Raw genomic sequence first — 56,786 nt, forward strand, 5'->3', positions numbered from 1 at the left:
CACCTTGCACAACGGACGGACGAGAAATCCTTATCGGAGGGTTGCTGCATCATTGCGGGGCCGCGCTGGAAATTCTATTCGACTAAATACATAGCCAAATTTGCCGTTGTTCTTACCCCCGCTTGCATTTTACCGAAAAAAGAGTATAAGCCGCGCTTCATCCGGGTTTGGCCGGGGGCTGAACGGAAGGGCGTTTGCCAGGATATCTTAAAGATCATCCGACTTCCCGTGTTCCCACTCCCGTAAGATTTCTCGTTGCCTTTCCGGGTTTACGAGGAGGCTTTGCGCCGAACCCGTGTTGTCAACCGAAGGAAAGGCTTTTCCATGCCTCTTTATGAGCACATCTTCCTGGCCCGCCAGGACGTTTCGGCCCAGCAGGTCGAAGCTCTCGTCGAACAGTACAAGGGCCTGATCGAAGGCGCTGGCGGCACTGTCGGCAAGGTGGAAAACTGGGGTCTGCGCACCCTGGCATACCGCATCAAGAAAAACCGTAAGGCTCACTACACTCTGATGAACCTGACCGCACCGCATGCCGCGGTTGCCGAGATGGAACGCCAGATGGGCCTCAACGAAGACGTTCTGCGTTTCATGACCTTTAAGGTCGATGAGCTGGACGAAGAGCCGTCTGCAATGATGCAGAAGCGCGACCGTGACGACCGTGGTGGTCGTGGTGGCCGTTTCGGCGACCGCGGTGGTGACCGTGGCGGCCGTGGTGGCGATCGTGGTGACCGCGGCGGCGACCGTGCACCGCGCAAGGCTGAAGGGGAGTAAGATATAATGGTTGATATTTCACAGACCCCAAGCCGCCGTCCGTTCTTCCGCCGCCGGAAAACCTGCCCGTTCTCCGGTGCTAACGCTCCGAAGATCGACTACAAGGACATCCGTCTGCTGCAGCGCTACATCTCTGAGCGCGGCAAGATCGTTCCGAGCCGCATCACCGCGGTGTCCGCGAAAAAGCAGCGTGAACTGGCCCGTGCGATCAAGCGCGCCCGCCTGCTCGGCCTGCTGCCGTTCGTGATCAGCTAAGCACCTCTTCCTATGGGAGATGCCCATCTGCCGGGTCCGCCCGGCAGACCCGTATTGGGACCGCGGGCAAACGGTCTCTAACCGCCACTAATAAAGCTGGCGGGACAGTAGGAGAAAATCCATGCAAATTATTCTTCTTGAGCGTATCGCCAAGCTCGGCCAGATGGGCGACACCGTAAAGGTGCGCGACGGCTACGCACGTAACTTCCTTCTGCCGCAAGGCAAGGCGCTGCGCGCCAACAAGGCGAACCTGGAGCGTTTCGAAAACGAACGCGCCCAACTGGAAGCCCGTAACCTTGAGCGCAAGAACGAAGCTGAAGCTGTTGCGTCCAAGCTCGACGGCGAAGCGCTGGTCATGATCCGCTCGGCTGGTGAAACCGGCCAGCTCTACGGTTCAGTGTCCACCCGCGACATCGCTGAAGGCCTGACTGCTGCTGGCTTCACCGTTGCCCGTTCTCAGGTTGAGCTGCGCAGCCCGATCAAGACGATCGGCCTGCACTCTGTTCTGATCCAGCTGCACCCGGAAGTCGAAGTTGGCATCTCTGTCAACGTCGCACGTTCCGAAGACGAAGCAGCCCGCCAGGCAGCTGGTGAAGATCTGACTGCACCGGAACAGGACGTCTTCGAATTTGAAGAAGACGACGAAGAAGAAGGTGACAGCGAAGAAGCAGAAGCAACCGAAGAAGCGGTTGCTGAAGACGAAGTCTAATCGGCTCTGCACGCTTCAAAAACGCAATTTGAAAACGGCGCTCAAACGGGCGCCGTTTTTTTTATTAGCCGGCTTGTATTTTTTATCAATCCGGCAAAGCAAGCTTCAACTGCCAGGTTCACAACCCATCACAAGGCATTGATAGCATTTGCACTTTGTTAACTTTTTGCGCCATTTTCTAAAAATTATGTTTAATATCAATAACTAACAGACAAGTCGTTGAGTCTTCTATGACCTTCAGAGTCAAGCGGCTTTTGGAATTTTCCCCGCTGACCTGTGGACGCCAGTGGGAATCGGGGCTGGCCGTTTTTGCTGCTTGAGCCCCCTCGGATCTGCCGCTATTTCCAGTACACCAAGTTGATCGGGGGCGGGTAATGAAGGGCACACTACAGAAGGTCGAGACAGAAGAAGACGTCCAGCGTCTGGCGCCGCATAATGCGGAGGCCGAACGACAGTTGCTGGGTGCGATTCTGGTCAACAACGAGACTTTCTACCGCGTTTCGGATTTTCTCGAGCCACACCATTTTTTCGTGCCCCCGCATCAGGACATCTATGAAAAGATCAGCCATCTGATCCGGGCCGGCAAAACCGCCTCCCCGATCACGCTGAAAACCTTTTATCCCGCAGATGCCAAGATCGCCGATCTTTCGGCGACTCAATTCCTGTTGCGCCTTGCCGGTGATGCCGCCTCCATCATCAACGCCGAAGACTACGGCCGCTCCATCTATGACCTCGCCATCCGCCGGAACCTGATCCGTATCGGCGAAGACATGGTCAACATTGCCTTTGATGCGCCGATTGATGTGCCGCCAGAGCAGCAGATCGACGACGCCGAACGGCGCCTGTTCGAACTGGCCGAGACCGGCCGCAGCGAGGGCGGGTTTGTTTCCTTTGGCGATGCGCTGACAGAAACCATCGAAATGGCGCACGCTGCCTGGAACCGTGAAGGTGCTCTCTCCGGCATTTCAACCGGCTTGCGCGAGTTGGACCGGCTCATGGGCGGCCTGCAGCATTCGGATTTGATCGTGCTGGCAGGACGTCCCGCGATGGGCAAAACCTCGCTTGCCACCAACATCGCCTACAACATCGCGCAAAGTTTTCAGGCCGAAGAGCAGCCGGACGGCTCTATGAAGACCGTCAACGGCGGTGTGGTCGGTTTCTTCTCTCTCGAAATGTCGGCCGAGCAGCTCGCTACCCGTATCATTTCCGAGCAAGCGGAAATCTCATCGTCGAAAATCCGCCGTGGCGACATCTCCGAAGCCGAATTTGAAAAGCTCGCAGCTTGTGCCCAGTCCATGCAAGTGGTGCCGCTGCATGTCGACCAAACCGGTGGTATTTCGATCGCGTCCCTAGTGGCCAAAGCCCGCCGCCTCAAGCGCCAGCGTGGCCTTGATCTTCTTGTGGTGGACTATATCCAGCTCCTCTCCGGTTCTGCCAAGAACCAAGGCAACCGGGTTCAGGAAATCACTGAAATCACCACCGGACTGAAGGCGCTCGCCAAAGAGCTTCACGTTCCGATCATCGCGCTCTCCCAGCTTTCCCGTCAGGTGGAATCGCGCGATGACAAACGGCCAATGATGTCGGATTTGCGTGAATCGGGTTCCATCGAGCAGGACGCCGACGTCATCATGTTTGTGTTCCGTGAAGAGTATTACCTCTCCAAGACCGAGCCGGATGAAGGCTCACCGGAGTATGAGATCTGGCGCGACAACATGGAGCGCCTCAAAGGCAAGGCGGAAGTCATTGTCGCCAAGCAGCGTCACGGTCCGACCGGCACCGCGAACCTGCACTTTGAAGGTCAATACACCCGCTTCTCCGATCTGGCGGAAGAAGATCACATGCCGGAACGCTACGAGTAATCGCGACCGCCTTCGCCTTGTCGCTGCATTATTCGGCTTTAGCAATCAGTCCGCGGCCTTGATCAACCTTTGTTTTTCCAAGGCCTGCCATTGCGCACGCGTAATCCGGAACCCTGGAACATCATTGCAATAGGCCCGGCGCATACCTTCCGGGCGCAATCCACACTTTTGCAGAACCTTTTGGGAAACAAGATTGTCAGAGTGTGTCACGGCGGCGATCTGGCCCAAGCTTGTTTCTTCAAAGCCGAATTTCAGCAACCGGCGGCACGCCTCAGTGGCAATCCCACGGCCCCAGGCTGAGCGCAACAGTATATATCCAACTTCAATTTCAGCGCTCGGATAAGCATCAGCAACAAACTGCGAAGGATCGGCCTCGTACGCCTCAACGGGAAGCGGCAGCAGTATCGCTGTCCCGAGTTTTTCACCGCTGCGCCGGCCTTCGATACACCAGACACCGATCCGCCCGCCTGCGCCCCTTCGAACCGACGTTTCAAGCTTTTCGGAGATAGCTTCTACCGGTACAGGCCCACCAATATACTGCATGACTTGCGGATCGGTCTGCAGTGCCGCCATCAAGCCATGATCCTCTAAAGAAAGTGGCCGCAGCCTCAACCGCTCCGTCTCCAGAACAAGACGGTTTTGTTCCAAGGGATAAACTGATGAAGCGCACATGGCTCACCGTTCTTTCAATGCGGAAAGGTTTGTAATTACTTGAGATTCTATTGGTGTCTAACCAGGGTCACCGCAACACTTATACGATAAAGAGCACTTTCTCTCCCGTCAAACGTTCACTTTCCGTCAAAGAGTATTCTCAATTGGCGTCCAATCTTGGATTTGCGATAACTTGCTCCAGAGCTTTTTGAAAAAGCGATTCTTGAATGGAGCCCTACCGCATCGTGCAAGACACCAGTCCCAATCCTTTTCCAGCGGACCTTTATGGCGGCCGTTTGACCATCGATACGGATGCGATCACCGCGAACTGGTCTTTGCTGAAATCAAAATTGACGGGTGGTGCAGAATGCGCAGCGACCATCAAGGCCAATGCGTATGGCACCGGCCAGACGGAAACGGCATTGCGGCTCTACAAAGAGGGATGCCGGACGTTTTTTGTGGCCGTCCCAACAGAAGCCGTGTCCTTACGCCAAGCACTGCCGAACGCGACGATCTACGCGCTTGATGGCCTGTTTCCCGGCACTGCTGATCTTCTTATCCAGCACAACATCCGTCCGGTTCTAGGCTCATTGGAAGAATTGAAAGAGTGGGCAGCAACCTGCTCCGCGGCCGGTCGAAGTTTTGACGCAGCCGTGCATGTTGATACCGGCATCCACCGGCTTGGGCTTTCAGGGGAAGAATTTTTGTCGGCCCTTGCCGACCCAAACTTGATGGGGGCGTTTCAGCCGAACCTTCTGATGTCGCATCTCGCCTGCGGATCCACCCCAGATCATCCGATGAACCGGACCCAGTTGCAAATCTTCAAGACCCTGACAGATCCCTTCAAAGGTATCCCACGCTCCCTCGCCAACTCCGCCGGTGTTCTGATGGGAGAAGACTACCATTTCGATCTTGTCCGGCCGGGCATATCGCTGTTTGGCGGTCGGGCGTTTGATGACGGCGAAAATCCAATGCGGCCTGTTGCCAAGGTTGAGGTCCGGATCATGATTGTCCGCAACGTCCCCGCAGGCGATACCATCGGCTACAGCGCGGCAGAGACCGCCAAACGGCCCTTGCGCAACGCTGTTGTGGCCGCCGGTTATGCGGACGGACTGCTCCGGCGTGCCGGATCATCCGACGACCGCCCCGGCGGTTTTGCCATGATTGGCGATCATAAGGCGCCTATTTTGGGCCGGATTTCCATGGATATGATCACACTTGATGTTACGGATATTCCCGAACATCTGGTCAAGCGCGGCGCGTTTGTGGAAATGCTGGGGCCAAATGTTGCAGCGGCCGATCTGGCAGCTTATGCGGAGACCATCGACTACGAATATTTGACAAGCCTCGGACGGCGGTTTGAACGCGTCTACGGTCCGCTGGCTTGATAGGAGCTGCCTGAATGGCCCGCCGGTCTACATCCTTTGTCTGCCAGTCCTGTGGCGCCGTGACCGCCAAGTGGGTCGGCCGCTGCGAATCCTGCGGTGAATGGAACACAATCGTCGAAGAACAAACCGGCGGCGGTATTGGTGGCGGCCCCAGCCGGGCCTCCAAGTCCAAGGGCCGTGTGGTTCCGCTTGTCGGCCTCTCCGGCGACACCAAAGAAGCGCCACGCATTCAAACCAATGTGGCCGAACTCGACCGGGTGACTGGCGGCGGGTTTGTTCGTGGCTCTGCCCTGCTGGTCGGCGGAGACCCCGGGATCGGCAAATCGACGCTTTTGATCCAGGCTGCCGCTCAGCTCGCGAGCCTCGGCCACAAGACCGTCTATATCTCCGGCGAGGAAGCCATTGGCCAAGTTCGTCTACGCGCCGAGCGGCTCGGCCTGGCCGACGCCCCGGTCGCCTTGGCTGCCGAAACCAGCGTGGAAGACATTCTAGCCACTCTGGAAGCTGACACGGCTCCGGCTATGCTCATCCTGGATTCGGTGCAGACCCTTTGGACCGATCAGGTGGATTCGCCGCCCGGCACTGTCACCCAGGTACGCGCCTCCGCCCAAGCCATGGTGCGCTACGCCAAGAAAAACGGTACCACATTGGTTCTGGTCGGCCATGTGACAAAGGACGGTCAGATCGCCGGCCCGCGCGTGGTCGAGCACATGGTGGATGCGGTGCTTTATTTCGAAGGCGATGGTGCGCATCAATACCGTATCCTGCGGTCGGTCAAAAACCGTTTTGGCGCGACCGACGAAATCGGTGTCTTTGAGATGACCGGCAAGGGGCTGGTGGAAGTTTCCAACCCCTCGGCACTGTTTCTTGGCGACAGAACCACCTCCGCCCCAGGATCTGCCGTGTTCGCCGGGCTTGAAGGGTCGCGGCCGCTGCTGATTGAAATTCAGGCGCTGGTCGCCCAATCCTCACTCGGCACACCGCGACGCGCGGTCATTGGCTGGGATACCGCACGTCTTTCCATGATCCTTGCTGTGCTGGAAGCGCGCTGCGGAGTGCGCTTTTCTCAGCATGATGTCTATTTGAACGTGGCTGGTGGACTGAAGGTGAATGAACCTGGCGCGGACCTGGCAGTGGCTGCTGCCCTCGTCTCTTCACTCAGCGGGCTTGCCCTTCCGGCCAATTGCGTCTATTTCGGCGAGGTCAGCCTGTCGGGGGCAATCCGGCCCGTGGCACAGGCCCAATCCAGGCTCAAGGAAGCTGAAAAACTCGGCTTCGATCAGGCCTATTGTCCGGAGGGCAACCTCAAGGACGGTGCTGCTTCCGCTTTCAAGGTGGTGGGACTGCCGGAACTTGGGGACTTTATTGCCAAAATGACGGTAGAGGCTGGCGCACAAGGGGCTTCCTGACGCATGATCAGGGTGGTCTGAGACTTTAATTTTGCGCCTTGGAGCGCCAGATAGAGGATTTTTCAGAAACATGCCGATTACGCTGCTGGACGGACTGCTTCTGGTCATCATGCTCATCTCGGCGGTTCTGGCGATGATCCGCGGCTTTGTCCGTGAAGTTCTGTCGATTGTCTCCTGGGTCGCTGCCGCCATTGCTGCCTTTTTGCTCTATGAGCGCGTGCTGCCCTACGCCAAACAATATATTGCGCAAGACTTGGTCGCGATGGGCGCTTCAGCTGCCGCGGTCTTCTTGGTGACCCTGATCGTCGTCAGCTACATCACCATGCGCATTTCCGACTTCATCCTCGACAGCCGCATTGGCGCGCTCGACCGCACCCTCGGATTTGTCTTTGGCGCCGTGCGCGGCCTGCTTCTGGTCGTCGTGGCGATGATGTTCTTCAACTGGTTCGTTCAGCCGGAACAACAGCCGGGCTGGGTCCAGAATGCTAAATCCCTACCGATCCTGTTATCAGTCGGTGAACGGCTTGTCGCTATCTTGCCGGAAGACCCTGAAAAAGCGATTCTGGACAAGATCCGGGAAAATGAGCTAACAGGCAGCCAACGCTCAAGCGTTCCGGCTGAGGAGCCGGCTTACAGCGACTCTGAACGCCAGGGCCTGGAGCAGCTGACATCGGACAGCAACTGACGCCGCATGGCGGCGCCTGAACAGATTACTTAGAAATCCGGACCGGCCCCTTGACCGGCCAGAATGAAGGAGAGGTCGCCATGACTGGCGCAACCGATTTCCACGAGCCGTTCGACATCCATGATGATACCTTGCGTGAAGAATGCGGGGTTTTCGGCATTCTCGGCCATGAGGACGCCAGCGCGCTGACAGCGCTCGGCCTGCACGCGCTGCAGCACCGCGGCCAGGAAGCTGCAGGGATCGTTACCTTCGACAATGATCAATTCCGGGCTGAGCGCCATCTCGGCCTCGTCGGTGATCACTTCTCTGATGCCGACACCATCGGCCGCCTCACCGGCCGCGCGGCCATTGGTCATGTGCGCTACTCCACCACCGGCGAAACCATCCTGCGCAACGTGCAGCCGTTGTTCGCTGAGCTGGAAGGCGGCGGCATCGCCATCTGCCACAACGGCAACTTCACCAACGCACTCACCCTGCGCCAGCAACTGATCCGCGATGGCGCAATCTGTCAATCCACCTCAGATTCAGAAGTCGTTCTCCAGCTGGTCGCCCGGTCCCGCGAACAGAAGATCGTCGATCGTTTCGTCGAAGCCATCACCCAGATGGAGGGCGCTTACGCACTGGTGGCGTTGACGTCAAAGAAACTCATCGGTGCCCGCGACCCGCTCGGGATCCGGCCTTTGGTTCTTGGCGACCTCAACGGCGCGCCAATCCTTGCCTCGGAAACCTGCGCGCTTGATATCATTGGCGCAAAGTTCATCCGTGAAGTGGAAAACGGCGAAGTCATTGTCTGCACGTCTACCGGCATTGAGTCCTTTTTCCCTTTCGGCAAGCGCCCTGCCCGTCCCGACATCTTCGAATACGTCTATTTCTCGCGTCCTGACTCCATCGTCGGCGGACGCAGTGTTTATGATGTGCGCCGGGACATGGGCCGGGAACTTGCCCGTGAATCCCATGTGGAAGCTGATGTGATTGTTCCGGTGCCGGACAGCGGCGTTCCGGCGGCGATCGGCTATAGCCAGGAAAGCGGCGTTCCGTTTGAACTCGGCATTATACGAAATCACTATGTTGGCCGCACCTTCATCGAACCGACCCAGCAGATCCGTGCACTTGGCGTGAAAATGAAACACTCCGCCAATCGCTCGCAAATCGAAGGCAAGCGCGTCGTGCTTGTCGACGACAGTTTGGTGCGCGGCACGACATCGGTGAAGATCGTGCAAATGATCCGGGATGCCGGTGCCAAGGAAGTCCATTTCCGCCTTGCCAGCCCGCCGATCAAACATTCTGACTACTACGGCATCGACACACCGGTCCGGGAGAAGCTGCTGGCTGCAAAGTACGGGCTTGAAGAGATGTGCAACTACATCGGAGCCGACAGTCTTGCGTTCCTCTCGGTTGACGGGATTTACCGTGCGGCCGGCTATGAGGGCCGTGACAACGACAATCCGCAGTTTACCGACCATTGTTTTACCGGCGACTATCCAACGCCGCTGACAGACCTCTCTGAAGATCAAGATTTTGTCAGTGCACCGCGCCTGGTCGAAGTCGGCTAAGGACATTTTGAGACTCTAATGACTAAAGATTTTGAAGGCCGTGTTGCGCTTGTTACAGGCGCCTCCCGCGGTATTGGCTATCAGCTGGCCAAACAACTCGCAGCCCGCGGCGCCCATGTGATTGCGATTGCCCGCACGGTGGGCGGTTTGGAAGACTTGGACGACGAGATCCAGGCCGCTGGCGGTCAAGCGACCTTGGTTCCAGTAGATTTGATGGACTATGACGCACTCGACCGTTTGGGTGCGGCGATCTTTGAACGCTGGAAGAAACTCGACATTCTGATCGGCAATGCCGGCATGCTCGGCGTCTTGTCGCCGCTTGGCCATATCAGCCCAAAAGACTTTGAAAAGGTCATGGCGGTCAATGTAACGGCCAATTGGCGTCTGATCCGCTCGCTCGATCCACTGCTCCGCCAGTCCGATGCTGGCCGGGCTCTGTTCCTGACCGCAGTCCAGGCCAGCACCTGCACCGCCTTTTGGGGCCTTCAGTCGACCTCAAAGGCCGCCATTGAAGCCTTGGCACGAACCTGGGCCAACGAGAGCCTTCAGACCAACATGAAGATCAATTTGGCTGATCCTGGCCCGACCCGCACGGGCCTGCGCGCCAAAGCCATGCCGGGTGAGCCGACAGAAAACCTGCCCGAACCCTCTCTGGTCGCCAGTGAGCTACTGGAGCTGGTCAAGCCGGAGGTTCTGGAAACCGGCAAACTCTATGACCGCGTTAGCCGGGAATGGGTTTCGTTTTAGAAGGCCCTAACGAGTTCACGTCCATGTAACGCCTTGCTCGCTACACCGGTCCCTAAGAAGAATGATAACGGGACTGGAAATGCGCGAAGATATTAAGGCGGTTGCTTGGGACTTTGACGGTGTCCTCAACCGGAACATGGCCGATGGCCGGTTTGTCTGGGCCGATTCAATCGAAGCCGATCTGGGAATAAAACTGGATCATTTCCAATCCGGCGTTTTCGATCAGCGATTTCTGGATGTTATCCGCGGTAGAGTTGACATCCTGGATCATCTGCAAGATTGGCTGGATGAGACGGACTATCGCATTACCGCTCCCGACCTGCTCTCCTACTGGTTTGTGAAAGACGATCTCCAAGATCCAATGACCGGCGCGCTGCTCCAGAAGTTGAATGCACGCGGCGTCCTGCAGGTCATCGCTACCAACAATGAAAGCCGCCGCGCCGGCTATATTGAAGATGTCAGCGGATTCCGGAAGGCGATTTCCTATGTCTTCTCATCCGGGCGCCTTGGCGTAGTCAAACCCGAACGGGCTTTTTTCGACTGCATCAGCACTAGTTTATCGGTTCAACCGGAGCATATGCTGCTCATTGACGACAACGCCAGCAATGTGCGGTCTGCGCGGGCGCTTGGTTGGAACACCTATCATTTTACCGATGAAACACGAGACGGACTTGCAGACTATTTGGGGCTTTGACACCATTGCCGCTGGCAAAACCAAAGAAGGACAGGCCTTATGCAACTTGGTGCCTTTTCCATTAGCCTGACTGTCAAAGACATTCAAAAATCAATCGCGTTTTATGAAGGGCTTGGCTTTTCAACCCTTGGCGGGTCTGGAAGCGATAACTGGGCAATCCTGAAAAATGGCGAGACAGTCATTGGCCTGTTTCAGGGCCTGTTTGAGAAAAACATGCTGACGTTCAATCCGGGTTGGGATCAAAGCGCCCAGACGCTGGAAACTTATACGGACATCCGAGACCTGCAGAAATCCCTCAAAGACAAGGGCTATGCTTTTGTTCAGGAAGTGGACGAGACGTCCAGTGGACCGGGAAGCCTCATGCTGCTCGATCCGGACGGCAATCCAATTCTGATCGATCAGCATGTTTGAAGACGTAATCTACGCGTAGCGCTCAAGATTCACAAAACAAGTATATTATTGTCTTTAAGATAACCAGCTGCGTAAATATACGTTTCGCTGCCAATAAATGCATAGATGAACGATACTATTGCGCCTGGTAAAACGGGTACCATTGCTCCGCTAGCTTTGGCTCGAGACCGGTTAAATATACGTGAGATCAAAAAGGGTAGCGAAACAAGAAATGCTGTTACAACAAGGAATATGTACAGATTAAACGTTCCCCCAAGCCATATTGAAAGTGCGCAAATTAGCTTTGCGGCTCCCCCTCCCAAGTATCCTCTCGCAACCAGAAAAACAAACACTACTAGGAGCAGAAGTGACACCAATGTGTTTGCAACAATAACCGAAATCGGTAGCCCAATCACAATCGCCACCGGATAAAACGGCAAGAACACCGCCCAAACAAACCAATTTGGTATTGAACTCTTCATCTTCAAATCCGATGCGTCTAATAAACTAGGCTTACCTCGATGAGTGTAACCCATCGAGGCTGCTCGACCTGATATTACAATCAGAAGTTAAAATTGCATGTTTGGATTGAAAGAGATTTTACCTACTCCGCCGCTTGTAGCGGGGCGAAGGAACTTTCGGCAATTTCGGTCAACTCACCAAAGACACCAGGTGCACCGGTGACGACTCTGGTCCCATGATAAAGCGCGTGATTGATATCCTGCTCTTGCACTTTGCCGCCCGCTTCCTGGATGAGCAGCATACCGGCCAGGCAATCCCAGGCGTTCATGTGGGATTCGATGTAGCCGATCAGACGCCCTGCCCCGGTATAGGCCAGCATCAAGCCGCCAGACGCATTGCGGAAGAAAACACCACCTTTAGAGACCAACGCTCCAACCGCATTGACCGCGTCAGTGACCGACGTTCGGCCGTTGAAGCCCACGCCAACCGAGCCAACGGAAACGCTGTCGCTGTCCGACACTGTGATTGGTTTGCCATTCAAAAAGGCACCACCGCCAGCGAGCGCTGAGAAAGTTTCACCGGCAACCGGATCATGAATGACACCGAGCAGCGTCTGCCCCTGTTGTACGCAGGCAATGATGACGCACCACTGCGGAATACCGGTGACGAAGTTGGCCGTTCCATCAATTGGATCAATGACCCAAGTGTAGCCGCTCTCGCCTTCCTCCATTCCATGTTCTTCACCGAGGATCCCATCGTCTGGATACGCTTTTGCAAGCTCTTCCCGGATCAGGGTTTCAACGTTCCGGTCTGCTTCACTCACAAGATCCTGATGGCCCTTTTGCGTGATTGTCAGCGTGTCGAGTTTCTTGAAATAGTCGAGCGCAACAACGCCGGCCTTCTGTGCAAGAGCTTCGGTAAAAGCGAGCCGTTCCGATGGCATAAAGGATCTCCTTGAAACGAAGGATAGAACAATGTGTCCCGGCAGAGAGCGCCGGGACTAGAAATCACAGCAGGAACTGTGCGGGTTATTGAATTTTCCGTTTTTTCTTCGGTGCGTAGGGATTGTCACCCTTGCGGTAGGACAGCCGGATCGGCGTTCCCTGTATGTCGAACTTTTCACGCAAGGAATTGACGAGATACCGGGTATAGCTTTCCGGCAATTGCTCGGGCCGCGAGCTAAAGGCGACAAAATGCGGCGGCCGGGTTTTGGGTTGGGTCATGTAGCGAATGCGCACCCTGCGGCCGGCAACGGCGGGCGGCGGGTGACTGGTGGTTGCCCGCTCAAGCCAGCGATTGAGGCCGGCAGTCGAAACCCGGGCATTCCAGGCGTCATAAGCGGCAAAAACACCTTCAACCAGCTTGTCGATCCCCTGCCCTTGAATACCGGATAGCGTCACAATGCGAACGCCTCGGATCTGATTGAAATAACGCTCGTTGGCATCCCTGATTTTTTTCCAGGCCGCTTCGCGGTCTTCAATGAGGTCCCATTTGTTGATCGCGATCACCAGCGCGCGACCTTCGCGGGCCACAAGGTCGATGATCTGCAGATCCTGCTTTTCAAACGACATGGTCGCATCCAGCGTGACGACGACAACCTCGGCAAACTTGATCGCCCGCAGGGCATCGGCGACAGAGAGCTTTTCCAGCTTCTCCTGGACCCGTGCCTTCTTGCGGATGCCAGCGGTATCAAACAGTTTGATGTGCCGGTCGTGCCGGGTCCAATCGACGGAAATGGAATCCCGGGTAATGCCGGCTTCCGGTCCGGTCAGCATCCGATCCTCGCCCAGCATCCGGTTGATCAAAGTGGATTTACCGGCATTCGGCCGGCCCACAATGGCAACACGGAGAGGCCGTTCTTTCGTTCCGACCGGATCTTCGTCATCGACGATTTCACCGTCTTCATCAACATCAACGTTGGTGACGGCTTCCTCGCGGCGAGCGTCTTCTTCTTCCGTGACCCGGTCAACATGCGGTTTCAGCGCATCATAGAGATCGGCCAGGCCCTCGCCGTGTTCGGCGGAAATTGCGATCGGCTCCCCAAGGCCAAGGGAATAAGATTCATAAAGGCCACTCTCACCAGCCCGGCCCTCGGCCTTGTTGGCCAGAAGGATCACCGGACGGGTTGTCTTGCGCGCTACATCGGCGAAATGTGCATCCAGCGGTGTCACACCCGCACGCGCATCAATTACAAACAGAACCGCATCGGCTGTTTCAATGGCCTCTTCTGTCTGGCGGCGCATGCGGCCTTCCAGCGAAGTTTTGTCCGCATCTTCCAGACCGGCGGTGTCGATGATGGTAAAGCGCAGATCGCCCAACCGGGCCTCGCCCGGACGGCGGTCACGCGTTACACCCGGTGTGTCATCAACCAGCGCCAGGCGTTTGCCGACAAGACGATTGAACAAAGTGGACTTACCGACATTCGGCCGTCCGACGATGGCGACAGTAGCGCCCACGGCAGTTACTCCTGACAGGCGGACTTTTCTTAAGTCCGGCCTTTGAACAAAACTCAGAACACCTTACCCCTGCCCGCCCGGACAAGGATAAGGTGCTCAGATACACTAGATAGATCAGCTTTTAAATGCCTGGCCATTGGAGCCAAGCGCCCGTGATCTAGTTGAAAGCGGCCACACCGTCTTTACCGGTCAGCACAACAACACGCCCACCGGCAGCAATCGGTGTGACGAACACATCCGTATTGGTCCGCTGGGTGGTCATAATCTGACCGGACGCTGCATCCACCATGGCAATTTGCCCATCGCTGGCAAAGGCAACCAGCGCACCATTTGCCAGTACCGGCCCTGCCCAATTGCGGCGGCGCTTTTTCTTTTCCGGCTTGGGCAATTGCGTCGCCCACATGGTCTCGCCGCTGTCCTTGTCCAAAGCGACCATCCGGTCGTCCAGATCAACCATGAAAAGTGCGTTGCCTGACACAACTGGCGTATGCACACTGCCAAGATTTTGATCCCAGCGGCGCTGGCCGGTACGTGCATCTACGGCAACCGTTCTGCCAGCCACGCCGGTTGCATAGACCAGTTTTCCTGAAACAACTGGACTTGCCGACACATCAGCCAGTCCGGACAGCGCAAGTGTCCGGAAACCGCGGGCCACCCCATCGATCCACTCTGGCTCACCCGATTTGATGTTGATCGCCATAATTTCTCCAGAGGAGAACGGCACAATCACACGGCCGCCAGAAATTGCCGGATTGGCCGCGGAAAGAACTCCAGCAGTTTCCTCAATCCCGGCAAAGGTCCAAGCCACGCTGCCATCTTCCTGAGAAAACGCATAAACTTCGTTGGATTGGCTCACTACGAAGACGTGCCCATTTCCGGCCGAAGGTGCGCCCCGCGCCGGGGTGTCCATTTCTGCGGTCCAAATCACCCGGCCGGACCCGGCCTCCAGAGCTGCTACCTGGCGGTAACCGGTGGCTGCGTAAACAACACCGCCATCAACGACAACGCCGCCACCAGGCCCAACATCACGCTCACCTTCCGGGCGCAAGTTCTGAGTCCACTGGCGGCCACCTGCCGTCGACAAAGCGACGACTTCACCGTTGGGCTTATATACATAAATCCGGCTGCCATCGCTGACCGGGCGGGACGAGATTCGCAATGCAGAGGACGTTAATCCACGGCCGGATGTACCGACATTGGCCTGCCAGGCCCGGCTGCCGGAGACAGACACAGCAACATTGCCCGGGTCATTGGTTTGCCCACCCCCGGCACTTGTCCAAGTTTGACCACCACTTGCAGGGCCAATCTTCGCAGCCTTGCCAAGTGTTTGGGCTGCCGGGTCAACACCATCAAACACCGCTTGGCGTTCTCCAGGGAGAATTTTCTCCCGGCTAAAGGGATTGATCGAGCCGCTGAATTCGCTGACTGCGCCGCAACCGGTCAGAAACACCGACAGCGCCAGGGTCCCAAGAACGGGGCCCTTGACCGATTGTTTGATCATATCAATCACTGCGAAGTACCCTCACCCGCCTCAGGTTGTGCGCCGGTTTGCCCCCGGATCAGGCTCGCCAAAAGCGTTACACGCTGGCTGATACCCTGTGGGGTTTCGGTGTCATCTTCCAATGCGGAAATCCATTTAAGCGCTGTCTCAGCATCACCGCTTTTCCAAGCACTGACAGCAAGCAGCTCGCGGGCGGCCGCGCGGAACGCGCCAGTATCACCGGTCAAGCCCTCGATCCGGTCGGCAATCGCGGTATAGTCTTCCAGATCCACGGCAATATAAGCACCGCGCAAGGATGCGATATCCCGCAGGGATGGTGCTAGGCTGTTGTCCCGCGCCAGCGCATCGAACTCTACCAGCGCTGCCGACGCATCGCCGGAATTTGCCAGATCGGATGCCCGGCGCATTTGTGCCAGCGCCGGATATCCACCGATGGCTCCATCCAACTCACCATAGAGCGCGGCTGCTTCCGTGTATTGCCCTGCTTCCGACAAGCTGACTGCTTCTAGAAAAGTATCGCCTGCGGTTTGCGACTGAGTTTCCTGCCAGTAGAGCCAGCCACGGTATCCGCCCGTGCCAACTACAATCAGGACAGCAACGCCGATGATCCAGGCCCCGAAACGGGTCCATAGCCGACGGTACTTCTCATGGCGGATGTCCTCATCGACCTCACGAAAAATATCAGACATGCGTGTCTTGTTCCTGCATTCACTCTACTGCGCCGGTCCGGTTCTCCGGATTGGCTACCTCACCAAGGAGCGCACATTATCCATTTGATCCGGCTCGGGCAATTCCCCGACCGGGCTTTAAGCTGCCCATCGTGGCGCAAGTGGGGCAACTGCCCACAAAAAGGTGTTTTTTGCGAAGTTCGCTGTGAGCCTAAAGCGCCACAGAGCGCTTTACCCCACCGGAACGCCAATTAAAAGCACATGAAGTTTCCAAGAGAAAAGACCATAGATCACCAACCCGGCAAGAATAACGGCGATATCGGAGTACCGGCCGGGCTGAGCTACCGCCTCAGCAGCACCGCTAGGTGCTCTACGCTTGACAGAGATTCGGTCGACGACAGCCCAAAACAAAAAACTGCCAAACAATAAAACAGACGCCAGATCGCCATTGGCCAGCAAATGCGAGAATGCCCAGAGTTTCACAGCAACCAGCATCGGATGCTTCAGTGCATTTTTTATCCGGCAGGGAACATAGGCAGCCACTAGAAAAATGAACACTGGCACCATGAATAGCATGGTGACGTGGCGCAGCCAGAACGGCGGATCGTAAACAATGAAAGGCCCTTCGGCCCGGGCGGCACCATAGCCATAGATGATCAGACCAAAACCAATCGCAGAAATAAGCGAAAATAAGCCGCGGTATCCATTCGGTCCGAGTTTATCTTCCAATGCGGCCTTTCTAGCTGGAAACACCGGCAGAAAATGGCATCCTAAAAACAGAATCAGTCCGGCAATCAACAGCAGCATGCCCGATCTCCCTCAATGCTCGTGCGATGGACCGGAAATTGTTCGCGCCAGTCCACGCGAGGACCATAAAAGCGGCCTAACGGACCTGCAACTGGAATTCCCATTGCATTTTAGAGAGTTGTATTACCGCATCAGTTCTTCGGCTTCGACGGCGGACAGTGGCGCCGGGCGGGTCGCAGAATGTGTAATATCTACGGTCTGACCGGTCGCACCTGCATTACGGATTGCTTCAATCACTTCAACCGAATGTAACGCCCGCTCTATGGTGCAGCGAAATTCTCCGCCGCTTTGCAGCGCGCTCACCATATCCGCCAAACCTGCGGCACGATAGCTTGCCCGTTCACGGCCACGGCTGGTGATGTTGGGACGGCTGAACGGGTGACTTTCTGTATCGAGGACTTTGCGCTCACCACTCTTGGTCACGCATACAACATCACCTCCGAAGAAAACCGGATCTGGCAGAAAAAGCGTACCTTCAGTTCCATAAAGTTCAATTGGCGTGTGGGCGTGGGCTTCAACATCCCAACTGGCCAGGAACGATATCAATGCACCAGTTTCAAACATCATCGAAGCATGGACAGTGGTCGGCACTTCAACATCAATCGATGCACCTTTGCGCGGACCGAAGCCGATTTTCCGCAAAGTCTGCGGCATACTGTGCATGGCGCACACCCTTCGGACCGGGCCAATCAGATTCACAAGTGCGGCAAGATAATATGGGCCAAAATCCAAAACAGGGCCCCCGCCAGCTTTGTAGAAAGTCTCCGGGCTTGGGTGCCAGGTCTCAATACCGCCCGCCATCGCGTGGCATGTGCCTCCAATGACTTGACCAATCAAACCATCGTCGATGGCCTTTCGTGCCGATTGCCAGGCTCCGCCCATAAAGGTATCGGGGGCACAGCCCACCTGAAGGTTCTGTTGGCGCGCAAGATCCACCACCGCTTCGCCTTCGCTCAATGTCCGCACAAGAGGTTTTTCGGAATAGACGTGTTTGCCGTGGGTGAGTATTTCGCGAATGACCATGCCATGTGCATCAGGAGTGGTCAGATTGACAATCAGATCAACATCCTCTGCCATCAAGAGGTCGTGCACCGTCTCCAGGCGGATATCGTTTTCCGTTGCGCGGACTTGTGCAGCATCCCGGTTCAGATCGGCACAGGCCCGTATTTTCAGCCCTCGAAACGCTGGAATCAGATCAAAATATGCCTTGGAGGTTTTGCCACACCCCAAGATGCCAATTCCCAGCTCTTCCACCATTGAGCCTTCTCCGGTGCAACCCGAAATCTTGCTGTTCAATTAGACACCACTGAGGGTGTTTCTATCAATCCAGGTAAATTCCACGAGGTTAAGACGGTGATCATCAGGGCGGCGCCCCCCAAGCAGTTGTTCCTGATCCATAGACTCCACAACAACCAAAACTCGTAAATTGGGGTTTGCACCTGTAGAGCCCGACCGGCATAATGCGCCGACATTTCCGTGTTGTGGGCATAACGGGTTCAACCATTCGGCACTGCCGAAAAGGTGAGATTATGCCTAACAATATTAACATCACCTCCGAACAGATTATCTATCCCGATAGAATACCGTTTGCAGTTGGTTTTCTGACAGGATTTGGCCTTGTTCCGTTCGTCGTGCTTGCTTTGGCGGCGGTCTTTTTGCCAGCGGATAGTCAGCCAACCGCGCTCCACGCCCAGCAGTTATACGGAGCTGTGATTTTATCATTTCTTGGCGGAATCTATTGGGGTTGGGAATTGGCCATCGCCTATGTGCAAACCAAGCCAGTCTCTTCAACCCGGCTTGTTATCGGCGTCTTGCCATCAATTTTTGGCTGGTTCGCTCTCTTGCTCCCGGGGATCTATCCAGCGTTTGCGCTTTCCGCCTGTTTCTGCGGATGCCTCGGATATGACTTGTGGAGAACGAACCGGCACCTCGCCCCCAGATGGTATCCAGCGCTCCGGATCCCTGTCACGGTCGCTGTTTTGGTCGCGCTGATTACACCTGTATTTCCGGCTTAGGGTTCAATCTCATTTATGGCTCTGAACCCTAACTAGCCGCTTTGTCGGCAGTTGAACAATAGCTGCAAGTGCCGCGCAATTCGATCGTGGTGCGTGACAACTGAAACTCCTGGCTCTCCGTCCAGCTAAGAAGATGCTCCATGGCCTGATCGGGCGCAAACTCCAGAACGTTGCCGCACAGGTCACAAATCGCAAAAGCAGCCGTCTTGTGGTCCGAACACCCCTTGTGCCGGCACGCCACAAAGGCATTTAAGCTCTCCAGTCGGTGTACGAGGCCGTAATCGACCAATTTATCCAGAGCCCGGTAGACTTGAAGCGGCGCCCGGAAACCGTTGTCGCGCAATTCATCCAAAATCGCATAGGCGGTCAGCGGACCACTTGCGTCCGATAATCTGCCGAACACCAGCGCCTGGTTTTTTGTCAAATCAGGATGGGCGTGCGCCATGTTCAGGTTTCTCCCCGGTTTCCTGCTGTCAGTTTTTGTATCAGTTGCCGTATCGGGACCAGGCTGAGCACAAAAAGCAGCATGGCTGCAACCACAATCGACGGTCCGGATGGCGTGTCATAGTGAAGCGAGCCATACAAGCCGACAACAACGGCTATCACACCTGCAAGACCGGCAAGCAGCGCCATTTGTTCAGGCGAACCTGCCCAGCGGCGCGCAGCTGCAGCCGGCAGGATCAATAGAGCGGTGATCAACAATGCGCCAATAATCTTCAAAGCGATGGCAATGACAATAGCGGTCAGAAGCATGAACACGAGTTCAGCGCGTTCCGGGCGCAACCCCTCTCCGTCGGCCAGGTCTGGGCTGACAGTTGCTGCAAAGAGGCTCCGCCAGATCAGGATCAATCCGGCCAAGACCACGGCTCCGCCGCCATAAATCATCGCGATATCGAGCCGGGTGACCGACAAGATATCACCGAACAATAACCCCAAAAGATCAACTCGAACCCAGGTCATAAAGGCAAGACAAACCAGGCCAATGGCCAGCGCAGAGTGGGATAACAACCCAAGCAGAGCGTCAGACGGCAAGGTATCCCCCTGCCGTAAGGCCAAAAGCATTAAGGCCAAGACAACGGAGACCGCGGCCACTGCGAGGGTTGTGTTGACATCCAAAAGCAATGCCAGAGCCACTCCCAACAGAGCCGCATGAGATAAAGTATCTCCGAAATACGACATCCGCCGCCAAACCACAAAGCAGCCAAGCGGGCCGGCCACCGCGGCCACCCCTACCCCGGCAATCAGCGCCCGTGTGAAAAAATCATCTAACATTGCTCAGGCTACCTGCTACCGTTCTTTCTGATTTGTTGTCTGGTGCAATCACCTTGTCATCTGCCGCATCGGATCCGTGCTCACCTGGGCAATGATCGCAGACTGTTCCATCTGAATGGCGCACCGTGCCATCCGGCAAATGTTCGTGGTCGTGATGATGCTGATACATTGCAATGGAACCACCTGCCCGTGTGCCAAAAAGCTGGTGGTAGTTGTGGTCTTTGCTGACGTCTGAAGGTGTTCCGCGGCAACAGACATGGCCATTCAGGCAGATCACCTGATCGGCGGCTGCCATGACCACATGAAGATCATGAGAGATCATCAGAATCCCGCAACCAAGGGTCTTTCTGATTTCTGATATCAGGTCGTAAATGGCGATCTCGCCCGCATAATCGACTCCTTGTACAGGCTCATCCAGAACCAAGAGATCGGGTGCCCTGGCGATGGCGCGTGCCAGCATCACCCGTTGCAGTTCCCCACCGGACAGCGTGCGCATCTCTTCATCGAGCAGTCGGGCAGCACCAGTGCTTTGAAGGGCTGTAAGACACTCCGAATCGGTCAGCGGATTGGTCAGGCGCATGAACCGGCGCACTGTCAGCGGCAAAGTCCAGTCGATAGACAGTTTTTGCGGAACGTAGCCAACCACAAGCCCCTTGCGGCGGGTTGCCGTGCCCTCCGTCGGTTTATGAATGCCGAGTGCCATCTTTGCCGTTGTTGATTTGCCGGAGCCGTTCGGCCCGATCAACGTCACGATTTCGCCTGATGACACAGTCAAATCCACACCCCGGACCAGCCAGGAACTGCTCTTCCGAATACCAGCGCGCTTGAGCTGCACCAGCGTGTCGGCTACGTCATTCATCAATCACCGCCTTTTGGGTGACCGGAAGCCACCTATGTAATATTATTACATATGTATCCATTCGGCCGGAAAGTTGCAACCTGCCGCGACCTCGTTAAGACTTCACTGTAAGCTGTTCGCTTATATACTGAAACAGCCGTTTCTTTCATCAGGACGACCCGTCATGATTTTTCCCTGTATCTTATCCGGTGGTATTGGTTCCCGTCTTTGGCCCCTGTCTCGAAAGGATCGGCCCAAACAATTCCTGCCGCTGTTTGACGGGGAAAGCCTGTTTCAAAAAACCTGCAAGCGGGTGTCCGGTAAAGACTTTGCCAATCCGATCATTATTGGCGGCAATGCACACCGGTTTTTGATGGGCGAGCAAATGGCGGAAATCGGTGTCGAAGCCGACACGATCCTGCTGGAACCAGTCGGCCGCAACACCGCACCTCCGGCCCTCATGGCGGCCTTGATTGCCTTTGAAAAGGATCCAGATGCCCTCATCCTTCTGCTGCCTTCTGATCATCTAATCGGTAAAGAAGAAGTCTTCTTGAGTGCGGTGGGCACCGCACAGGACGCAGCCCAAAACGGCCGGATTGTCACTTTCGGCATTACACCAACCACCTCCAACACCGGTTATGGCTATATCCAATTGGATGCGGGCGATGAAGCAGTGCGCAAGGTCAGTGCTTTTGTGGAAAAGCCGGATCTTGCAAGAGCACAGGAGTTCTTAAAGGGGGGCGCCCATGTCTGGAATGCGGGGATTTTTCTGTATTCCGCCCAAACGATGATCGAGGCGTTTAAGGTTTATCAGCCAGCGCTTTTTGAAAACATTTCAGCGCTCATGGCGACACGGCACAGTGATCTGGATTTTACCCGGCTGGACGAAGGCAAGTTTGCACAGCTTGAGAGCATCTCGATCGATTACGCAATCATGGAAAAAGCTGGCAATGTCGTCTGTGCTCCCATTGCGCCGGATTGGGATGATCTTGGCTCCTGGTCGGCGATCTGGAGCGTTCTGGACAAAGACAAGGAAGGCAACTCTGCCCTTGGAGATGCGCGTTTCCTAAACTGCAAGGAATGCCTGGCGTATGCGGATCAACGGCTGGTGTCTGTCATCGGCCTGGAAAACGTCATGGTGATCGCAACCACCGACAGCGTTCTGGTTGCCCACAAGGACCAAGCACAGGACGTGAAAAAGGTTGTTGAGCAGTTAGAGGCGGAAGGCCGCAGCGAAACCGAACGCCACCCGCGTTCCTACAGGCCTTGGGGGTATTCTGAACGCATCAATTCCGGGGACCGCTTTGCGGTTCAATCCATGATGATCAAGCCAGGCAAACGCTTAAGCCTGCAAAGCCATCTGCACCGGGCCGAGCACTGGGTTGTTGTTTCCGGGACCCTGGAAATCACGATCAACGGTGAAGTCAGTCTTCTGACCGAAAACCAATCTGCCTATGTGCCGCTTGGGGCGCAGCACACATTGCACAATCCAGGACGGATACCGGTGCGGATGATCGAAGTTCAGTCCGGCACCTATCTTCAAGAAGACGATATCGTCCGCCACTCGTAAATCAGTGTTCTATCAATGTTGTCCGGTGAACCGTTCTAACGGATCGCTATGCTTTGCGGAGATTGAAGGTCCTTCAGGATCGAAAGCACTTGCTGTCCGTTTAACTTCTTTTCCGGCCCAGACACGCTCCCCGCACCCGCCGCTTGCAAACGATCATTGACCTCTCCCAGCCGGACTTCCAGCCTTTCAAGCATCATGCTCGGCATGCGCAACGCGGTGATATAAAGCGTTTTTGCCTCTTCTGCCGAGGCCCGCCAGTCAATGGTTTCTACACTCCTATAGATGGCAGAAGCCATAACCTGAAGCTCAACAGCGTCTTCAACGACCGGTTCCATCAGAGCAACAGCGCGCTCCGGATTGTTCCCAACCCAAACTGCTGCTGCCATAGAAACGAATGCAAAAACAATAATATGGAAATTTCTTAGAAAATATCCCACCTGCAACCCCCGCGATAGGTTAACGAATTGTTAACTTGCAATCACAGGTAAACCGAAGTGGTACGCACTGCAATATCAACTCTTGTTTGCCCGGAGGTATTTTCGATCTCTTGGTTAATTCCGTTAGGGCAACGGCCACACAAACAACACCAACCGGCACCACTTACTCGTGAAAAATGCTGATCGCTAAAATTTTATTGGAAGAATTACCGTAGTTTTACGGGAGTGCAGGTTACAAAGGCCTCAATCTAAGAGGAGTTCCACATGTTCGACCGGAGCGGCGAAATGAAACTTTCGTCCCTTGGGCTGCTGCTCATCCTAACGGCATGTCTGATGACTTTGTTCGCGCAACCGTCTTCAGAACGCGTGCCGGCCGGCAAAATATCCATCGGTCACTATGGATTGGCCAAATAAGTCGCCTATAGGCCTCGACACCCTTGTGCGTTTAGAAAGGTCTGTCCTTCTCAAAGGGAAGAAATACGGGACCGGCGCGCACTTTGCGCCCTCATTGGTACAGGCACCGGAGCAGGTTCAAGAGAAAAAAGCTCAGGTAATTTCGGCCCTGGTTTCCCGTTCCCGCCACTTGCTCCCAACAACATGATTGCAGAGCCAACAACCACCGACCCAAGTGTAATCACCAGTCCAGCCGCAAGCATAAGGACAGGTACCACCGGGCTCTCATCGCCCTGAACAAGAACTGTCAGATTACCAATATTGGAATAGAAAATCCCTCCAAGAACCAGCCCGGAAATTCCAAGGCCAGTTAGTCCATTTATGGCGAGCAGCCGGAAAAATGGATCCTGTGGCAGAAGGCGCTTGCCAAGATTTCCTATGAGTTTATACATCGCCATAGCCTCCGCCAAATTACCCTTCAGTGAATAGAGTAGTATCATTCGCTAGGGTCTCAACCTGCCATTTTTGCGCAGTCCCCTATTTTCCGGCAGAAATTCGTTAACTGTCCGCTCGGCTTTTTTCGCAGTTGCCCTTGCGAAATAGCGGGCTGATATATATTTACTCGATATATCGATCCGGCATATGGCAATTTTACGAGGGATAAATCTCGTCAAACTGGCAGTTTACTGCATCTGCCAGCATCGCCGGATATCAGAGGAATTGATTATGAGCGTTCGTGGCCTGTGCCTAGCTATTCTGTCGTTCGGCGACGCGACCGGTTATGAAATCCGGAAAGAATCGACCGAAGGCCGCTTCAGTTATTTTGACGACGCCAGCTTTGGCTCGATCTATCCGGCCCTGGCGCGTCTCGAAACCGACGGCATGGTGACCGTGCGCGAAGAACCGCAGGCCGGAAAACCCTCCCGGAAGGTCTATTCCATCACTGAGGCTGGACGCCAGGAATTTATCAGTTCCTTGTGCGAACCTCAGGCTCCCGACACTTTCAAATCCCCCTTCCTTTTGATTGCCCTGAATGCCGCTAAGTTGCCGCCGGAAGTGCTGCGACGCGCACTCGACAGGCGCAAAGCACAAGTGGAGGACGAGCTCCGTTTGCTGTCTGGGTGCAGCGAGGCGGACTCAGAATGTTCACATGCAGGGTCCGACTGGACTCGCGACTACGGCATCGCCTGCATGAATTTCACGCTTCGCTATCTCGAAGAGCATGGCAATGCCCTGATCAAAATTGCTGAAGACGCAGCCGAACCCGTTCAGACGGCCGCTGAGTAAGCCTGTACTTGGAGTACCTTAGAATGCCTATCAAGTTTTCCTATATCCTGGCAGCCGGACTGGCCGCAGGCATCGGAATATGGATGTCTGGTGGATCTGTTGTGGTTGGAGGCGTTGGAGATGGCGAAAACGCAACCCCTGCCCCGGCCGTTCGTGTGGCCGAACAGTCCGAAGGCACGTTCCGTGTCGAGGTTCGCAAGCTGTTTGCGCAGGACCGGCAAGCCGTACTGGAAGTGCGCGGCCGGACTGAAGCTGAAGCCAAAGTCGCTGTCCGTTCTCATGTGACAGACGATGTGATCGACCGCCCTGCCCGCGAAGGCGCTTATGTTGCTGCTGGTGACATCCTATGTATCCTTGACCGCGGCACCCGAGAATCGCGGATTTTGGAAGCCAAAGCGGCTGTCGCGGAAGCTGAAATGCTGCAGAAGGCTGCCAAACAGCTGAGCAGCAAGGGCTTTACCGCCGAAACGCGCGTCATGACCGTACAGGCTCAGTTGGACGCTGCAAATGCCCGGCTGGAGGAGGCCGAACGAGAACTGCGGCGGACAGTCATCCGCTCTCCAATCAATGGCGTCATAGAAAGCCCAATGGCCGAAATTGGTGCCCAACTCGATAAGGGCAGTGTCTGCGCAACGGTCGTCAATTCCGATCCGATGATAGCGATCGGCGAGGTCAGCGAACTGAACATTGGTCAGATTTCGGAAAACATGACTGCCGAAGTCGAATTGGTTACTGGCGACACTTTCGAGGGCCGCGTCCGTTACATCGCGCCGGCAGCCAATCCGGACACGCGCACCTTCCGTGTCGAAGTGGAAATACCGAATTCCGAAGGAAAGGCCCGTGACGGGGTGACGGCTGTGACCCGTTTGCCGCTGCCGGTCGAAAAGGCGCACAAGATTTCTCCGGCGATCCTGACGTTGAACGACAACGGCAAAGTTGGCGTCCGCGCAGTGGATCAAGAGAACAAGACAATGTTCTACCCAGTCAAAGTCTTGGGCGGCGAACAGGATGGTCTCTGGGTCGGCGGATTGCCGGACGAAGTGACCGTGATTGTGGTGGGCCAAGAATATGTGGCTGACGGCCAAGTCGTCGAACCTGTGATCAAGACTGCGGAGGTCACTCAATGATAAACATGCTCGAAGGTGTCCTCCGGCGCCCGAAAACAGTTTTTGTCTTGATGATTGCTCTGCTTGTCGCAGGCATCTTCAGCTACATCAACATTCCCAAGGAAGACAGCCCGGACATTGATGTCCCGGTTTTCTACGTTTCGATTTCTCAACAAGGCATTTCACCTGAGGACGCCGAGCGCCTGCTTATCCGTCCGATGGAAACCGAGCTGCGTGGTCTAGATGGCCTGAAGGAAATCACCGCGATCGCTTCTGAAGGCCACGCGGGGATCGTCCTGGAGTTTGATATCTCCTTCGACAAGGACGAGGCGATGGCCGACGTCCGGGACAAAGTAGATACAGCCAAGGGCGAACTTCCGGCAGACGCGGAAGAACCAACAATCTCGGAAACCAACTTTGCGTTGGTGCCGACAATTACGATTGCGCTGTCCGGCAATGTTCCAGAACGCACACTTTACCAGCATGCCCGCCGCCTAAAGGACCAAGTTGAGGCGATCGACACGGTTCGGTCTGCGGACCTTAAGGGGCACAGGGAAGAGCTTCTGGAAGTTCTGATCGATTCCGAAAAACTGGAATCTTATGCCATCACGCAGCAGGAGCTGCTGACGTCTCTGGCTCAAAACAACCAGCTTGTTCCGGCCGGCTACATTGATGGCGGTCAAGGCCGGTTCAATGTCAAGGTACCTGGGCTCGTTGAAACCGCCCTGGATGTCTACTCCCTGCCGATCAAACAGTCTGGCGAGGGTGTCGTCACTTTGAGCGATGTCGCGGAAATCCGCCGCACGTTCAAGGATGCAGATTCCTACACCCGCGTGAATGGCAAACCTGCAATTGCGCTGGATGTCACCAAGCGGATCGGCACCAACATCATCGAGAACAACATCGCCATACGCGCTGTTGTGGATGAAGCCTCCAAGGATTGGCCGGAAACCATTCAGGTCGACTATATGCTCGACATGTCGTCGAACATTTTTGAAGTTTTGGGCTCGCTTCAGTCGTCGATTATGACGGCGATCTTCCTCGTTATGATTCTGGTTCTGGCGGCGCTGGGCTTGCGCTCTGCCCTGCTTGTCGGCCTTGCTATCCCGACGTCCTTCATGGTCGGCTTCCTGATCCTTTCCGGGCTCGGCTACACGGTCAACATCATGGTGATGTTCGGCCTTGTGTTGACGGTCGGGATGCTGGTTGATGGCGCCATCGTCATGGTGGAATATGCTGACCGGAAGGTTCATGAAGGCATGGAAGACCGGGAAGCCTACATCCGCGCTGCCAAGCTGATGTTCTGGCCGATCGTCTCCTCGACAGCGACAACCCTGGTCGCCTTCCTGCCGATGTTGTTGTGGCCAGGTGTTGCCGGTGAGTTCATGAGCTACCTGCCGATCATGGTCATCATCGTCCTAACGGCAGCGTTGTTAACGGCTATGGTGTTCCTGCCGGTCACCGGTGGCATTTTTGCCGTTCTCACCCACTGGATCGAACGGCATGCTGCCGGGCTTCTGGCAGTTATGTTTGCGGTTATCGGCGCTGTTATGGGGCTGGCCTTCTCCGGTGTTCAGCCGGGCTCACCCGACTTTTCTGCACAGCTTGCAGCTGCTCCGTTTGCGCCTGTGATCGCCCTGGCAACATTTGTTGTGGCCGGTTATCTGTCGTTCCGCATTCTGCGTCCGTTTGTACAAAAGCGCCGTGAGAAAGCTGCCCTTCAGCTTGAAGAAGAAAACCTGAAACCGTCAAAACAGTTCCGGCCGGTGACTTTCGTGTCGCTTGCCTTTGAAGCTGTTGCTGTCGTGTTCGCGGCTTACTTCGCCTACTTCCTTGCAACCAATCGTCCAGACATCATTACGGGCACCATCGAAACCGTCATGACTGCGCTTTCCGGCCTTGCCCAGCCATTGGCTGTTCTGGCCAACCCGATCGCGCTTGATGCGGTTTTCTACCTCGTCGTGTTTGGGTTTGCGATCATTGCAATTTGGGCCGGTTACAAGACGATTTCGCCTCTGGTTCATCTTCTGGAAGCCGTCTTTGCTGCGATTGGCCGGAAGCTGGGATTTGTCAAAAAAACCGATGCGGACGCCGCAGAGGAAACAGACGATTCCCTTCGGTTCGACACCGGTACCGTTCGTGGTCTCACCGGCCTCTATGTCCGGCATCTGAAGCTGCTTGCCGGCAACCCAATCGGCAACATTCTTACAATCGTTGTGATTTTGGGCGCCGGCGCCTTGATCTTCACAACGTTTGCTTCCAACCCGACTGGCGTAGAGTTCTTCGTTGATGAAGAGCCGGATCAGGCTGTCGTCATGGTGTCGGCGCGCGGCAATATGTCAGCCGCTGAGTCCCTTGAGATCGTCAAGAAGGTTGAAACGGAAGTCCTACAAACTGCGGGCATTCAAAATGTCATCACAAACGCCTTTCCTCCAGGAGGTGGCAGTGGCCCACAATTCATCGGCGGCGTTCAGGACAAACCGGCAGACGTGATCGGTGAGATGTCTCTGGAGCTCGCAAAGTATTGCTGCCGCCGGAAAGCGGTCGATATCTTTGCCGAAATTCGGGACCGGACCGCCGATATTCCAGGTATCAAGGTGGAAACCCGCAAGATCGAAGGTGGTCCGCCAACCGGCAAGGACATCCAGCTTGAGGTCAAGTCCACCGATTATGACACCATGGTGGAGCAGGTTGCTTTTATCCGAACCAAGCTGGACGAGATGGAACACCTGCTAGATCAGGAAGATGGCCGGCCACTTCCGGGCATTGAATGGCAGATCACCATCGATCGGGAACAGGCAGGCCGCTACCAGGCAGGCATCGCCTCGGTTGGCAACATGGTGCAGCTCGTCACAAACGGTGTTCTGATTGGCAAATACCGGCCGACGGACTCCGAAGATGAAGTCGACATCCGCGTCCGTCTTCCAGCCGACGAACGCACACTCGACCGGTTTGACCAGCTTCGCCTGCAGACCACTCTTGGACTGGTGCCGATTGCCAACTTCATTGACCGGGCTCCGGAGCAGAAGGTGTCGTCAATCACCCGGCGTGATGGCCTCTATTCGATGATGCTGAAGGCTACGGTGGACAAAGCAGCCGTAGACGCTGAGGGCAAACCGATCACGGTTGATGCCAAAGTGCAGGAGCTGACGGCTTGGCTGGACACACAGACCTTTCCGGACAATGTCTTCCTGCAGTTCCGCGGAGCGGATGAAGATCAAAAGGAATCTGGTGAGTTCCTCATGAAGGCGATGGTCGCATCGCTGTTCCTGATGTTCCTGATCCTTTTGACCCAGTTCAACTCGTTCTACCAAACCTTCCTGACCCTCTCTACGGTGGTCATGTCGGTGATGGGCGTGTTGCTGGGCATGCTGCTGACAGGCCAGAAGTTCTCGATCATTATGACGGGAACCGGGGTCGTGGCCCTCGCCGGGATCGTGGTGAACAACGCGATCGTTCTGATCGACACCTACAACCGGTTCCGGCATGACGGATTTGAGCCGCTTGATGCGATCTTGAAGACGTCCAGCCAACGCTTGCGTCCGATCCTGCTGACAACAGTCACAACCATTGTTGGCCTGATCCCAATGGCAACAGCTGTCAATTTCGACTTCTTTACAAAGACTATCGCAGTTGGCGGCATCACGGCGATCTGGTGGATCCAGCTGTCGACAGCGGTCATCTCTGGCCTCGCCTTCTCGACCGTCCTGACGCTCGTCATGATCCCGGTCATGATCGCGCTGCCGAGCACGTGGTTACGGACCTTCTGGTCTGTCGTGGATTGGTTCCGCTCCCTTGGATCCGTCTTCAAACGGACACCTGCAAAGGTCGCAGAAGATACAGATCTGGAAGGTGAAACCATCGAGCCTGCCAATGAGGACGTTGAAGACCTGCCCGAAGAAGAAAAACGGCCGGCGGCCAAGGTGGTGTCCATGCCAAAACCGGCACCGCCAAAAATCCCGCCGCAGGAAGAGCTACCGCACGCGGCAGAGTAGACCTCCAGTACGCCGCATAGTGCAGAAAGGCCGCCGGTTTCCGGTGGCCTTTTTGTTTGCCCTTGCAAAGCCTGGTATGCATCCTTATATAGTTGCTTAATACAACTATTTGAGACGATACAATGACCGCTCTTGCCCCTCACCTCGTCGAAGACATCCGCGCTTCCTCCAGAAAGCTTGTCCGGGAATTCGGTTTTCTGGATAAAACCATTGCCGGGACGAACCTTTCCGGCTCCGGTGTCCACGCCGTTATGGAAATCGGCCTGACGCCAGGAATCACGGCCAAGGAATTGACTGCCCGTTTGAAGCTGGAGAAGTCCACTGTCAGCCGACTTTTGAAGTCGCTCGAGGCACGCGGCGATATTCTCCAAACCAAATCGAAAACCGACGGCCGCGCCTATGGACTGAGTTTGACAGAGGCCGGCAAGGAGACTTGGTTCGCCATCAACCGTTTTGGTGATACCCAAGCGCGGACCGCCCTTGCCCAAATATCCAACTTGGATGTGGCAACGATTGCAAACGCGCTTTCGACCTACGCTGATGCGCTCGGCAACCGATACAACGGGGCAAAAGCTGCTGAGTCAGAGTTTGAAATTGAGGAAGGCTATCAAACCGGCATGATCGGCGATGTCGCCGCCCTCCATGCCCGAACTCATGGTTCGATTGTCGGCATGGGGCCGGCGTTTGAAAGCGTTGTTTCCCAAGCCATGGCAGAATTCATGCCGCGTGTTGACCGCCCAATGAACAACAGTTGGAGTGTGCTGGACGGCGGTGAAGTGATTGGATCGATCACGATTGACGGCGAAGATCTCGGCAACAACATCGCGCATCTGCGCTGGTTTATCCTATCGGAAAAACTTCGTGGCAAGGGATTGGGCCGGGTTCTCCTTCAAAAAGCGCTGGACCACTGCGACAGTCTCGGATTTGACGAGATCCATCTTTGGACCCTCAAGGGCCTTGATGCTGCGCGATCACTTTATGAAAGAAACGGATTCTTCCTGGCAGACGAGTACCTGGGTGATCAATGGGGCAAAGAAGTCGCAGAGCAGAAATTCATCCGGAAACGGCCCGCATAAGACGGGCCGCCTGCGGTGATTACGTCTTCGAAATCGAGTTGCCGCCATCGCACAACATGGCGGACCCGGTGACGAAGGACCCGGCATCCGACAACAAGAACAAGGCCGCTTTTGCAATCTCTTCGGGTTCAGCCATCCGCTTAAGGGCGTGCATCCCTTTTACAAATTCCAGAAACTCCGGGTCGTTGCCGGCCATTTCGGTCTTTGTGCCGCCCGGAAGCAGCGCATTGACGCGGATGTTGTCCTGACCGCATTCGGCCGCCAGGCACTGCGTCAGACCGATCAGTCCGGCTTTTGACGCCCCATAAGCCGCCATTCCAGGCATTCCGACCGTGTGGCCGACGAAGGTGGAGGTGAAAACGATTGCCCCGCCACCCTGTTGTTTCAAGGCCGGGATTTGATGTTTGGCGGCTAGAAAACAGCTCGTCAGGTTGGTTCGAATAACTGTGTTCCAAGCTTCTTGGCGCATTTCCGGTACGGGTCCGAGATCCCCTAAAATGCCGGCATTGTTGAACGCCCCATCCAGCCCGCCGAAATGGTTTTGAGCCGCATCAACAACCGCTTTCGCGCTGTCTGGATCACTGACGTCACCTGGGACTATCAGGACCCGTTCCCGGGCACCGTTAAGCTCCGCCTTCACGGCCTCAAGCCGGTCTTTGCGCCGGGCAGTGATCACCAGATTGGCGCCGGCGTCGGCAAAAAGTTTGACGGCAGCGGCGCCGATGCCGCTGCTGGCACCGGTGATCAAAATCGTTTTGTCTTGCAACATTTTTTTAGGTTCCTCTTTGGAAATGAGGAATCCTAAGTGAACCAGATTTCCGCCTCGAGAAACCCGATTTGCGAGCCGTGTCTTTGATGTTTTATGAAGAGCATCTGGTCAGAAGGTGCGCCGCTACGCGGACCACAACGCCGGATCCATCCAGACCGGGGGTAGGTTAAGCGGACCGGATGCAACACCTACCTCGCCCCCCATAGACACAGACTGCCACGCCTGTGCCCATTCCTCCGGCAAGGGATAGGGCGTCAGAATATCGTTTTCCTGAGAAAATCCGAAGCGGCTGTAATAGGCCGGATCCCCCAACACCAAGACTTTCTCAACAGACTGAGCTTTCAGGAGCTCAAATCCCTCTTTAACGAGCGCTGATCCAAGTCCCTGTTTTTGATGACCGGGGGCGACGCACAAGGGGGCAAGCATGGCAAGCGGTATTTCCGATTGCCCCGCGGAACAGAAGGTGAAGGCGGCATGTCCGAGAACTTCACCACCATTCGCGGCAACCAAGGACAACACTCTGGCCTCACCGGTCTCCAGGGACCGCACCAATGGCAAAAGGTCTTCGTCCGGAAATGCTGCTGGATAGATCGTCTCAAGTGCAGCCAGGTCCTCAGGTGTGCTTTGACGGATAATCACCAGATCCTCCTGCAAATACGTTAGCCCCAATACCGTTAACCGCCGTGATCCTTGTCCCGGTCAGCGATGTTATCGAGATCGGTGTCGCACTCATCATCGTCGCCATCGATGGCACGGCCGCTTTCCGCCTGCGCGAGTTTGCGATGGGCCCGCCAGGAGAACGGAATGCTCAAGAGATAAAGCACGGATCCGGCAGCAAGGATACGGAACGGAAAACTGGCGGTCAGCGCGACAAACAGGACAGCAAAAACAAAGAGCGGCAGCACATAATCGCGGCGTACCCGGGTGCCGACATTCTTGCCGGAGAAAGTCGGCAACCGGCTAATCAGGAGAAACGCGATCCCAATGGTATAGACCGCAACAACAGCGCTGTCGGCGAACCAGTGCGGAAACAGGCCCAGGAACTCAAAATAGAGCGGCAGCAGCACTGTCAACGCCCCGGCCGGAGCCGGTACGCCAGTAAAGAACCGTGACGCCCAGGCCGGTTTGTCCGGGTCCTCGAGCGCAACGTTGAAGCGGGCTAGCCGCAAGGCCATCGAAATCGCAAAAATCAGCGCTGCGATCCAACCGATCGACCCCGCATCTTTCAAGATCCAGATGTACAGCATCAATGCCGGAACAACGCCGAAATTCACAAAATCAGCCAGCGAATCCAGTTCGGCACCAAATTTTGAGGTGCCTTTCATCAATCGCGCAACCCGGCCGTCGAGCCCGTCCAGCACAGCCGCTAAAATGACGGCCCCAACTGCGAATTCCCAGCGCCCTTCATACGCCATCCGCACTGCGGTCAGGCCAGAACACAAGGCCAGTAAGGTGACCATGTTCGGAACAATCAGCCGGAGCGGCACCCGCCGGAAGCGCGGCGTTGCGGTGTCGGTGTCGGCGTTTTTTGGGGCGTTGTTCACGGTTCTTCTCAGCTCACCCGGGTCAAGGGCTGTGCCGGTGCCTGCGGTTGATTGAGATCCGCCAGGATCGTCTCCCCTGCGATCATCGTTTGCCCAAGTGCAACTTTCGGCACAGTGCCTGCCGGGAAATAAACATCTAGCCGGGAGCCGAAACGGATCAGACCAAACCGGTCTCCCGCCGACAGGTTTTCGCCTTCCCGTACGAAGCAGATAATGCGGCGCGCGACCAATCCAGCAATCTGGACGACACCGATGTGGGTGCCATTGTGGTCAATCACCAGTCCATTGCGTTCGTTATCGTCGCTGGCCTTATCCAGCTCTGCGTTCAGGAATTTCCCTGCCCGGTAAGCCACACGAACGATCTTGCCCCCAACAGGTGCCCGGTTCACATGGCAGTTAAACACATTCATGAAGATCGAAACCCGTACCAGCGGTTCAGAGCCGAGCTGCAGTTCTTCCGGCGGACGTACCGGACCGACATGGCTGACAACCCCATCGGCCGGGGAAATGACCAAACCATCGGCAACGGGTGTTACCCGCTGAGGATCACGGAAAAAGTAACACACCCAACCGGTCAGAAAGAGGCCAATCCAGAAGAGCGGATCGATGAACCAGCCGACAACCAGCGTTGCGACGAGTGCAATAGCAACAAACGGCCAACCTTCGCGGTGGATTGGAACCATTGACTTGGTGACGGAATCGACAATCGACATGTTTTTCTTTCAGCATCCAGATGCGGAGGACAAAACCCATCTAACTCCGCGCGGCGATCTTGCAAGCGGTCCAAAACGCAATCCTTGCGCAGTGTCCGTTGCCAAGCTTCTAGAAGTTTTTTCAAAGGTTGAGAACCGGTTTTCCAGGTCTTCAAGCGCTTTTTGCCGCAAATGCGGCCTGTTGTTTCTCTGCCGCTTCCCGGTAGTCCTCCTCCCAATAGGGCGGCCGGCCGTATTTGGAAATCAGGAAATCGACAAAGGCCGATATCTTTGGCGGCACAAACTTGGCCGGTGGATAGACCGCATAGATATTGCCAGTCCGGGCCACCGGGTAATCGGTCATTACCTCCACGAGACGTCCGTCGCGCAAATCCTCCCAGACATGGGCCGTGGATTTGACCGTCAACCCCAGGCCATAAATCGCCGCATCATAGGCAAAGTCGCCACTATCGCCGGACACCACCGCATCCGTCGGCTGAAACGCGACCTCGCCATTCGGCCCGTTGAAATACCAGACCCGCATCGGATCAAAACCAATGCAGTCGTGATTGCGCAGATCTTCTGGAGTTTCCGGAAAGCCTTTTCGCGCCAGATACTCAGGACTGGCGCACAATACCCTCGGATTACCACCAAGCTTGCGGGCCATCAGGCTGCTGTCTGGTAAGGGAGCCCCCCGGATTGCCATGTCATACCCCTCCCCGACCAGATCCACCAAACGATCGGTCATGTCGATCTCCAGGCGCAAATCCGGGTAAAGCTGCCTAAATTCAGCCAGATACGGCAGGATGTGCTTTCGGCCAAAAAACACATTGGATGAAATTCGCAGGACACCGCGAGGCGCTTCTTCTGCGGCGCTGATTTGTGCCTTGGCCTGGTTCATCTCCTGAAGCGCGGCGCTGGCATGGCGCAAAAACACCTCTCCGGCTTCCGTTAGAGCGGTCCGCCGTGTGGTCCGCACCACCAGTTGCGTGCCCAGTTCTTTTTCAAGATTGCTGAGCCGGGTGCTCGAGGCGGACGGCGACAAGCCAAACTCCCGGCCCGCCGCGGACAGGCTGCCGAGCGCGGCCACCCGTTCAAAGAACTTCAGATCATCCAGACGCATTATTCGAAACTTTCGAAAGATATCTTCAAATCTAGCCCAATTCTTCGAAGAAGCGCAATATGAGACAACTCCTTCCAGAAACTTGAAGGAGACCCAAATGATGCATACCGGAGATCACTACGAAGCTCGTGCCCGCGCAGAACGTCATTACGAATTGCGCCGTTTGACCAAGGCCTTGTCAGGTTTTCTGTTTGGCTCATCAGCCGAGCCGCATTCCAACCGTACACGCCATCGGCAAGCAGCCAACGACCACTCAGCAAACACCTCCCGCGCTGCCTGAGCGCGGGAGTTTCCTAAACGACCAGCCTCGTCGCAGACGACCAGGCAAAACAAGTTATTTCACCGGCACATAGTCCGCCGGTTGCCCACGGGTGATAACACCCAGATCATCGTTTTCCCGGGCGGCCCGCAGGCGTTCCTCCGCCTCATCAGCTTCACGCTGACGGGCCCACATGGACGCATACAGACCGTTGTTGGCCAGCAGCTCTGTATGCGTCCCTCGCTCAGCGATTTCCCCCGCCTCCAGAACGATAATCTGGTCCGCATTGACGACCGTCGAAAGCCGGTGCGCAATGACCAGCGATGTCCTGTTCTTCGAAACCTGGTCGAGTGCGGACTGGATTTCCCGTTCCGTGTGCGTATCAAGAGCAGAGGTCGCCTCATCCAGGATCAGGATCGGCGGCGCTTTCAAGATCGTGCGGGCAATCGCAACGCGTTGTTTCTCACCGCCGGAAAGCTTCAAACCGCGTTCACCGACCTCAGACTGATACCCCTGCGGCAAATCCTCGATGAAGTCATGGATCTGCGCCATGCGCGCCGCTTCCCGCACTTCCTCGTCCGTGGCATCCGGTCGGCCATATCGGATGTTGTAAGCAATCGTGTCGTTAAAAAGCACGGTGTCTTGGGGCACCATGCCGATGGCATGGCGGACGCTTTCCTGTGTGACATCGCGTACGTCCTGACCGTCAATTTCTACCGCACCGCCCGTCACATCGTAAAAGCGGAACAGCAGCCTGGAGATGGTCGACTTGCCCGCACCAGAAGGCCCGACGATCGCAACCGTCTTGCCAGCCGGGACGTCGAAATCGACTCCCTTCAAGATCGGCCGGTCGGCATCGTAGTGGAAACGAACATCCCTGAAATGAAGTGTCCCCTCGACGGCCTTGAGCGGAGCAGCCCCAGGTTTGTCCTGGATTTCCGCTGGTACCAGCAACAAGTCGAACATGGATTCAATGTCAGCCAACCCCTGCCGGATCTCCCGGTATAAAAACCCGATAAAATTGAGCGGCATAGAGATCTGCATCAAGAGCGCGTTGATCAGAACAAAATCGCCAATATTCTGTTCTCCGGCCATGATTGCTCTTGCGGACAGTGCCATACAGGCAGCCATGCCCAGCCCCAGAATGACCGCCTGACCAAAGTTAAGCCAAGCCAAAGACGTCCAGGTTCTTGTTGCGGCTTTCTCATACTTGGCCATGGACACATCAAACCGTTCGGCTTCCATTTTTTCATTGCCGAAGTATTTGACGGTTTCAAAGTTCAACAGGCTGTCGATGGCCTTGGAATTGGCGTCTGTGTCGCTGTCATTCATCTCCCGGCGGATGTTGATCCGCCAGTTCGAGGTTTTGATGGTGAACCAAACATAGGTGACAATCATCACCGCAACGATGACGACGTAATAAAACCCAAACTGATACCAGATGACGGCTGCCATCAAGGCGAACTCAAGAACCGTCGGAATGCCGTTCAAGATCGTAAAACGGACGATCGATTCTATGCCTTTTACACCGCGCTCAATGACGCGGCTCAAGCCGCCTGTGCGCCGCGCCAGATGAAACCGCAAGGACAGTTGATGCAAGTGGCGGAAAGTTAGCTTTGCGAGCTGGCGGACCGCATGCTGACCAACCCGGGCAAACAAGGCATCTCGCATCTGATTAAAGGCGACCGCCAGAACACGAGCGGCGTTATAAGCCAGCACAAGCATCACTGGCGCAACAAGAAAGGCTGGCAGTCCAACCTCTTCGCCAGCCAATGCATCGGTCGCCCAGGCAAAAAAGTACGGCGACAACACTGTGACGCATTTGGCGACCACAAGCGCAGCAATCGCCAATAGAACCCGTTTTTTCAGGTCCGGCCGGTTCGCCGGCCAGATATACGGCCACAGGTTGGCAAGGGTTGTCAGCGTGTTGCCTTCATCGGCGCTCACAGCTTTTTGGGGGGCAGCAGGCTTCGGCGCCTGGCCAGCTTCAGTCGCCGCCGCTGACGTATTGATTGACTGGGTCAAATGTCCTCTCCCGTCGGCCTAGTGGCCGGCTCGGTTATTTGTCTTGTGCGTCCGTTCGTCCGGCCATTGCCTTGCCTGAATTTTCCTGACCATCCGCTTTGGCAGCGTTTAAAACTTTCCAGAAGGTGGCCGATGCGTCTTCGGTCTGCTGGAGGCGTGCCCAATTCAGATGGTAGTGGCAATTGCGTCCGCGGGTGTCGCAGGTAAGGAGGCCCGCTTCCTTTAAAACCTGCAGATGTTGAGACACGGTGGATTGAGCCAGCGGCAATGCATCGACGATCTGTCCGCAACACGCCTCCTGCTCACCTGCGAGCCGGCGGAGAATTGCGATCCGCGCTGGATGACCGAGCGCCCGGAACATCGCCGCCAGATCCTCACACGCCGAAAGGCAAGGCAAATCGGTGTCCGCACCAATCAGCGGGCCGTCTGTTTCGTTCATGCAGAACCTCCAGAAGGATCACAAAAATATGATCGTAAATATGCGATCAATCTTCAGAAAGACAAGAGCCAGAAACAATTAAGGCGGGCCCCATTTCTGGCGCCCGCCCGGTTTTGTGCAATTTGTTCTTACAAAAATCAGCCGTTGCGGCCGTTGTCCGCATCCGGTTTCGGCCAGTTGAGATCACCTTCCGGTGTCAGGAAAACCTGACCAGGATAAATCAGATCCGGATTCCGGATTTGTCCCTGATTGGCCTGATAAATGGTGGTGTAGCGGATGCCCTCACCGTAAAGGCGGCGGGAAATCCGCCACAGATTATCGCCTTTGCGGATGATCACCACAGGCAGAGCTTTCTGGACCTCCGCGCCTTGCGCATTCGGCGAACCGCCAGACCCGCTGGCGACGACCTTGGTCAAAACGATCTGCTGGTCCTGCTCTTTTTCAAACACCACCGCCGCGCGCGCATCGACTGAGCTGCCGTCGTCACCGATCATATCGGCCCGGACTTCTACATTGCCTTCCGCAACATTCTTGCTGCCTTCAACCAGCCATTTGCCGCTGGAATTCACCTTCGCTTCGCCTTGGTAGTCGTCGCCGACATAAACCCTGACAGACGAGCCCGGGTCTCCTGTTCCAGCAACATAGACCTTGTCTTTTTCAGATTCGACAGCTTCCACTGTTACCGACGGCGTCGGGTCGTTGGTCTGGCTTGTTGCGCCAGCAGCAGTACTGTCATTCGTTGGCGCCGGTGTTTCTGACGAGCCTGTAGGCTGAGACGGCGGTGCGGCGGCAAGTTGCTGGTCATTGCTCGAAGTGTCTGTTGTACCCGGTGCAGTTGCTGTTTCTTCGGAGCCAGTTACGCTTGGTGTTTCAGATTGCGTTGCAGAGGATGTTCCGTTCTGCGCCGCCTCAGTAGCCAAAGCAACTTGCTGCGAGCCGTCGGATGCGTTTTGAGACGCGCTCTCCGTAGCAGCATCCGCAGTCTGTGTTTCTTCACCGGCAGTGACGTCGCCTTCAGAACTTTGAACCGCCCCGGCTTGACCGGTCTCGGTTGTTGCCGGTTCCTCAGAAGCCGCAGCAACTTCCGTGGAAGCCGTTTGCGATTGCTCTTCAGCCGGCTGCTTTTCCGGCGTGGCAGCTGCAGTTTCACTTTCTTCTGCAGCAGTCTTTTCTTCAGCTACACCGGCATCAGCCGCAGCTGTCTCGGTCGGCTTTTCAACTGCAGTCTCGCTGTTTTGATCATCTGTGCCCGGCGCTGCAGCGACAACGGTTTCTTTGGCTTTTGGTGTATCATCAGGGCTACTGGCAGGTGCTTCCGCAACAGCGCTGGGTGCGGCTGTCTCAGGTTTCTGCAAAATATCCGACGGTCCATCCGGTGAATTGAGCACCACAAGCGGCTGTTCCTTGCCCCCTTGCGCAATCGACACCGCAACGCGTTCTTCGGAACCAGAAATCACTTCACCGTTTTGGTCATGGGTTTCCAGTCCGACATCATAATCACCCGGTTTCAGCGGTTCATTGAGAATGATGGTCCATTCTCCGACTTCATTTGCGATGCTCTTGCCAACAACTTCGCCATTGGCTGTCAGGGCAACAATTGCCCCCGCTTCGGAGCGGCCGGCAACCACAGTTTCACCGGTAGGCTCTACACCAACGACATCAAAGCTTGGTTTGGCGGGATCAGCCGTAACTGCCACTTGCGCGTCTGGGGACGCCGGCGTTTCAGCCACCTCCTCAGATGGCGATGTCTCGGCTGCAGGTGTGGCGTCTTTGTCAGGCGCTGCAGCAACTTTTGGTGTCGTCTCACCTGCGGTTGTCGCTTGCGGCGCAGAGACTTCGCTTTCGTTTTGAAATGGAAGATCTCCGGTCTCGCGATAAATGTAGCCGGTCACCAATGCTGCAATGCCTACCGGCACCGCAATGATCAATGTCCAGATCAAGGTCTGTTTGTTCATTGTTCATCCCATCGAAAGCCCTCGGGCCCTGCCGCCCAGCACTTTCGTCTATTCCCTTTACGTGCCGCAGGTTAGGCATGCCAGCACATGGATAATCTTACCCATGCATAACGGCCTTTTTGTGCCGCGGCAAGAAAACCAGCTGTTTGCACTGGTTGTTTCGAACAGAATGCTTGACCTCTTGCATGGCGCAATGCCACATCATGGACTTATGACGACAAATTCTCCAAAACACCTGACAAGCGTTTGTGTTTACTGCGGCTCCAGTTTCGGATCCGATCCGGCCCATGAGGCTGCCGCGGCCCGGCTTGGCCAGCTGATCGCCGAATCCGGTTTGCGCCTCGTTTACGGCGGCGGTGCCGTCGGTTTGATGGGAACCGTTGCCCGCGCAGCTATGGAAAGCGGCGGTGCGGTCACCGGCATCATCCCACGGTTTCTTGAAAAACGCGAAGTGATGCTGGAAACGCTTGAAGATCTGGTGATCACTCAGACTATGCATGAGCGAAAGCAGCTGATGTTCCAAAAATCAGATGCCTTCATCGCCCTGCCCGGCGGCATTGGCACTTTGGAAGAAGCCGTGGAAATGATGACATGGGCACAGCTCGGTCAGCACCGCAAACCGGTGGTCCTTGCAAATATCAATGGGTTCTGGTCACCACTTCTGGAACTGCTCGACCATATGCGGGCTCAAGGCTATATCCGACCGGACACCGAAGTGCCGTACCTGATTGCCAAACAGGTTGGCGAGATCATTCCGATGCTGGAACAATCTGTCGCACGAGGTCCTTCCGTAGGCGGTGAAGGCGTTGCTTCAACAGAAGAACTTTAGTCAGAAAAACAAAAAGCTGAACTATCTCAGCCCCTAAGGGGTAAAACGTCGCAAATCCGCCTCAAAACAACTTGCTTACCGATACCAAATATTAAGACCTTGGAAGCTTCTTTGACCCAGGTTTTGAGCAGAAAAAGACTCGGACGGATACGGTCCTATGCGCACAACGCTGCTGGTTGAAGATGCTTCCTTTTTTGAGAAGGCTATTGTTGATCGCCTTCAAAAGGTTGGCCGTCACCAGATTATGGTTGCCCGCAACTACGAAGAGGCGGAAAAATGCCTCGACATGCCAATTTGTGATCCAGATCTGGCATTGGTCGATCTTACTTTGCCGGATGCTCCCAATGGTGAGATCGTTGACTTGTGCCGAGACAGAGGCATTCCGACGATCATTTTCACCAGCAGATTTGATACAGACATCCGGGAAAAGGCGCTGGCAAAAGGGGTTATCGACTATATCCTGAAAGATACGCCTGCGAGTCTCGACTACGTTGCCGAGCTTCTCAAACGGCTGTCCAACAACCCCAAGACCGGCATCCTGATCCTTGATGACTCTGCTGTTGGCCGGCAGAAAATCGCGGAAATCACGTCGCAGCACCTTTATCAAGTCTTTGAGGCGAGCACTTGTGCCGAAGCACTTTCTGTTCTTGAAGAAGTGCCACAGATCAAACTGGTCCTGGCTGACTATTATATGCCGGGCGAGGACGGGTTTGCTTTCCTTAAAACTGTCCGCCGGAAATATAGCCGTGAACGGCTCAGCGTCATTGGTATGTCCTCGCGAGCCAGCTCGGAAAACAGAATCCGTTTTCTAAAATATGGCGCGGCAGATTTCATTGCGAAGGACTATTCGCCGGAGGAAATCCTACTGCGCATTTCTCTCAATCTGGACATGATGGAGAGGATTGCGGAGCTGAACACGCTGGCCATGCACGATGCTTTAACCGGTGTCCACAACCGGCACTATTTGTTTGGCGAAGGCGCCAAAATCATCGAGTCCTGGGCTCACCGTGACAGCAGGGCCGCATGGACAGCGGTCTTTGACCTCGACTCATTCAAGAAAATCAATGACGAACTCGGTCATGACATTGGCGATACCGTCCTTTTAAATTTTGCGCGCCAATTGAAAGCGCTGGCCGGACCAGAAGACATCATTGTACGTCTTGGCGGTGACGAGTTTTGCGCCGTTTTCCGGTCTGAAACACGCGACAGCGTTAACCTGAAGTTGGCCGGGTTTATGAAGAGTTTGAATTCTCACCCGATCAGGCACGCCGGGCCGGATTTATTGTGCCAAACCAGTGTCGGCGTCGCACGGATCACTGACGGTGATCTTCTTGAATCACTCAGAAAAGCTGACAAGAACCTATATTCAGCCAAACGCAGTGGCAGCGGTCTCATGACCGCTGCGGAATAGCACTATTATATTTTTCCCTAGGAAGTCACCGACTTGCGCGCGTTCCGCCAACTGTCGAGCGTAAACACCACCAACGCCAGCCAAATTAGAGCAAATCCGGCCAATTTGGCCTGATCCAAAGGTTCGCCCCAGACATAGACGGCCATCAAAAAATGGATTGATGGCGCAATGTATTGCATCAGCCCGAGCATGAAGAGCGGCAACCGGCGCGCAGCAGAGCTGAAGAAGATCAATGGAAGTGCAGTTACTATGCCGGTCCCGGCAAGCGCAGCCAGCACAGGCAGATCGTTCAGGATGAGCGCGTCCACGCCCCAGGACAGGTTCAACAGCAAGTATCCAGCAGCCATCGGGAACAACAGCACGGTCTCTACAAACAGACCCGGTGTCGCTTTGACCGGTGTCACCTTGCGCACATATCCATAGCCTGCGAAGGAAAATGCTAAAACGAGTGAAACCCAAGGCAATCCGCCAGCCAGAACAGCCTGCAGCACAACAGCAAATCCGGCAAGCGCACAGGCAATGTATTGCCCCCGCGACATGCGTTCGCGCAGGACAATCAACCCAACCAAAATGCTCACCAGCGGATTGATGAAATAGCCCAAGGACACATCCAGAACCTGCTCATTGGCGATTGCCCAGACAAACACCAACCAGTTGACCGATATGAATCCGGCCGAAATGGCGAGCTTTTTCAAGATCGCTGCATCGGCAAACACATCGAGCACTTCCTGCCAACGCCCGCGCATGTAAAGAAATCCGCCAACGAACAGGACGGACCATGCGATCCGATGCGCCACCACCAGATCGGCGGGCACGGTGTCGGTCAGCTTGTAATAGGCGGGAAAAAAGCCCCACATGCCATAGGCCGCCAGTCCGAAGAGAATACCCCGGCGGAATTCGTCCTCGGTCTCAGAGGGAACCGCAGACTGAGACATGAAGTGCCTTTCTGGCGCTGTAAGGAAAGCCCTAGTGAGCTTTCAAAAGCGCGAATGTGATGGAGTCGACCAATGCCTGGAAGGATGCGTCGACGATGTTGGAGGAGACACCAATCGTGAACCAGCGCCGCTGGGTTTTGGCATCATGGCTTTCGATCAAAACGCGTGTGACCGCATCCGTCCCGCCATTCAAGATACGCACCTTATAATCGATCAGTTCAAGCCCTTCAATCGCCGCCTGATACTTTCCAAGATCCTTGCGCAAGGCCATATCAAGCGCGTTGACCGGACCATTTCCTTCGGCGACGGACATACGGGTTTCACCGTCGACATCCACTTTGACAACAGCTTCCGAGACCGTGATCAGATCCCCAATGGCGTTGAACCGGCGCTCGACCATCACTTTAAATGAATCGACCTTGAAGAACTCTGGCACTTCGCCCAGCGCCCGGCGCGCCAGCAATTCGAAAGACGCATCGGCCGCCTCATAAGCATAACCCAACGCCTCGCGTTCCTTGACCTTGGCCAGCAGCCGGTCAAGGCGCGGATCTGCCTTGTCGACCTCGATCCCCACGCGGGCAAGCTCCCCCAAGAGGTTGCTTTTGCCCGCCTGGTCTGACACCAGAACCCGGCGCTGATTGCCCACCGTTTCCGGCGCGACATGCTCATAGGTCTGCGGATCTTTTAAGATCGCAGAGGCGTGAATCCCGGCTTTGGTGGCAAAGGCCGTTTCGCCAACATACGGCGCATGCCGGTTGGGCGACCGGTTCAAGATCTCATCGAAGGCATGGGAAACCGCGGTGATGTCCTGAAGCTGATCATCGCTGATACCGATTTCAAGACGATCCGCGTACTGCGGTTTCAGTTTCAAGGTCGGGATCAGCGTGATTAAATTGGCATTGCCGCAGCGCTCCCCAAGACCGTTGAGGGTACCCTGGATCTGACGCACACCGGCATCAATCGCCACCAGCGAATTGGCGACTGCATGGCCCGTGTCGTCATGGGTGTGGATGCCGAGATGGGAACCTGGAACCACTTCCTGCACCTGTGTCACGATTGAATGGATTTCATCTGGCAATGTACCGCCATTGGTATCGCACAAGACAACCCAACGGGCGCCAGCCTGATACGCGGTACGGGCACAATCGAGGGCATAGTCCGGATTGGCCTTAAAACCATCGAAGAAATGCTCGCAGTCGATCATGGCTTCTTTGCCAGCAGCCACCGCAGCCGTCACGGTGTCTTCGATCGACTCCAGGTTTTCTTCGTTGGTGCAGCCGAGTGCGACCTCGACATGATAGTCCCAGGCCTTGGCAACAAAACAACAGGCGTCCGCCTTGCTCGCCAGGACCTGTTGAAGCCCTGGGTCGTTCGCCGCTGAGCGCCCTGCCCGTTTGGTCATGCCGAAGGCCGTGAAAGTCGCCTTTTCGGTCCGTTTTTCGGCAAAGAACTCAGTATCGGCCGGGTTAGCACCCGGATAACCGCCTTCCACATAATCCACGCCAAGGCGTTCCAGCAACTCCGCAATCACGATCTTTTCGTGGACGGAAAAGTCGATGCCGCTGGTCTGAGCCCCATCGCGCAGCGTGGTATCAAATAGGTAGATCCGGTCTTTCGTCATATCGCGTCCTGCTTGCCGCATTCTTCGGCTGGCCATTCAGTAAAAACGTTTCGGTTCAAGTATCGTGATCGGGATGCTGGTGGTTCTGGATCTTGGCAAAGACCTCCTGAGCGGCGGCTTCCGCGTCGCCTGTCCGAGTCGGCAAATCTATTAACCCCTCACACCACGGCAAGCGGCTTTCCAGCCCAAGCTGAACCTCCGGGGCGACCGAGCCAGGCTCATCAAGGCTCGCGATCGTTATGTCGATGTGTGAGGCCTCGAACTCATAGGTCAGCGGAGTTCCACAATCCCGGCAGAACCCGCGGCGAACCAAATTGGAACTTTGGAAGTAAGCCGGCTCTCCACGCGTCCAGCTCAAATTCTCAACAACAACCAGCGCTGCAAATGGCCCGCCAACTGCCTTCTGGCACATGCGGCAATGACAGATCGACGGGCGTTTAAACCCTTCCGCACAATAGCGAATGGCCCCACACTGGCAGCCGCCGGATTTGATGTCTGTATCTTCCGTCATGCTGTTGCATTCCTTATCATCACCGCCCGAGTACCAAACTCACCGCTTCACTTCCCAAGTTGTGATACGAGCACCGGTTTCGGAGTCTTTTGAATCCTTTAGGAGGATTCCCTGAGATGTCAGGTCAGCGCGGATCTGATCCGCTTCCGCCCAGTTCTTGGCATTGAGGGCGATGAGACGGGCATCAATGGCCGCTTGAATGGCGGTCTCATCAATGCCGGATAGATCCGCCTGGACGGGGTGTACACCAAGAAGTGCCGCCGATGCTGAATAGGTCGCCAGATTTGCCGGGTCTTTTCCAGCGTCTCCGGCAAGACTGTGCAAAGCCTGGATCGCAGCTGCCGTGTTCAAATCGTCGTTCAAGGCGTCCAAAACTTCGGCCGCAGGTGGGACATCGGTCTCAATCGGATCCGGCCATTTGCCTAGAAGGTTTTCGGCTTCTTCCAATTTCCGAACGGAGAAATCGATCGGCTCCTTGTAGTGGGTCATCAGCATGGCCAGACGCAGAACTTCGCCCGGCCACTTACGGCCGCCAAAGTTCTCTGTCTCCAGCAGTTCGCGGATGGTGAAGAAGTTGCCTTCCGATTTGGACATCTTCTTGCCTTCAATCTGCACAAAGCCGTTGTGGACCCAATAATTGGACATTGTTTTTGTGCCATGGGCGCAGCGGGATTGGGCAATTTCGTTTTCATGGTGCGGGAAGATCAGATCGAGCCCGCCACCGTGAATATCAAAAACCTTGCCCAGGTGATGCTCACTCATCACCGAGCATTCGATGTGCCAGCCCGGACGGCCCCGGCCCCAAGGACTGTCCCAGCCAGGCTCTTCCGGCGACGATAGCTTCCAGAGCACAAAGTCGCCCGGGTTTTTCTTGTGACTGTCCACCGCGATCCGGGCACCCGCTATCTGCTCGTCGAGCTTGCGTTTGGAAAGCCCGCCATAATCCGGCATCGAGACAGTATCGAACAGCACTTCGCCGCCATCCGCTGTTTCCGCAACATAGGCGTGACCTTTGGCAACCAGATCTTCGATCATCTGGATCATACCGGCAATGTGCTCGGTCGCCCGCGGCTCATGGCTTGGTTCCAGGGTCCCGAGAGCAGCGACATCCTTGTGATATTGATCCGCTGTTTTCTTGGTAACCTTGGCGATCGCTTCATTGAGCTCCATGTCCGGAAAGTCGCGCAAGGCCCGTGCGTTGATCTTGTCATCAACGTCGGTGATGTTGCGCGCATAGGTGACATGCTCCGCGCCGTATAGATGGCGCAGCAACCTGTACAAAACGTCAAAAACAATAGCGGGCCGTGCGTTGCCGATGTGAGCAAAGTCGTAAACCGTCGGTCCGCAGACATAGAGACGCACGTTGCTGTCATCGATCGCCTGAAAGTTTTCCTTCTGGCGTGTCAATGTGTTGGTGAGCTTCAAGCCCTTGAAGGTGCCGGATTTCGCTGGTTCAGCGGCGCTCATGTCAAACGGTCTCCTGGCCGGCTGGCCGGGCGGTCCGTCTACAAGGAATTTTGCCAAGAGGGAACGGCCACAGCCAGCGGTGTCGCTAGCTGCAAATAATGGTGATCGTAATGATGGTACGTGTGGCCGTCATCATGGCTGAGGTTATGGACCGGAACAGACGGGCCGGTCAAGGTCACTTTTTCATGGAGAAGCTCTGCCCGGCCGGTTCTGCCATTGGCCCCTGCGCCGCCCTCCTCTAATCTGCCGTTACGGGAATCAGAGAGGGGCTGTCCCATGCGGGAGACAAACATCGGTAAACGGCGGTTACGCCAGATTGTTATAGCTGCGCTTGCCACAATCGGCCTAGTCGCAGGCTCGGCACCTGGACTGGCGCAATCGGGGCCTGCACCAACGCCCAAACCGCAAGCCACATCAGTCCCGGCCCCAACCTTTCTCGAACCACAAACGCCCATTGCACACGCTCTTCAAGCAGCCCTCTCTCCGGACGTGTCCGAACGAGCGATACGATTTTACGGGGAACGGGCATTTGCGCCGATCTGGTTTACCGAGAAAGGCATCACGGAAAATGCTCACCTTGTGGTGGCGGCCATGGCTGCGGCCAATGACCATGCGCTTAATCCGGACAACTATGGCCCGCTGCGACTTGTCGATCAGGCCGCTGCGGCACAGTCTCCAGAGGAATGGGCCGCTTTTGAGCTGGAACTCACCAAACAATACGTCCGCTATGCGACGCATCTCTCCTCCGGCCGGGTGCAACCCAATAAGGTCAACAAGGCGCTCAATCTCTTTCCGGACCGCCCAGACCCAGAGATGTTGTTGGAACAAGCGGTTGATGCGGTCGACTTCAGTACGTTTTTAGAGGCACTTGCCCCGCGCTCAGACAATTACGCTCGGCTGAAACGGCGCTTGGCACAATACCGGGAAAAGGCCGCAGCTGGAGGTTTCACAGCCGTTCCTGAGGGTGAAGTTCTAAAGCCGGGTATGAGTGACCCGCGCGTTGCAGCGCTCCGCCAGCGTCTTGTCGAAGAAGATATTCAGATAGCGGCAGACCACAGCGGTGAAACTTATGACGACGGCCTTGTAGAGGCGGTGAAGATCTTTCAGAACTTGCACGGTCTGGCTGACGACGGGGTCATCGGCAAGGAAACCTTTGCTAGGCTGAACATCCCCTTGCAGGAAAAACTGATCCAGATGGAGCTCAACATGGAGCGCCGCCGCTGGATGCGCGACGATCTGGGCAGCTTCTATGTCTTTGTCAATCTGGCTGATCAGGAACTGAAGGTGGTCAAGGAGGGCAAAACGATCCACACAGCTCCTGTGGTGGTCGGCAAACCCTATCATGCAACGCCGGTGTTTTCAGATCAGCTCGACTATGTGGAGATTAACCCATTTTGGAATGTGCCCTATTCCATTGCAACGGCGGAGTATTTGCCAAAGCTGAAAAAGAATGCCGGCGCGCTTTCAGGCAAAAACATCCGCGTATTCCAGGACGGCAATGAAGTGGCCGCAACACAAATTGCCTGGAACAACTATTCCCGTGGGAACTTCCCCTTCCGGCTGCGCCAGGATCCGGGCAACAGCAATGCGCTGGGCCGCATCAAATTCATGTTCCCCAACAAATTTAACATCTATATCCACGACACACCGTCAAAGTCGCTCTTTTCACGAGCCGAACGGGCTTTCAGCCACGGCTGTATCCGGGTGTCTGATCCCTTTGCACTTGCGGATGTTCTCCTTTCACATAAATCGGCGTCTCCAGGACATTGGGAAAACATTCGGGACACCGATAAACGGACCATTGTTAAACCGGGTATCCCGATTGAAGTTCATCTCACCTATCTGACGGCCTGGATGAACAAAGACGGCGCGACCCATTTCCGCAAAGATATTTATGGCCGCGACGAGAAATTGCTGGATGCACTCCGAAAGGCCATGACTGAAAATCTTTGAAATTTCATAGAGATAGTACGTGTTTAGAAAGCTGAACGCCAGCTGAACGCGGCACTCAGCATGAGTTCAAGGCCGGAAATCTAATCTTCAGGGTAATCGCACGGCGTTGCCTTTTGGAGATAAAAAAATGTTGAACCGGCTTTTTGTGATCATCTTTCTTCTCATCGTTCTGGGCGGACCGTTTATCGCATTGATCGCCATCACGGACGGCACCAAGGCCTTCGGCAGCGAACTTCAACAAAAAAGTCTGTGTTTAATGACTGGAACCGGCTGTGGAGATGGAAACTTGGTTGTCACCGTCGCCAGCCGCCTATAATAGTCATTAAAGCTGAGAATTATTCTCAAGCTTGCGCAGAGTAAGAGAGTTTGGCAAGGTCTGTAGATGGACTTTAAATCGCTTGAAAACAAAGCGGAGACAGCCGCGGAGTTTCTGAAACTGATGGCATCAGCGCCCCGGTTGCTGCTTTTGTGCCTAGTTTTGGAGGAAGAACGCAGCGTTGGCGAACTGGCAGAAAAGACCGGCATGCGTATGCCGACTGTGTCTCAACAACTGGCTCTCCTGAGAGCTCAAGGTCTTGTGACAACCCGGCGCGAAGGCACCACCATCTACTATAGCCTGGCAAGTGAACCGGTCAGAGACATGATGGCGATGCTGTACAAGCACTTTTGTGCCGACCCGGAGATACCTGTTGCCGCCCGTTTGCAAACACTCGACGGCGAAAACTCGCGACGGTAAAATAGGCGGATTGTCTCTAATCTGAAAGGTAGTCGCCACACCGCGGCGGCTCGACGGTTCCCCATGGCATTAATGGCACTGTCGACGTTGAGTTTTTCGGACTGCCTTCGATCAGCTTGTCCGAATAGACCATATAGACCAGCACATTCCGTTTGATGTCGCAGCCGCGCACGATCCGCATTTTTTTGAACATGAACGAGCGGCCCTGGCGGAACATCTCTTCGCCTTGCTCAAAATTCTCTTTGATCTCCACCGGCCCAACTTGTCGGCAAGCAAGAGAAACATCCGAGACTTCTTCGGCAACGCCCAACCAGCCTGACACTCCGCCTTTTTCCGGCACTGTGAAGTGGCAGGCGACACCGGCAACAATCGGATCGTCGATGGCATAAGTTGCCAGTTTGTGATCTGGCGTCAGGAACTTCCAGACCGTAGATTTCTTGAAAATCAAATCCGGCTCGTCACTGGCATAAGCTGGCCCGACCACTTTAAGACATAGGGCTAGAACAAAAACAGCTGCAGCACGTGACCGCATTCGAAATCCTCCGGTTCTTAAAACTGATTTACATGTGGGGTGCCGCTTCAACGTATCAACCACCCGGCCCCTTAGAAAGACAATCACCCGCGCGACAGAATCGCACGGGTGGCTGGATTTATCGTCTTTTAAAGAGGCTAGAGCGCCGATCGTAAACGTGAAAACGTTTGATGGCTTTGGGTGGTTCATCCGGATAGGCACGGCACGCAGCGCGATGCGGGGCATCGGGCAAGAGGTGCAACACAGCCGGTGGATCGCCAAAAGCCACCCGAAGGGCCTCGTCTCATTGGCCTGCTGACGTGCGTTGGCCCATCCTTATGGTGCCAGCACCACTACGGGCGTCCCGCCTTGCCAGCAAACAAATGAGACGGGTCAAACGCTTCCACGTTTTCGCCCGGCGCTCTAGACCTGAGCTTTTTCCAGGACTTTTTCTTCCGTCTCAATTTCGTTTTCTAGCAGGAGCGCGTCGTCGTCATCCACCCCTTGCTCAGTGAGGCTTGCCATCAAAGATGCGGCGAACTCGCTATCAGAGACCAATTCCGCCGCTTCTTCGCCGCTGCTTTCAGCTTCGGCTGCCTCATCCGTTTGCTCAACAATTTCACGTTCTTCCAGATGGATCACGTTGAGAGCCTCCGGTTCACTGGCTGGCTCGTCCGGTGAAGCAGGCTGATCTTCAACGATCTCCAAAACTGCTTCAGCGGGTTCAGGCTCCTCTGCAACTGGTACAGATTGCGTCAAGGCATCCTCAAGGTCAGCACAGCGTTCCCGGGTCCAAACTTGCGGCTGATCCAGACCTTGGGCTTCATCATAGGCCCGGGCAACGTTGAACGGCAGTTGAGCGTCAAATCCGGACGCAGAGCCAAACCTTGGCTGCAAGGCATCGCTGATCGATTGATAGGTATCCCGCAGTCCCAATTTGCTTTCGGTGCAGGCCGTTGCCGCATCACGAAGCGTGATGACATAATCCCGGGTGGTTTCAATTGCAGTCGCCACCTCGGAATTCCCGACAACAGGCGTTCCGTGTCCCGGCATCAAAGCATTTGGGCGGAAAGCCATCAGCCGGTCCAGAGCCCGCGGCCAGTCGGTCAGATGCGCATCACCGCAATAAGGTGCGGTTCTGGATTGCACAAGATCGCCGGCAAACAGCACACCGCTGTCTGCAACCCAAACGACCAGATCGCCCATGGTATGACCGCGGCCAAGGTGCATCAGCCGCACTTCCTTGCCGCCAAGATCCACGGACATCGACGAGGCAATCGTCATTGATGGAATGGCGAGCGGCGGCAGTGGCTGGCCAGCTGGATAGATCTCAGGGAAACGGGATTTCAACACATCCCGGTCATCCAAACCGCGGGTTTCCATCATGCGCTTTGTCAGATCCGAAGCAATCACTTCACCGGCATCAAAAGCAGCTGCTCCGGCCGTGCTGTCGCCGTGGAAATGGGTAAGCAACAAAACCTTGATTGGCTTGTCGGAGATTTCGCGAATTTTTTTCAGAACCTGTTGCCCAAGCGCTTCGGTTGGCTGAGCGTCGACCACAAGCAGGCCACGGTCTCCGACAATCACGCCCGTGTTCGGACATCCCTCGGCACTAATGGCATAACAGCCGGGCCCGAGTTCATGGATCTTTGCTTCATCTCCGGGGGCAGTATCAGACTTCGTGTCTGCTTTGTTCATGACAGCCTCGCTTTCCCGTCAACAGGTTCGGTGACATCTCACCGTGTCCAGGATGTGAATAGTTTGTATTTGCCCTAGACTCACTGCTTTCAGGGTCGATTCGCAAATTTTGACGCACTCTTTCCTTAACTGTTCCTTTCTTATCAACAGATAGGTCTAGTAATTCGGCAAAAGAGGGGTTTTTCTAAGGCATCTCATGGGTCGGAACTAAGCAAAGACCCGGTAAATTTCCAAATCGACCAGCGAGTGCTTTCCTGTCTGTTTTGTCAGGCTATAGTATTGCTTTATGTCATCATCAGGATCCGTTCGATTGATTGTTAAAGCCCCTCATACCCGCCGCTTCAGCATCGCCAGGCCCAGCTGCCATGCACTGGTTCTGCAAGTCCCCAACGCGTGATCTTTTCTTAAAATGACCAAGTCCAATCGAGACACACATGGAAAATCAGAAACCCCAGTTCTTAAACTCAACCGGTTCCTGCCCTACCGATTGAACAATCTGGCAGAAGCCGTAAGCCGGTCGTTCTCAAAAATATATGCGGACGAGTTCGGGATCGGCATCCCGGAGTGGCGGGTGGTCGCGACCCTTGGCGAACATGCCGCAATGACCGCCCGCGACATTGGTCAGGCGACGTCAATGCACAAAACCAAGGTCAGCCGGGCCGTTGCAGCCTTGGAAAAAAAGGGTTTTTTGGATCGGGGACCCGGCCTCCATGATCAGCGCGAACAGCTCCTGCAGCTCAGCACCGAAGGCCGGGCCATGTACGAGGCGTTGATCCCCAAAGCGCTGGCTTATTCAGACGGCCTTGAATCCGCGCTCACCGAGGAGCAGCGGGCGGTGTTGGATCAAATCTTCGAGAGGCTTCACGTCGCGGCAGAAGAATAGTCCCAGACCTGTATCAAATTAACCGAACATGAGAGCTTTCCTTGCTATGGATAGGCTTCAAGGGGATACTGATTTGGCTGTTTGAACGGCCCGGTGCGGGGATTTGAGCGCCGATGGGGATTTACAATGAAGCTTCGCTGTCATGTCGCGTCTTGGGCGATGTCATGCGCGCTGGCCATATTGCCGGCGATGCTGGTCCATGCTGGCCCGGCGATAGCGGCCAGCTGCAAAAGCCTCAGCTCCGAACTCTCTCGCCTTCAGTCGACTGCCGGTAGATCGTCTTCAGGTTCCCAAAAGTGGCAATCAGCAAAACGTCAGCAGCAAAAAGCCCTGACTGCGGCGGAACGGGACCTTGGATATCTCGGTTGTTCCACCACTTCCAACGCGCAATGCAAGGCCTTGACGAAAAAGGTCAAACGGATGCGGTCGAACCTTGCGGCGATTGATCGGCAACTGACCAAATCTGGTGGTGCACCGGCCGGGTCAAAAAAACGGATCCGACAAATCAAGGCTGCTCTCAAGCGGCAAGGCTGCGGTGCGAAGCCGGTGACCCGTAAGGCGTCGGTAAAACCAGATACCGGCGATGCCCCACGGTCGTTTCTGGCCCGGCTGTTCAGTCCGCAACAAGCAAACAAAAAGCGGGAGACCGCTGCAGAAGTTACGGCAAGAAGCAACAGTGGTTCCGGTAGAAAGCGGCTGCGGCTGCCCTCCGGTGGAACTTTCCGGACCTTATGTGTGCGCACCTGTGACGGGTACTTTTTCCCGGTCAGTTTCTCGACCGGAAAACGGCAATTTGCCAATGATGCAGCCCGCTGCACGGAGATTTGTCCAGCCTCTGAAACCGAGCTCTATGTTTACAAGAACCCGGGCGGCGATTCGACCAAGATGATGTCGCTGGCAGGAACGCTTTATACCGATCAGCCCTTCGCATACCGCTACAAGACTGAATTTGTTGAAGGCTGCAGTTGCCGCCAGGCCGGTCAATCCAAATCCCGGTCCGCGTGGACGGAACTGAAAGCAGGTACAAACTCAAAGAGCCGAATCTTTTTTGCAGATATTAGCAGCGGAATGCCGTCCGCTTCCACCAGCACAACCGTCCGTGCATTCGATGGTGCCGTCTCTGACCTGCCCTCGCCCTTGGCCCGCATTCCGCTGACCAAAGATCAGCTGCCATTTTATGAAGACCCCGACACGCTCGCCAATATGGAAAAGGGCTTTGATGTGACCGCAAGCCTTAGCAAGGTCTTCAAAAGACTGGAAAAATCGGTCGCAAGCAATTCACAATCCACGCCAGCCGGTGAGTTGCCCTTGTTGCGCAGTCAAAGAGCCGCAGGAGACGGCGGCCTTGAGACCGCGTCAATCCCGCCAGTTTTCAAACCCGACGCCCCGGGTTTCCGCCCGGCGCCGGACCGGGAGGTCCCGGTTAGGGTAGTCGGTCCAGAATTTTTTGTCGCCCAATAAGCGGCAGCATTTCCTTCATATCGGGGCCATGATCGAGGCCCGTCAGCGCCCGGCGCAGCGGCATGAACAAGCCGCGTCCCTTGCGGCCGGTTTCCGCTTTCAAGGCAGATGTCCAGGCACCCCAGGTGTCGGATGTGATGTCACCGTCCGGCAGCATTTCTTTTGCCTTGGCGATGAAGTCCTGATCTTCGTCTTCAACCCGGCTTTCCACCGAACCACCGACAATCTGCCAGTAGCCCTTGGCGTCGGCAACGGTTTCGCAGTTGCCACGGATTGTGAGCCAGAAGGCTTCTCCGCCGCCAATTTCCAGGGCGTCCAAACGGTCTTTGACTTGGGCGTAGGACATGTCATGGACAAGACGGGAATTGAGGCCCTTAAGGTCTTCCGGGTCGAATTTCGCCGACGAGCGCGACACGCTGGTCAAATCGAATTTCTCCACCAATGCGTCCATGGTCGCGACGGCTTCAACGGCCTGGCTCGTTCCAGTTAGGACAGCAAGCGAACAGACGGACATGGCCTCAAAACCGGATTCGCGGAGGGAGCCGATCGACAGTGCGCCTTTGCGTTTGGACAGGCCTTCGCCATCTCGCGTAGTCAGAAGATTGTGATGACCGAAAATCGGAGCGGCTGCGCCCAAGGCTTCGAAAATCGCGATCTGAACACCGGTGTTCGAGACATGATCTTCGCCGCGAATGATATGGGTTACGCCCATATCGATGTCGTCGACGATCGACGGCAGGGTATAGAGATAGCTGCCATCGGCACGGATCAGAACCGGATCGGACATGGAGGCCAGGTCGACGGTTTGGTCGCCGCGGCACAGATCCGTCCAGGTGACGTCCGTCCGTTTGGTCTGAAATGGTTCGCCGTCATGGTTCGGCAGCACAAATCGCCAGTGGGCTTTGCGCCCCTCGGCTTCATAAGCCGCCCGTTCTTCTTTGGTCTGCTTTAGCCCAGCCCGGTCATAGACCGGCGGGCGTCCAAGCGCGCGTTGGCGTGAGCGGCGGCGTTCCAGCTCGTCCGGTGTCTCGTAGCAGGGATAAAGAAGGCCGGCGTCTTTCAGCTTTTGCGCCGCTGCATCATAGCTTTCAACGCGTGCCGATTGCCGCTCGATCACATCCGGATCAATGCCGAGCCAACGCAGATCCACCTCGATGGAGTCGGCATACTCCTGGCGGGACCGTTCCAAGTCGGTGTCGTCAAATCGCAGGATAAACCGTCCTCCCATCTTCTTGGCAAAGAGCCAATTGTAGAGAGCAGGCCGGCTGTTGCCGATGTGAATGTGGCCGGTCGGAGACGGCGCAAAGCGTACAGTTACAGTCATGCGCTTCAGGTACCTGCGTCCTTTGTGCTCTGCAAGCCCCAATAGCGATTTTACCCCGCCGGAGCCGCCGGTATTTTTGAAATAATCCTTGTCAGGCAGCTAACGTTCGCGAAGCTTGCGTCCTGCCGCCGTAAGTACAGCTGTCATCAGCGCACAGTATCCGGCCATGGCCAGGAGCTGATGATCAAAATTGAACTCTGCATCAATCAAGACACCAACCAGACCCGGTCCGGCAGCAGACGCAAACACCATCAAAGCAAAAGACACGGAGCGGATCGCCCCAATATGTCGGCTGCCATAAAGCTCCGGCCACAACGACCCCATCAAAGCTGCGGTAAAGCCACTGCTGATCCCAAGCAAAGTCATGAAGACAAAGGCAATCGGGGCAGCGGGGGCAAGCGCCAGGACAAGACACCCTGTGCACAGAGGCAGCAGCATCACCGGAACTAGGTTTTTGGCTGAATACCGGTCGATCAACGGCCCAAGCGTGAGGGATGTCACGATGGCCGCAGCCGCCATGGCGACAAAGGTGGAGGCAAAGAGTTCCAGCGGCCAGCCGCGCAATTCGGTTAGGTAGACCTGATTGAAAAGGATCGCTGTGCCAATGAACGGCGGTGCCAATACGCCGGCCACAATGACCCAGAACATCGGGTCCCGGAGGGCTTCGCCCCGCGTCCATTGACGCCCTTCGGCATGTCCATTGGCCACCTCATCCGACTGCGGCGTGCGTTCACGCGCAAAAAGCAGGCTTATCACTGGCAGCGCGGCAAACACCATGATAGCAGCGGCAACCGCCCAACTGGTCCGCCAGCCAATGGCTGCCGACAGAACAACGAAACTTGCCGGCAACAAGCTTTCGGCAACCGGAAACCCCATCTGCGAGACAGAGACTGCCCGTCCCCGCTGCGCGGAGTACCAGCGGCCCATGGCGGTCATGGAGACATGTGTCATCATCCCCTGCCCGGATAACCTGAGGCCGAAGATGACAACAAACAGCATGAAGACCGAATTCACCGCGGACATGGACAGGCAGAAGATACCGAGCGACAAGCAAGTCGCGACTGCGACCAAGCGGACCGGAAACACATCAACGCTGCGCCCGACCCACGGCAGTGACAACGCACTGCCAAGGGTTGCCAGCATATAAAGCAAGCCAAAGTCACCATGGCTCAGGCCAAACTCTTGGCGCAGATGACCGGACGACAGTGAAATGTAAAATGTTTGCCCGAAACCGGAAAAGCCAGTCAGCAAAAATCCGCCCGCCAGCCACCGGGCATTGGCGCGGAGAAACGTCAGATAAGTCATGCGTCCTCCGCACCGGAATTGGTCATGCGCTAGGACCGGTCCCGGAAGCGGTTGGTGATCGGATAGCGGCGGTCACGGCCGAAATTGCGCTCCGTGATTTTGACACCGGGAGGCGCCTGTCTGCGTTTATATTCAGCAATATAGAGCAGATGCTCAATGCGATGGATGAGCGCCCGGTCATGGCCGCGTGCCTCAATGTCACTGACCGCCATTTCCTGTTCGACCAGGCATGAGAGGATGTCATCCAGAACATCGTAGGGCGGCAGGGAATCCTGGTCGGTCTGATTTTCCCGAAGCTCGGCCGTCGGAACCTTGGTGATGATGTTGGACGGGATCACTTC

55 protein-coding genes (1 of these 55 cut by a window edge) are annotated in these 56,786 nt (G+C 55.6%); 26 read left to right on the forward strand and 29 right to left on the reverse strand.

Going from position 1 to position 56,786, the window contains the following annotated elements:
* Positions 1–324 precede the first annotated feature (324 nt).
* The 4 genes from rpsF (at position 325) to ACOOFE_RS15590 (ending at position 3,594) form a co-directional block, all read left to right on the forward strand.
* The gene (gene rpsF / locus ACOOFE_RS15575; protein WP_141187167.1) at positions 325–771 is read left to right on the forward strand and encodes a 30S ribosomal protein S6; all 447 of its coding nucleotides are present in this window, start codon (positions 325–327) and stop codon (positions 769–771) included.
* A 6-nt stretch (positions 772–777) separates the two neighbouring features.
* Positions 778–1,026: a 30S ribosomal protein S18 gene (gene rpsR, locus ACOOFE_RS15580; RefSeq protein WP_133950346.1), complete on the forward strand. Its 249-nt coding sequence runs from the start codon at positions 778–780 to the stop codon at positions 1,024–1,026.
* A gap of 121 nt (positions 1,027–1,147) precedes the next feature.
* Entirely contained in the window at positions 1,148–1,735 is a 588-nt protein-coding gene (rplI, locus tag ACOOFE_RS15585; RefSeq protein ID WP_420410899.1) for a 50S ribosomal protein L9, read from the forward strand.
* A gap of 374 nt (positions 1,736–2,109) precedes the next feature.
* On the forward strand, positions 2,110–3,594 hold the full coding sequence (locus tag ACOOFE_RS15590; protein WP_420410900.1) for a replicative DNA helicase: 1,485 nt from the start codon (positions 2,110–2,112) through the stop codon (positions 3,592–3,594).
* Positions 3,595–3,639: 45 nt separating this feature from the next.
* Here ACOOFE_RS15590 and ACOOFE_RS15595 read toward each other — a convergent pair whose 3' ends face one another.
* Positions 3,640–4,266 carry a GNAT family N-acetyltransferase gene (locus ACOOFE_RS15595; protein WP_420410901.1) on the reverse strand — a complete coding sequence of 209 codons (627 nt, stop codon included), beginning with the start codon at positions 4,264–4,266 and terminating at the stop codon, positions 3,640–3,642.
* A gap of 206 nt (positions 4,267–4,472) precedes the next feature.
* Between ACOOFE_RS15595 and alr the strand changes: the two genes are divergently transcribed.
* From alr to ACOOFE_RS15630, 7 genes are all read left to right on the forward strand, one after another.
* Positions 4,473–5,633 carry an alanine racemase gene (gene alr, locus ACOOFE_RS15600; protein WP_420410902.1) on the forward strand — a complete coding sequence of 387 codons (1,161 nt, stop codon included), beginning with the start codon at positions 4,473–4,475 and terminating at the stop codon, positions 5,631–5,633.
* A gap of 14 nt (positions 5,634–5,647) precedes the next feature.
* Positions 5,648–7,042, forward strand: coding sequence for a DNA repair protein RadA (radA, locus tag ACOOFE_RS15605; RefSeq protein ID WP_420410903.1), 1,395 nt, complete (start codon positions 5,648–5,650; stop codon positions 7,040–7,042).
* A gap of 70 nt (positions 7,043–7,112) precedes the next feature.
* Positions 7,113–7,727: a CvpA family protein gene (locus tag ACOOFE_RS15610; protein WP_141187173.1), complete on the forward strand. Its 615-nt coding sequence runs from the start codon at positions 7,113–7,115 to the stop codon at positions 7,725–7,727.
* A gap of 80 nt (positions 7,728–7,807) precedes the next feature.
* Complete coding sequence (gene purF, locus ACOOFE_RS15615) at positions 7,808–9,280, forward strand: amidophosphoribosyltransferase (protein ID WP_420410904.1); 1,473 nt, start codon at positions 7,808–7,810, stop codon at positions 9,278–9,280.
* A gap of 18 nt (positions 9,281–9,298) precedes the next feature.
* Positions 9,299–10,027 carry an SDR family NAD(P)-dependent oxidoreductase gene (locus tag ACOOFE_RS15620; RefSeq protein ID WP_420410905.1) on the forward strand — a complete coding sequence of 243 codons (729 nt, stop codon included), beginning with the start codon at positions 9,299–9,301 and terminating at the stop codon, positions 10,025–10,027.
* A gap of 79 nt (positions 10,028–10,106) precedes the next feature.
* On the forward strand, positions 10,107–10,721 hold the full coding sequence (locus ACOOFE_RS15625; RefSeq protein ID WP_420410906.1) for an HAD-IA family hydrolase: 615 nt from the start codon (positions 10,107–10,109) through the stop codon (positions 10,719–10,721).
* A 39-nt stretch (positions 10,722–10,760) separates the two neighbouring features.
* On the forward strand, positions 10,761–11,132 hold the full coding sequence (locus ACOOFE_RS15630) for a VOC family protein (protein ID WP_420410907.1): 372 nt from the start codon (positions 10,761–10,763) through the stop codon (positions 11,130–11,132).
* A gap of 583 nt (positions 11,133–11,715) precedes the next feature.
* Here the strand turns inward: ACOOFE_RS15630 and ACOOFE_RS15635 are convergent.
* From ACOOFE_RS15635 to ACOOFE_RS15660, 6 genes are all read right to left on the reverse strand, one after another.
* A complete protein-coding gene (locus ACOOFE_RS15635; protein ID WP_420410908.1) occupies positions 11,716–12,516 on the reverse strand; it encodes an inositol monophosphatase family protein in 801 nt (266 codons plus the stop codon).
* An 85-nt stretch (positions 12,517–12,601) separates the two neighbouring features.
* The gene (gene der / locus ACOOFE_RS15640; RefSeq protein WP_420410909.1) at positions 12,602–14,029 is read right to left on the reverse strand and encodes a ribosome biogenesis GTPase Der; all 1,428 of its coding nucleotides are present in this window, start codon (positions 14,027–14,029) and stop codon (positions 12,602–12,604) included.
* A gap of 157 nt (positions 14,030–14,186) precedes the next feature.
* Entirely contained in the window at positions 14,187–15,530 is a 1,344-nt protein-coding gene (locus ACOOFE_RS15645) for a PQQ-binding-like beta-propeller repeat protein (RefSeq protein ID WP_141188847.1), read from the reverse strand.
* A 5-nt stretch (positions 15,531–15,535) separates the two neighbouring features.
* Positions 15,536–16,219 carry a tetratricopeptide repeat protein gene (locus tag ACOOFE_RS15650; RefSeq protein WP_420410910.1) on the reverse strand — a complete coding sequence of 228 codons (684 nt, stop codon included), beginning with the start codon at positions 16,217–16,219 and terminating at the stop codon, positions 15,536–15,538.
* Between the two features lie 210 nt (positions 16,220–16,429).
* A complete protein-coding gene (locus tag ACOOFE_RS15655; protein ID WP_420410911.1) occupies positions 16,430–17,005 on the reverse strand; it encodes an NnrU family protein in 576 nt (191 codons plus the stop codon).
* A 123-nt stretch (positions 17,006–17,128) separates the two neighbouring features.
* Positions 17,129–18,262 carry a Gfo/Idh/MocA family protein gene (locus ACOOFE_RS15660; protein ID WP_420410912.1) on the reverse strand — a complete coding sequence of 378 codons (1,134 nt, stop codon included), beginning with the start codon at positions 18,260–18,262 and terminating at the stop codon, positions 17,129–17,131.
* 272 nt (positions 18,263–18,534) lie between these two features.
* Between ACOOFE_RS15660 and ACOOFE_RS15665 the strand changes: the two genes are divergently transcribed.
* Positions 18,535–19,020, forward strand: coding sequence for a DUF3429 domain-containing protein (locus ACOOFE_RS15665; RefSeq protein ID WP_420410913.1), 486 nt, complete (start codon positions 18,535–18,537; stop codon positions 19,018–19,020).
* Between the two features lie 28 nt (positions 19,021–19,048).
* Here the strand turns inward: ACOOFE_RS15665 and ACOOFE_RS15670 are convergent, their stop codons facing one another.
* From ACOOFE_RS15670 to ACOOFE_RS15680, 3 genes are read right to left on the reverse strand one after another with little or no spacing between them, the layout of a single operon-like run.
* Positions 19,049–19,465, reverse strand: a complete 417-nt coding sequence (locus ACOOFE_RS15670; protein ID WP_420410914.1) for a Fur family transcriptional regulator — start codon at positions 19,463–19,465, stop codon at positions 19,049–19,051.
* 2 nt (positions 19,466–19,467) lie between these two features.
* Positions 19,468–20,292, reverse strand: a complete 825-nt coding sequence (locus ACOOFE_RS15675; protein ID WP_420410915.1) for a metal ABC transporter permease — start codon at positions 20,290–20,292, stop codon at positions 19,468–19,470.
* Positions 20,282–21,151, reverse strand: a complete 870-nt coding sequence (locus tag ACOOFE_RS15680; protein ID WP_420410916.1) for an ATP-binding cassette domain-containing protein — start codon at positions 21,149–21,151, stop codon at positions 20,282–20,284. Before ACOOFE_RS15680 ends, ACOOFE_RS15675 begins: the two co-directional genes overlap by 11 nt.
* A gap of 163 nt (positions 21,152–21,314) precedes the next feature.
* Here ACOOFE_RS15680 and ACOOFE_RS15685 point away from each other — a divergent pair, with 163 nt between their 5' ends.
* Positions 21,315–22,700, forward strand: coding sequence for a mannose-1-phosphate guanylyltransferase/mannose-6-phosphate isomerase (locus tag ACOOFE_RS15685; protein WP_420410917.1), 1,386 nt, complete (start codon positions 21,315–21,317; stop codon positions 22,698–22,700).
* A 35-nt stretch (positions 22,701–22,735) separates the two neighbouring features.
* Here ACOOFE_RS15685 and ACOOFE_RS15690 read toward each other — a convergent pair whose 3' ends face one another.
* On the reverse strand, positions 22,736–23,086 hold the full coding sequence (locus ACOOFE_RS15690) for a hypothetical protein (RefSeq protein ID WP_420410918.1): 351 nt from the start codon (positions 23,084–23,086) through the stop codon (positions 22,736–22,738).
* Positions 23,087–23,401: 315 nt separating this feature from the next.
* Here ACOOFE_RS15690 and ACOOFE_RS15695 point away from each other — a divergent pair, with 315 nt between their 5' ends.
* Positions 23,402–23,551 (forward strand): hypothetical protein, encoded by a 150-nt coding sequence (locus tag ACOOFE_RS15695; protein WP_420410919.1) that lies wholly within the window; start codon positions 23,402–23,404, stop codon positions 23,549–23,551.
* 50 nt (positions 23,552–23,601) lie between these two features.
* On the opposite strand, the gene ACOOFE_RS15700 is transcribed toward ACOOFE_RS15695, so the two are convergent.
* The gene (locus ACOOFE_RS15700) at positions 23,602–23,982 is read right to left on the reverse strand and encodes a hypothetical protein (protein WP_420410920.1); all 381 of its coding nucleotides are present in this window, start codon (positions 23,980–23,982) and stop codon (positions 23,602–23,604) included.
* A gap of 274 nt (positions 23,983–24,256) precedes the next feature.
* Here ACOOFE_RS15700 and ACOOFE_RS15705 point away from each other — a divergent pair, with 274 nt between their 5' ends.
* The 4 genes from ACOOFE_RS15705 (at position 24,257) to ACOOFE_RS15720 (ending at position 30,994) form a co-directional block, all read left to right on the forward strand.
* Positions 24,257–24,817 carry a helix-turn-helix transcriptional regulator gene (locus ACOOFE_RS15705; protein WP_420410921.1) on the forward strand — a complete coding sequence of 187 codons (561 nt, stop codon included), beginning with the start codon at positions 24,257–24,259 and terminating at the stop codon, positions 24,815–24,817.
* Positions 24,818–24,840: 23 nt separating this feature from the next.
* A complete protein-coding gene (locus tag ACOOFE_RS15710) occupies positions 24,841–25,944 on the forward strand; it encodes an efflux RND transporter periplasmic adaptor subunit (RefSeq protein WP_420410922.1) in 1,104 nt (367 codons plus the stop codon).
* The gene (locus ACOOFE_RS15715; protein ID WP_420410923.1) at positions 25,941–29,918 is read left to right on the forward strand and encodes an efflux RND transporter permease subunit; all 3,978 of its coding nucleotides are present in this window, start codon (positions 25,941–25,943) and stop codon (positions 29,916–29,918) included. Before ACOOFE_RS15710 ends, ACOOFE_RS15715 begins: the two co-directional genes overlap by 4 nt.
* Positions 29,919–30,040: 122 nt before the next feature.
* A complete protein-coding gene (locus tag ACOOFE_RS15720; protein ID WP_420410924.1) occupies positions 30,041–30,994 on the forward strand; it encodes a helix-turn-helix domain-containing GNAT family N-acetyltransferase in 954 nt (317 codons plus the stop codon).
* A gap of 19 nt (positions 30,995–31,013) precedes the next feature.
* Here ACOOFE_RS15720 and ACOOFE_RS15725 read toward each other — a convergent pair whose 3' ends face one another.
* The 5 genes from ACOOFE_RS15725 to ACOOFE_RS15745 form a co-directional block, all read right to left on the reverse strand.
* Positions 31,014–31,763 carry an SDR family oxidoreductase gene (locus tag ACOOFE_RS15725; protein ID WP_420410925.1) on the reverse strand — a complete coding sequence of 250 codons (750 nt, stop codon included), beginning with the start codon at positions 31,761–31,763 and terminating at the stop codon, positions 31,014–31,016.
* A gap of 123 nt (positions 31,764–31,886) precedes the next feature.
* The gene (locus tag ACOOFE_RS15730; RefSeq protein WP_420410926.1) at positions 31,887–32,402 is read right to left on the reverse strand and encodes a GNAT family N-acetyltransferase; all 516 of its coding nucleotides are present in this window, start codon (positions 32,400–32,402) and stop codon (positions 31,887–31,889) included.
* Between the two features lie 35 nt (positions 32,403–32,437).
* Positions 32,438–33,250 carry a CDP-alcohol phosphatidyltransferase family protein gene (locus ACOOFE_RS15735; RefSeq protein WP_420415591.1) on the reverse strand — a complete coding sequence of 271 codons (813 nt, stop codon included), beginning with the start codon at positions 33,248–33,250 and terminating at the stop codon, positions 32,438–32,440.
* A gap of 65 nt (positions 33,251–33,315) precedes the next feature.
* A complete protein-coding gene (locus ACOOFE_RS15740) occupies positions 33,316–34,020 on the reverse strand; it encodes a phosphatidylserine decarboxylase (protein ID WP_420410927.1) in 705 nt (234 codons plus the stop codon).
* A gap of 151 nt (positions 34,021–34,171) precedes the next feature.
* Positions 34,172–35,122, reverse strand: coding sequence for a LysR family transcriptional regulator (locus ACOOFE_RS15745; protein WP_141187197.1), 951 nt, complete (start codon positions 35,120–35,122; stop codon positions 34,172–34,174).
* 97 nt (positions 35,123–35,219) lie between these two features.
* On the opposite strand from ACOOFE_RS15745, the gene ACOOFE_RS15750 reads away from it, so the two are divergent.
* Complete coding sequence (locus tag ACOOFE_RS15750; RefSeq protein ID WP_420410928.1) at positions 35,220–35,402, forward strand: hypothetical protein; 183 nt, start codon at positions 35,220–35,222, stop codon at positions 35,400–35,402.
* A 54-nt stretch (positions 35,403–35,456) separates the two neighbouring features.
* Here ACOOFE_RS15750 and ACOOFE_RS15755 read toward each other — a convergent pair whose 3' ends face one another.
* From ACOOFE_RS15755 to ACOOFE_RS15765, 3 genes are all read right to left on the reverse strand, one after another.
* The gene (locus ACOOFE_RS15755; RefSeq protein WP_420415592.1) at positions 35,457–37,394 is read right to left on the reverse strand and encodes an ABCB family ABC transporter ATP-binding protein/permease; all 1,938 of its coding nucleotides are present in this window, start codon (positions 37,392–37,394) and stop codon (positions 35,457–35,459) included.
* A 46-nt stretch (positions 37,395–37,440) separates the two neighbouring features.
* Entirely contained in the window at positions 37,441–37,845 is a 405-nt protein-coding gene (locus tag ACOOFE_RS15760; protein WP_420410929.1) for an ArsR/SmtB family transcription factor, read from the reverse strand.
* Positions 37,846–37,982: 137 nt separating this feature from the next.
* Positions 37,983–39,800 (reverse strand): LysM peptidoglycan-binding domain-containing protein, encoded by a 1,818-nt coding sequence (locus tag ACOOFE_RS15765; RefSeq protein ID WP_420410930.1) that lies wholly within the window; start codon positions 39,798–39,800, stop codon positions 37,983–37,985.
* Between the two features lie 211 nt (positions 39,801–40,011).
* On the opposite strand from ACOOFE_RS15765, the gene ACOOFE_RS15770 reads away from it, so the two are divergent.
* Positions 40,012–40,629: a TIGR00730 family Rossman fold protein gene (locus ACOOFE_RS15770; protein ID WP_420415593.1), complete on the forward strand. Its 618-nt coding sequence runs from the start codon at positions 40,012–40,014 to the stop codon at positions 40,627–40,629.
* A 157-nt stretch (positions 40,630–40,786) separates the two neighbouring features.
* Positions 40,787–42,040 carry a diguanylate cyclase gene (locus ACOOFE_RS15775; protein ID WP_420410931.1) on the forward strand — a complete coding sequence of 418 codons (1,254 nt, stop codon included), beginning with the start codon at positions 40,787–40,789 and terminating at the stop codon, positions 42,038–42,040.
* A 17-nt stretch (positions 42,041–42,057) separates the two neighbouring features.
* Here the strand turns inward: ACOOFE_RS15775 and rarD are convergent, their stop codons facing one another.
* Genes rarD through cysS form a run of 4 tightly spaced genes read right to left on the reverse strand, consistent with a single transcriptional unit; the run spans position 42,058 to position 46,574 of the window.
* Positions 42,058–42,975 (reverse strand): EamA family transporter RarD, encoded by a 918-nt coding sequence (rarD, locus tag ACOOFE_RS15780; protein WP_420410932.1) that lies wholly within the window; start codon positions 42,973–42,975, stop codon positions 42,058–42,060.
* A 31-nt stretch (positions 42,976–43,006) separates the two neighbouring features.
* Entirely contained in the window at positions 43,007–44,596 is a 1,590-nt protein-coding gene (cimA, locus tag ACOOFE_RS15785) for a citramalate synthase (protein ID WP_420410933.1), read from the reverse strand.
* Positions 44,597–44,651: 55 nt separating this feature from the next.
* Entirely contained in the window at positions 44,652–45,107 is a 456-nt protein-coding gene (locus ACOOFE_RS15790) for a GFA family protein (protein WP_141187204.1), read from the reverse strand.
* Positions 45,108–45,146: 39 nt separating this feature from the next.
* Positions 45,147–46,574: a cysteine--tRNA ligase gene (gene cysS, locus ACOOFE_RS15795; RefSeq protein WP_420410934.1), complete on the reverse strand. Its 1,428-nt coding sequence runs from the start codon at positions 46,572–46,574 to the stop codon at positions 45,147–45,149.
* A gap of 276 nt (positions 46,575–46,850) precedes the next feature.
* Between cysS and ACOOFE_RS15800 the strand changes: the two genes are divergently transcribed.
* From ACOOFE_RS15800 to ACOOFE_RS15810, 3 genes are all read left to right on the forward strand, one after another.
* Positions 46,851–48,527 carry a L,D-transpeptidase family protein gene (locus tag ACOOFE_RS15800; protein WP_420410935.1) on the forward strand — a complete coding sequence of 559 codons (1,677 nt, stop codon included), beginning with the start codon at positions 46,851–46,853 and terminating at the stop codon, positions 48,525–48,527.
* 127 nt (positions 48,528–48,654) lie between these two features.
* Complete coding sequence (locus ACOOFE_RS15805) at positions 48,655–48,843, forward strand: sugar transporter (RefSeq protein WP_141187207.1); 189 nt, start codon at positions 48,655–48,657, stop codon at positions 48,841–48,843.
* A 66-nt stretch (positions 48,844–48,909) separates the two neighbouring features.
* Positions 48,910–49,263, forward strand: a complete 354-nt coding sequence (locus tag ACOOFE_RS15810; RefSeq protein ID WP_420410936.1) for an ArsR/SmtB family transcription factor — start codon at positions 48,910–48,912, stop codon at positions 49,261–49,263.
* A gap of 16 nt (positions 49,264–49,279) precedes the next feature.
* Here the strand turns inward: ACOOFE_RS15810 and ACOOFE_RS15815 are convergent, their stop codons facing one another.
* Both ACOOFE_RS15815 and ACOOFE_RS15820 read right to left on the reverse strand, forming a co-directional pair.
* Positions 49,280–49,795, reverse strand: a complete 516-nt coding sequence (locus ACOOFE_RS15815; protein ID WP_420410937.1) for a CreA family protein — start codon at positions 49,793–49,795, stop codon at positions 49,280–49,282.
* A gap of 402 nt (positions 49,796–50,197) precedes the next feature.
* Entirely contained in the window at positions 50,198–51,472 is a 1,275-nt protein-coding gene (locus tag ACOOFE_RS15820; RefSeq protein WP_420410938.1) for an MBL fold metallo-hydrolase, read from the reverse strand.
* Between the two features lie 409 nt (positions 51,473–51,881).
* On the opposite strand from ACOOFE_RS15820, the gene ACOOFE_RS15825 reads away from it, so the two are divergent.
* Together ACOOFE_RS15825 and ACOOFE_RS15830 are read left to right on the forward strand one after the other, a co-directional pair.
* A complete protein-coding gene (locus tag ACOOFE_RS15825; RefSeq protein WP_420410939.1) occupies positions 51,882–52,355 on the forward strand; it encodes a MarR family winged helix-turn-helix transcriptional regulator in 474 nt (157 codons plus the stop codon).
* A 126-nt stretch (positions 52,356–52,481) separates the two neighbouring features.
* Entirely contained in the window at positions 52,482–53,816 is a 1,335-nt protein-coding gene (locus ACOOFE_RS15830) for a DUF2865 domain-containing protein (protein ID WP_420410940.1), read from the forward strand.
* Here ACOOFE_RS15830 and gltX read toward each other — a convergent pair.
* From gltX to ACOOFE_RS15845, 3 genes are all read right to left on the reverse strand, one after another.
* A complete protein-coding gene (gene gltX / locus ACOOFE_RS15835; RefSeq protein ID WP_420410941.1) occupies positions 53,779–55,140 on the reverse strand; it encodes a glutamate--tRNA ligase in 1,362 nt (453 codons plus the stop codon). The two genes, ACOOFE_RS15830 and gltX, sit on opposite strands and share 38 nt — an antisense overlap.
* 99 nt (positions 55,141–55,239) lie before the next feature.
* On the reverse strand, positions 55,240–56,445 hold the full coding sequence (locus ACOOFE_RS15840; RefSeq protein WP_420410942.1) for an MFS transporter: 1,206 nt from the start codon (positions 56,443–56,445) through the stop codon (positions 55,240–55,242).
* Positions 56,446–56,474: 29 nt separating this feature from the next.
* Positions 56,475–56,786, reverse strand: the 3' end of a protein-coding gene (locus tag ACOOFE_RS15845) for an NAD+ synthase (protein WP_420410943.1). 1,356 nt of this gene lie beyond the right edge of the window; the window shows 312 of its 1,668 coding nt (coding positions 1,357–1,668); the start codon falls outside the window, past its right edge — the gene reads right to left on this strand; its stop codon occupies positions 56,475–56,477.

Origin of the sequence: Roseibium sp. (assembly GCF_965216085.1) — a bacterium.
GTDB lineage: Bacteria > Pseudomonadota > Alphaproteobacteria > Rhizobiales > Stappiaceae > Roseibium.

Coding starts and splice junctions, on each gene's coding strand:
- ACOOFE_RS15840 (WP_420410942.1), bottom strand. CDS start 56,445: ATGACTTATCTGACGTTTCTCCGCGCCAATGCCCGGTGGCTGGCGGGC.
- ACOOFE_RS15760 (WP_420410929.1), bottom strand. CDS start 37,845: ATGAACGAAACAGACGGCCCGCTGATTGGTGCGGACACCGATTTGCCT.
- ACOOFE_RS15765 (WP_420410930.1), bottom strand. CDS start 39,800: ATGAACAAACAGACCTTGATCTGGACATTGATCATTGCGGTGCCGGTA.
- ACOOFE_RS15650 (WP_420410910.1), bottom strand. CDS start 16,219: ATGTCTGATATTTTTCGTGAGGTCGATGAGGACATCCGCCATGAGAAG.
- ACOOFE_RS15705 (WP_420410921.1), top strand. CDS start 24,257: ATGAGCGTTCGTGGCCTGTGCCTAGCTATTCTGTCGTTCGGCGACGCG.
- ACOOFE_RS15700 (WP_420410920.1), bottom strand. CDS start 23,982: ATGTATAAACTCATAGGAAATCTTGGCAAGCGCCTTCTGCCACAGGAT.
- ACOOFE_RS15720 (WP_420410924.1), top strand. CDS start 30,041: ATGACCGCTCTTGCCCCTCACCTCGTCGAAGACATCCGCGCTTCCTCC.
- ACOOFE_RS15740 (WP_420410927.1), bottom strand. CDS start 34,020: ATGTCGATTGTCGATTCCGTCACCAAGTCAATGGTTCCAATCCACCGC.
- rpsR (WP_133950346.1), top strand. CDS start 778: ATGGTTGATATTTCACAGACCCCAAGCCGCCGTCCGTTCTTCCGCCGC.
- ACOOFE_RS15820 (WP_420410938.1), bottom strand. CDS start 51,472: ATGAACAAAGCAGACACGAAGTCTGATACTGCCCCCGGAGATGAAGCA.
- cysS (WP_420410934.1), bottom strand. CDS start 46,574: ATGAGCGCCGCTGAACCAGCGAAATCCGGCACCTTCAAGGGCTTGAAG.
- rarD (WP_420410932.1), bottom strand. CDS start 42,975: ATGTCTCAGTCTGCGGTTCCCTCTGAGACCGAGGACGAATTCCGCCGG.
- purF (WP_420410904.1), top strand. CDS start 7,808: ATGACTGGCGCAACCGATTTCCACGAGCCGTTCGACATCCATGATGAT.
- ACOOFE_RS15775 (WP_420410931.1), top strand. CDS start 40,787: ATGCGCACAACGCTGCTGGTTGAAGATGCTTCCTTTTTTGAGAAGGCT.
- ACOOFE_RS15660 (WP_420410912.1), bottom strand. CDS start 18,262: ATGGTGGAAGAGCTGGGAATTGGCATCTTGGGGTGTGGCAAAACCTCC.
- ACOOFE_RS15830 (WP_420410940.1), top strand. CDS start 52,482: ATGAAGCTTCGCTGTCATGTCGCGTCTTGGGCGATGTCATGCGCGCTG.
- ACOOFE_RS15810 (WP_420410936.1), top strand. CDS start 48,910: ATGGACTTTAAATCGCTTGAAAACAAAGCGGAGACAGCCGCGGAGTTT.
- rplI (WP_420410899.1), top strand. CDS start 1,148: ATGCAAATTATTCTTCTTGAGCGTATCGCCAAGCTCGGCCAGATGGGC.
- gltX (WP_420410941.1), bottom strand. CDS start 55,140: ATGACTGTAACTGTACGCTTTGCGCCGTCTCCGACCGGCCACATTCAC.
- ACOOFE_RS15805 (WP_141187207.1), top strand. CDS start 48,655: ATGTTGAACCGGCTTTTTGTGATCATCTTTCTTCTCATCGTTCTGGGC.
- ACOOFE_RS15685 (WP_420410917.1), top strand. CDS start 21,315: ATGATTTTTCCCTGTATCTTATCCGGTGGTATTGGTTCCCGTCTTTGG.
- ACOOFE_RS15710 (WP_420410922.1), top strand. CDS start 24,841: ATGCCTATCAAGTTTTCCTATATCCTGGCAGCCGGACTGGCCGCAGGC.
- ACOOFE_RS15800 (WP_420410935.1), top strand. CDS start 46,851: ATGCGGGAGACAAACATCGGTAAACGGCGGTTACGCCAGATTGTTATA.
- cimA (WP_420410933.1), bottom strand. CDS start 44,596: ATGACGAAAGACCGGATCTACCTATTTGATACCACGCTGCGCGATGGG.
- ACOOFE_RS15790 (WP_141187204.1), bottom strand. CDS start 45,107: ATGACGGAAGATACAGACATCAAATCCGGCGGCTGCCAGTGTGGGGCC.
- ACOOFE_RS15690 (WP_420410918.1), bottom strand. CDS start 23,086: ATGGCAGCAGCAGTTTGGGTTGGGAACAATCCGGAGCGCGCTGTTGCT.
- ACOOFE_RS15825 (WP_420410939.1), top strand. CDS start 51,882: ATGACCAAGTCCAATCGAGACACACATGGAAAATCAGAAACCCCAGTT.
- ACOOFE_RS15750 (WP_420410928.1), top strand. CDS start 35,220: ATGATGCATACCGGAGATCACTACGAAGCTCGTGCCCGCGCAGAACGT.
- ACOOFE_RS15675 (WP_420410915.1), bottom strand. CDS start 20,292: ATGTTAGATGATTTTTTCACACGGGCGCTGATTGCCGGGGTAGGGGTG.
- alr (WP_420410902.1), top strand. CDS start 4,473: ATGGAGCCCTACCGCATCGTGCAAGACACCAGTCCCAATCCTTTTCCA.
- ACOOFE_RS15695 (WP_420410919.1), top strand. CDS start 23,402: ATGTTCGACCGGAGCGGCGAAATGAAACTTTCGTCCCTTGGGCTGCTG.
- ACOOFE_RS15815 (WP_420410937.1), bottom strand. CDS start 49,795: ATGCGGTCACGTGCTGCAGCTGTTTTTGTTCTAGCCCTATGTCTTAAA.
- ACOOFE_RS15745 (WP_141187197.1), bottom strand. CDS start 35,122: ATGCGTCTGGATGATCTGAAGTTCTTTGAACGGGTGGCCGCGCTCGGC.
- ACOOFE_RS15620 (WP_420410905.1), top strand. CDS start 9,299: ATGACTAAAGATTTTGAAGGCCGTGTTGCGCTTGTTACAGGCGCCTCC.
- ACOOFE_RS15595 (WP_420410901.1), bottom strand. CDS start 4,266: ATGTGCGCTTCATCAGTTTATCCCTTGGAACAAAACCGTCTTGTTCTG.
- ACOOFE_RS15590 (WP_420410900.1), top strand. CDS start 2,110: ATGAAGGGCACACTACAGAAGGTCGAGACAGAAGAAGACGTCCAGCGT.
- ACOOFE_RS15725 (WP_420410925.1), bottom strand. CDS start 31,763: ATGTTGCAAGACAAAACGATTTTGATCACCGGTGCCAGCAGCGGCATC.
- ACOOFE_RS15670 (WP_420410914.1), bottom strand. CDS start 19,465: ATGGCGCACGCCCATCCTGATTTGACAAAAAACCAGGCGCTGGTGTTC.
- ACOOFE_RS15715 (WP_420410923.1), top strand. CDS start 25,941: ATGATAAACATGCTCGAAGGTGTCCTCCGGCGCCCGAAAACAGTTTTT.
- ACOOFE_RS15610 (WP_141187173.1), top strand. CDS start 7,113: ATGCCGATTACGCTGCTGGACGGACTGCTTCTGGTCATCATGCTCATC.
- ACOOFE_RS15665 (WP_420410913.1), top strand. CDS start 18,535: ATGCCTAACAATATTAACATCACCTCCGAACAGATTATCTATCCCGAT.
- rpsF (WP_141187167.1), top strand. CDS start 325: ATGCCTCTTTATGAGCACATCTTCCTGGCCCGCCAGGACGTTTCGGCC.
- ACOOFE_RS15625 (WP_420410906.1), top strand. CDS start 10,107: ATGCGCGAAGATATTAAGGCGGTTGCTTGGGACTTTGACGGTGTCCTC.
- ACOOFE_RS15680 (WP_420410916.1), bottom strand. CDS start 21,151: ATGAATGACGTAGCCGACACGCTGGTGCAGCTCAAGCGCGCTGGTATT.
- ACOOFE_RS15770 (WP_420415593.1), top strand. CDS start 40,012: ATGACGACAAATTCTCCAAAACACCTGACAAGCGTTTGTGTTTACTGC.
- radA (WP_420410903.1), top strand. CDS start 5,648: ATGGCCCGCCGGTCTACATCCTTTGTCTGCCAGTCCTGTGGCGCCGTG.
- ACOOFE_RS15630 (WP_420410907.1), top strand. CDS start 10,761: ATGCAACTTGGTGCCTTTTCCATTAGCCTGACTGTCAAAGACATTCAA.
- ACOOFE_RS15655 (WP_420410911.1), bottom strand. CDS start 17,005: ATGCTGCTGTTGATTGCCGGACTGATTCTGTTTTTAGGATGCCATTTT.
- ACOOFE_RS15635 (WP_420410908.1), bottom strand. CDS start 12,516: ATGCCATCGGAACGGCTCGCTTTTACCGAAGCTCTTGCACAGAAGGCC.
- ACOOFE_RS15645 (WP_141188847.1), bottom strand. CDS start 15,530: ATGATCAAACAATCGGTCAAGGGCCCCGTTCTTGGGACCCTGGCGCTG.